This window comes from Streptomyces sp. WMMB303 (assembly GCF_029351045.1).
Taxonomy (GTDB): domain Bacteria; phylum Actinomycetota; class Actinomycetes; order Streptomycetales; family Streptomycetaceae; genus Streptomyces.
In genome coordinates, this window is sequence record NZ_JARKIN010000001.1 from 1 (window position 1) to 55029 (window position 55029).

A 55029-nucleotide genomic window follows, 5' to 3' on the forward strand; every position below is an offset into this window, starting at 1 on the left:
ATCCGGACAACTCGCGCGAATCGAGGGCGTACAGGATGGCGATCTTCACTTCCTCCGACTCATGAACTGATTCCACGCGAGCAGCGAGATCAGCCAAAATGGGATCGGCTGCGAGCGTGGAATGCTTCTGGTCAAGGATCGCGGACACCTCGCGGAATCCATTGACAAGCGCTTCGTAGAGCGCCGATTCAGGCATTGTGGTGCTCTCTATTCCCTCAGGCGGTTGACTCATTGAGCCACATAAATTACCACCGCTCCTTGCGGCACCAGTAACGGCAGATGTGATCCCACGCCGTCCTGGCCAGGGCGGCGCAGCAATGCAGCGGGGGTCACACCGTGAGGCTCGCGCGGATCAGGTTGTGGTCCGAGAGTCCGCCCACCCTCTCGGCTGCGGCGCTGCTGACACCAGCACCGCGCACGACCACATGGTCGATCCACTGTGACGCCGAGCCTGATGTGTGCGGCCGTGTCGGCAGGGAGCCGTACGAAGCTCTCCCCGCTCGTCCAGGGCCAGCAACCGAGCAACAGCGCTTGGCCGGTCCACACCGACCGAGCGCTCCACGGCATCCGCGGAGCCGACGCCCTCCTGCCTACCCACCCGCCTGCCCTCCGACGTCCCTCGCCGTCCGGAAGCAGGCTCTCCAGCCCAACCACCACGCAAGCCAACACGCCGAGCTCGATCACCTCGACGAATGACATCAGCAACATCGACGCCACTTGCTTCAGAAGGGGGTCTACACGCTCAGCGCCTGTCTTCATCGAGATTCGGCGGCAGCCTTCAGCGTCAACTCGGCATCTGATCTTCAGCGCACCGCAGCCGCCAAACAGCACCCCGCCAGACCCCGCGGCCACAAGCCGCACTGAAACCCTCACGCCGAACCACTGAAAACCAAACGCCAAACATCAGCTGGACCGTCAAAAAGGCTGCTGTTTTCTCGTGGTAAGCGACGGGAATCACCCGCTTACCACGGTCACCCCGCACTTACCCCGCCAGTGCGGGCGGTGAATTCAGGGCGAGTCGCCTTCCCAATCCCACAACCGGGGGATCGGCAGGGCGGGGCCCGTACAGCACGCGGCCTCCAGGGCCGAACCGGCCGATCTCGGTGATGAGGGCCGCGCCCTCAGCCAGTTCCTGCGTGTCCCAGCCGGTCACGTCCAGGAGTAGCCCGTCCAACGGCCGGCCCACCAACTCGCGGTAGTCGTGGCCGGGGCGGGCGTAGGGGTGGGGGTCATCGTGCTCACTGCCGTAGACCCGCCGCCGCGGCTCAGTCATGCCCGCCAGGCTCCCACCCGGCACCGACCACGGTGGCCGGCCCCGCCTACACGCACGACACGTCATCGACCAGGCAAACGACACCACCTGCCACTCCCAACGACAGGCCCGGACACAGAAACCACAGGTCAGCCACCCGACGTCCGAGGCCACCTCATGACGCATCCAACGCCAGAACAACGACGCCCATCACCAGGTTCAGCCGAGTCTGCTGAAAGCCCAGCGAAGTACCTCCTGATCAGGTTTGTCCCGCCCGGTTCGTTGGAGGGCTGTGAGGGTGTGGGCTGTGAGTCGGGCCCAGTTGCGGAAGTTGCCGTGTGTTGCGTGGCGATCGGCGTAGGCGATGTCCTCGGGATCGGTCTTGCTCCAGACGGGGTGGTTACAGCGGGATGACCTGTTGGACTTCCGCCACTGTGAGCTTTTTGAGGTGCTGCCAGATGAAGATGCGGGAGGAGAGCATTGGTTCTTTCCGCAGCACGCTGTGCGCGCCCTCGCCTCCGGCGAAAATGATCGCGATCTGCGTATAGGGGTTGTCCCAGGCGAACCGGAAGTACTCGAAGGTTTCCTGATTGAGCCATTGCGCTTCGTCGACGACGAGTGTGCGCGGCTGCGAAGCGAGAGAGTCCAGCAGGAGTCGGTCGAATTCGGACGGGTGGCGCGGGGGGTCTCCTGGCAGGCCGAGCGCGGCGAAGAGTTCGTGCCGTACCGCGCGGGCAGTGGGACGGGCGCGGAAGGTGATCCTGCAGACTTCCTCACCCTGAGCGGCTTGGAGTTCGCGCAGGCAGACATTGGCAGCGAGGGTCTTGCCGACACCGGCCGGACCGTGGAGGCACATCATCGCCCTGGCCTCGATCGTGTCAGCGATGTTCTCCCTGGCAGCCAGCAGGGCGCGGGTGGTCACGACCGCAGCGTCGGGGAGCTGTGTGTAGTGGTCGGTCTCCCGTGGGGGCAGCTGGCTGGTCATCGCTCCTCTTCCCTGCTGAGTTTGGCGTTGTGTGTGGGGTGCAGGCCGGGTGGGGTGTTCCAGTCCTGGGGTGGTGGTGCGGGCGGGATGAGGTCGGGGAGGGCGAGAGCGGCCATGTCACCGTGGGCTGCTGTTTCGAGTTCTTGGTCGGCTTCAGCTGCAGTCACGGCGCCCAGGCGCTGCGGTGGTGTGGGGGTGGTGGCGGGGGCGAAGCGCTGCCGGCGCAGGGCTTGTGCCTTCTTGGTCTCCTCGCGCAGGCGTCGGGCCCGCGCTGTGCGGGCGCGCCGCAGAGCGTCGAGCTGTTCGGGGGTGGCGGCATCGGCGAGATGGGCGGAGCCGAGGTGGTTGCCGGCGGGGTCGAAGATCTCGATCTCGTGATCGTGGTGGGGCATGTAGCGGATGCGGACGCTGCGTCCAGCCTGCCCGGCCATCCACGCGCCGATGTAGTCACGGCCCCTCCAGCGCACCCCGTGACTGGTCAGCTTCCGCGTCCGACCGTCATCCTCCAGCATCAGCCCCCACAGGGCGGCTTCGGGGAGATCGGAGAGGGGCGTGGGATCGCTCTGCCAAGCTTCGATGGGGGTCTGGCCGACCAGGGCGTCGGGCCGGTGCTCGGTGTTCCACCACGTCGTCCAGGCCAGGACCTCGGCGGTGAGCTCGGTGAAAGACAGGGGAAGGGGCTCATCGGGGTCGGCAGGCTTCTTCCTGCCGTGCCGGGGTGCAGGGATGGTGGTGTGGCCGGGCAGGGCGGCGAAGAGCATGCGGTCGGCCGAGCGGTTGAGGTTTTCCACCGTGCCTTTCAGGTGCGGGCTGTAGGCGGGCAGGTCATCGACCCTGGCGCCGAGGGTGCCGAATACGCCCAGGACCGTCCGGGAGAGGAAGTCCTTGCCCCTGTCGATACGCACCGCTTCGGGAACGCCGCCCGCCGGGCCGTACGGGCCGCTGCGCAGGATCGCGGCGCGCAGCGCGGCCAGGATCGAGGCACGGGAAGGCTGACCGGGTGTGACAGCGGTACCGGTGATGGTCTTGGTCGCGACATCGATGAACCACGTCACCCACGGCCGTACAAGCTCCCCGCCGGCATCCACCAGGAGCGGCGCCTGGACGTGGTCGGCCTCCCAGGTGTGGTTGCGCCACAGCCGGGGCCGCTTGCCGAACACGTCATGGGCGCGGGCCGCCTCCGGGCCGCGGGCCAGGCCGGCGCGTTCACCGGCGGTCAGGTCGCGGCGCACCGCACGGAGGAACGTCGAGAGCGACGGCACCGGATCCAGCACCGGTACCGCCTGGTCTGGTGCCCCTCCCGGAACAGCGGGGGCAGGCTCTCCTGCTGCTTCCCGGGCGCGGGCTGCCAATTGCCGGTGGACCGCAGACGCGTTCCCCTTCCAGTACGCCAGCAGCACCCGGACTTCGGGCATGACCTCGAACCGGTCGCCCGTTCTGCGGCCCGGCCGGGCCGCTGTGCCGGGGTCGGCTTCGGCTTGTGCGAGCCACCGCCACACCGTCCGCTCCGAGACCCCCAGACACTCCCCCGCCAGCCGCACATGCCCCCGGGAGAGTCGGCCCTGCCCCCGCAGCCGGAGCAGCTGCTGCACAGCGGGGCCACGCAGCGTGGTCAGTCCGGGGCCCTCCAGCACCGGTGCGGGCACATGCAGCGGCGTGGGAGCTTTTACTTGGGGTGCGCTGCTCATGGGACGGGCTCCTGTTGTCCTGTGCTCATCGTCTTCCTCCCTCCCATTCCGTGCCGCTGGCCGTCACAAATAGGGGCCCAGTCGTGCGCAGGCCTGCTCGAGCAAGGAACGGTCCGCCCCTGGATGCTGGCTGCGTTTGGTGAGGGCGTAGAGGTGAGAGGTGATCTTCGCCCAGGTACGGAAATTGCCCCGCGCCACCGTGGCATCAGCCCACTCCACGTCCGCCGGCTGGGTGCCTTCCCACACGTCATGGAACAGAGTCAGTGTCTTGGTGAGCTGGTCCGGCTCCATGCCGGTCACCTGGTGCCAGGTCAACACTCTGGAACGCAGCGCTGGCGCCCGCGCGATCACACGCTCCGCGCCCGCCCCGCACAGCAGCAACGCGGCGGCCGTTCCCGGCTCGTCCCACAGCAGCCGCAGATACAGTAGTCCAGCAACGGCGGAGACAACCGCTGCGCGTCATCGAGGAAGACCACACCTGGCTGCCGCAGCGTCTCTGTCAGGGCACGGTCGGCCGCTTGGGCGCGGTGGGCCAGAGAAGCCGCGGAAAGTCCGCATGCCTCCAGTAGGGAGGCGCGCATCTGGGGCATGCCCGGCTTCACCCCGACCACCGCCCGCCAGACCGGTATCCGTGAGGGCAGCAGATGCAGCGCTTGCTGCACCGCCACCGTCTTGCCCACCCCCGGCTCCCCGAACACACACCCGATCCCCCGCGCCGCCGCCGTATGCCCGACCGCCTCCACCACCTGGGCCACCGCGCCAGTCGAGACCACGCGCGCCCCGGGCACGAACAGCCGCACCCCGCCACGCGAAGCGGGGTGAGTGCTGTTCTCGTCCGGGACGGCCGCAGCAGGCTGCGGTGGTTCGGCGTCGACCACCGGCACACCCTCTCCCGGACGCTGCAGCTTCAGCTCGGCCAGGACCCGGTCATACCGCTCGGGCTCCACCCGGGCCCGCGAGGCCACGGCCGACTCAAGCGGGCGGCCCGCGCGCAGATCCCGCCTCACCGTGCGGTGCAACGTACCAGGTTGCGGACCTGTTTGCCCCACTCCCGCAGCACATGCTCGACACTCTGCCAGGACTTCCAGGTCTGCATCGTGCCGCCAGGCTGCGCACGCTCACTGAGCTGTTTTCATCCTCGGTTTGAGCAGGTCAGGTGCAGGGTGAGGGCGGCTTGGGCGAGGGCGGTGATGCGGGTGGTGGAGCATCGGAGTTTGCGCAGGAGTCGCCAGGTCTTGAGGGTGGCCATGGCCTGTTCGACGAGTGCGCGGATCTTCGCGTGCGAGCGGTTGTGCGCTTTCTGGCCTCGCGGAGAGCGTCTACCAGCGCCCCGAGTAGGGCACGCGTATGGTGCCGCCGGCGCCCCGGTGAGCCTTGTCGGCCCAGCAGTTCACACCGGTTTCGGCCAGGGCGTCGATGATGCCGTGGGTGCGTGCGGCCTTGATGTCGTGGACGGCGCCGGGCAGGGCGGGTGAGGCCCACAGCAGTCGCCCCGCCGGATCGGCGATGACCTGCACGTTCATGCCGTGTTTCTTGTGTTTCCCAGAGTAGTAGGGCCGGTCGGCGGCGATTGCGGTCGATCGGCAGCAGCGTGCCGTCGAGCATCACGAACGCCTTGATGGAGGCGGTCTTCACCACTTCGGCGAGGGTCGGCGTGAGGGCGGCCAGGACGTCGATAGCCTCGTTGATGTACCGGTAGGCGGTGGTGGTTCCGACACCGAAGCCGGCCGCGAGCTGGGCGTAGGTGTGACCGCACTGCAAGTGCGCGAGCACCAGCAGGGCCTGCCGCCGGGCGGACAGCCGCCTCCATCGTGTCCCCATCTCGCGGCGCCGGGCGCGAAGGCGGGCGGAGAGGTAGCGCAGGGTCGAGGTGGACACATCGACGCCGGACGGGTGGACAAGCACGCGGAAGCTCCTGGCGGACAGGCGATCTTGGTCGTGAACCCGTCCACCAGGAGCTTCTTCACGTCCGGACACCGCCCCTACAGCCCAACTAGGCACCCGCCGTATCAGGTTGGAAACACCTCAATGTCCGGGATGTTGGAAGAGTTCGGGGTGATTGTGCGTGGGCGACTACGGTACTAGGGCCCACAGTTCGTACCAAGTATCCCCGTTACGGTCGTAGGAGCGGCAGTCGATTCCGTATACGGGCGGATGCTGCTGTGCCCACTTGGCGCCGGCCTTCTGGCACGATGCCACGCTCGGGTGGACGGAGCCGAGGAACGCCCATCGTGCCGGGACCGAGGCATCGGCGGCTGTGGGCACCAGGGCGGTCGCGACTGCGGTGGCGACGGTGGCAACGGCAAGTCCGATTCTGCGCTTCATGCTTGTCCCTCCCTCTTTGGAACGGCCACGCAGGATTGTCCCGGCATGCCCGAAGAGCCCACAAGAGGGCCCGTCGGCGCAGGCGCACCCGGGCTCGTGGGGCACCGCGCATAGGCTCGTCGGACCGGTGGGCACGCACCTCGAAGGAGTTGATGGCGCTGTGCGGCCCCCGGGCCAGCGGGCGCCGCTTTGCCGACGAGGAAGCAGTAGGCGAACTCGGAGTCGTCTCGCTCGGCATCGAGCAGGAGATCCGCGCGGCGCATCCACTTCGACAGGCCGGGCCTACCTCGTCGATGATGGCTTGCTTGGGCACCGTCATCGACGGGGTTTCAGTTCTATCCTCTGCTCGGGCGACGTGCCCAAGCAGCGGCTGCGGACAGGGTTGTGGGCACCAGCACGAGGAGGGACCAGGAGAGCCGAGTGTTCTGTTTTCCCACGCAATCGTTGAGCACCTGATGCCTCCAGACGCCATCATCGATAGCGCTCGCGTTGTCATCGGCACTGAGATTCAGCACAGGTCGGCATTCTCCGTCACGTAGTGCCGAATCGGGTGGGCTCAGCAGCAGCCATAAGAGCAGTACGAGACCAGCCGCAGCGATGATCAGAAACCGATTTTGCTGACGCTTCCTCATGGCGGAAATCCTATCGCCAGGCTGCGTAGATTCCGGAGGACGTTCGGGCCCGCCCTGACGAGGCCCGCGGGGCACAGCTCGCGACCCTCCACACAGGGCTGCCGAAGGCACCGCCGCAGCCCGCGAATTGGTGAGAAGGGTCAGGAGGCTTAGGGCCGCGGCCACAGCCAGCAGGCTGACCACGCGGCGGTGTCGGGGAAACCGCGGGCGGAGGAGAGGGCTTCGCTTCCTGCGTGCGGGCATGGAAGGAGAGGAGGCTGACGGCGTCGGGGGCGTTAGATTCGCCTCTTCCCCCTGCAGGAGTCCCACCCCTATAGGGGTGCAGGGCCTGACGGTGACCACCGGCACCAGACGACGGAACGTCAATCGTGGCGGCGTTGACCCGAGATGCACCGAGGCCGCCGTGTCGCACGACGAGCAGGATGTCCGCCTGCTCCGTGCTCTCTCGGGTCGGTGGCGCTGACCGGCCCTCAGCTCCCACCGCTGGAACGCGCCTACGGGCAGCGGCCAGCGCGCACGACTGCATTGGGCGGCGTTGCAGCAGGCCAGGACCACAAGGGTCGGAGATGACGACCGGGGAGCAGGGGTGCGGATGGGACAAGCGGACGGCGCCGGCTCCCCCACCGCAGCCGCCCCGGCCCGGGCAGGGGTGTCGCCGCGCCCGGGAGTGAGCCAGGGCTGCGGAGCAGGCGGACACGGCAGGCCGACTGAGCTGACGCTGTCGTGATGGACGACGGCGCACAGCAGACGGCCCGTAGCCGGGTGGAGAAGGCCGTGCTCTACATGGAAACGCTCAGGGCCCGCATGGAACCGGAGGCGTTTCAGGCGCTGGCCGAAGCCGTGCAGGGCACTGTGGTGTGTCTGGCGCAGGGCCGGGACGGTGTCTTCGGCTCCGAGGACAATCCGGCCTTCACCAAGGACGTCCAACGCGAGTACGCCACCGTGGCGGCGATCCTGGGCACCGGGCGCCTGGACCACCGCTGGGTGGAGGTCCCCTGCGCGGACGGCCAGCCCGGCTACGCCCTGGTCGATGCCGAGACTGCCGCAGACCCCGCGAAGCTGGAGCAGGTCCGCGCGGGCATGGCCCGCTGGCTGGAGGCGCGGGACGCCACGGACGCGGAACTGGGCGGCATCGCCCGCGCCAGCGGCATCGATCCCGACTGAACCCGCGCCATCCTCGTACTGCTCGCGCTGGGCTGCGAGAAAGCACCGCAGCGCCGTTGCTCGGTGTGGTGCAGGCTCTGAACTTAGCGGAGAGCCTGGGGGCGCGGCCGTGCACGCTGTGCGTGTGCGCTCAGGAGCTGACGTCACTGGTGAGCGGTTTCGATCACGTCAGGGGCTCCTGGACTGCCGTGGTCAGGAGGCGGCCTCGATGGTGACGGGGATTTCCAGCGGCACGGTCCGCTCGCTGCCCTTGGACCTGGCGGTGATGCTCAGGCGTACCGGCTCGTTCGCGTAGTCGCGGAGCCAGTAGTCCGTGGTGGTCGCCGACCACGGCGGCGGGGCGCTGGGGGTCAGGCCGTATCGTGTCCACTCACCTACCGCGAGTTGCTGCGGGGCGACCGTGCGGCCGGTGTCGTCGCGGCCGTCCGCGCTGAACTTCCATGGCCCCCAGATGTGGGCGCGGACCTCTTCGGGGGTCGGGGTGCCTGCGAGCCGGGGTCCATCGCCTCGGTGCGGGCTGTCGTTGCGCAGGGACGCGGTGATCTCGATGGCGGCCGTGGGACAGCAGGCCGGGCGGGCCTTCGAGGTGAACTCGCAGCGTGGCGGTAGAGCGGGCTTCGTTGGCCAAGACTGTGCAGCGGAAGTGCGGGGTGAGATCGGCGTGCTGGCGCTGCTGCTCGATGCGGGAGAGGGTCTGTAGCCCTGTTGGCGTTGTGGGCGGGTCTCCAGGATCCGATGGCGGCAATGGCCGCGACGACCGCGACGGCCAGAGCCAGGGCCGCGATCATGTCGGTGGTGGTCATGGGACAGGACGCTATCGCCGGCCCACGTCGCAGGTCAGCGTCCTGGGGGATATAGCCATCGGCGGGGGCCCTCATTCTGGAGTCCGTCGACGCGCGGCACGGTGGTCTCCGCTCCCGTCCGCGCGCTGAGGTTCACCGTGGCTACTCATCCGCGGCGGCGGCGCCGCGGGGTGCGCCGTCGGCGATCTGCTCCAGGCGCTCGCGCTGCTTCGGTGAAAGGTGCGGCGAGGTCGGAGCGACCATGAGTGCCTCCGTGCCTTGAGAGGGCGGTCCCCGGCACCCTCTTCGCTCCCGGGCGACTTCGGGGGTGGCTGGCCGGTCGCGTCCCGGCGCCCGGCGCGGTGACTTCGCCGCCCGTCCCGCCGGACGGTCCGCGCCACGTCACAGCTGGCGCCCCTGGCCTTGACCAGGGGCGGGCTGCCGGTGCTGCTGCTCGTGCTCCTGGCGACGCTGGTCGCCCGGACCCGCCGGGTCAGCATCCGGGGTCCCCCGCTCCTCAACGGCGCGGCGGCAGATGCTGGCCGCGGGTGAAGACGGCCAGGCGGTCCAAGTTCTTCGGTGTGCGCAGCCAGGTCGCCGGGTCGATTGTGCGGCCTTCGAGGTGTTTCTTGGGCATCGTGGCCTGCTGGTGGGCCCTGGATGGCGGCGGCCCGCTGCGCCGGGGTCAGGGCGGCATCGCGGCTCGGGTGGTCGACATGGTGGGGAGCGGATGCCGTCTCGCCCTCGAGGTCGCGGTGATCGGCGGGTGCGGAGGCGGCCGAGGTCGTCGCCTCGTTGGCGGTGTCGGCTCGGATGCGGGCGTCGCGGATCGCGGTCCGCACGGCAAGGCCGGCGATCCGGGCTCGCTCATAGCGGGACGACTCTCGCGGCGGTGTGCCTGCGGCGGGACCGATCCACCACCGGTGGGGCACGGGGAAGCCGGCGGTGTAGCTGGTCCGGTCCGGCAGCGGAGCCTTCCGGAGCGGCTGGGCGACGGTGCGGCGGCGGGAGTACCGGAGCAGGGCCCGGTCGGCGATGTCGTCGTCCGGGCCGCAGGGGAACTCGCGGCCGCGGAGCGTCTCCAGCAGGAGTCGGCGGGCTTCGGCCAGGACGTGCCGCCGGGAGAACTTGCCGCGCATGGTGGAGACGACCGCGGCGACGTCGACGGCGGCGAGCGTTACGTCCACGGCCGGATCCACCCGGGCGCGGATCGCCGCCCCTGCCTTCCGGCACCGGTTCAGGAGTCCGTCGACGATCTGCCGGCCGAAGCGCAGGATCGCGGAGGCCTGCCACCAGGCAAGCACCTGGGCGAGTGGCTTCGGGTTCTTCTTCGCGGGCCCTGGCTCCTGGGCGGCCTGCGAGGCCGGTGCGTGGTGGCCGCGCTCCGGAGGCAGGTGCCCGTGATCTTTGACGTATCTTCGGTGAGCATCTCCATGGCGTCCTCGATGTGCTGGCGGCGGGTTGCCGCCCAGTGGACGAGGTCCTCGGGGACTCCGGCGATCTCCATGGCCGGACGCAGGCCGGGCGTGACCTCGCGTGGCGCGCTCGCCAGCCTCAGGGTTTCGCATACCTGGGTCGTCATGGTGAGGGTGTAGAGCGCCCCGGCGGCCACCACGTGCTGGTGGAGCCGGTAGGTGTCCAACGCACCCACACCGGATCGCCGTCGGCACCCGGGCGCTGGACGCGGTTGAGGAGCAGGTGGTGCTCGTGCAGGAGGGGGAAGCCGTCGCGGTTGTCGAAGTGGGGGAAGGCGGCGGCCACGGTCTTCACGCGGCCGCGGTCTGAGGCCCACCGGGTCTCGGCAACCTCGTCCTCCGGCCAGCCGCACCGCCTGGGCGATGGCCCGCTCGTGGGCCCGCTCGCTGATCCGGCGCACGGTGGGTCGGCCAGCGCCCCCGGCACGACCAGCGAGGCCTGCGGCCGGAAGGTGAAATCCATGCCAAGGACCGGCACCTGGCCGCGGGCCTCGATCTCCTCGATGGGCTGTTCCGAGCACCGTCAGCCGCCGGGCCATGGCCGCGTCGATACCGTCCTCCAGGAGGGGGCGCTCGATACGGTCGATATTCGGGTGCCGGCCCTCGCCGAACAACAGCTCCCGCTGACGCCCGGACACCTCCCCGCCCCCGGTCAGCCCCAGCGCGCACACCACGCCCCGACCACCTTCCCGGTGGGAGCCCGGCCAGCTCCTGGGCGCCCTGGAGCGTCAGACCGGCCGAACGGTGGCCGTCCCCGAACGCGAACCAAAGTGCTCACAGCTGGGTTGTAGCCGGGCCCCCGGCTGCGCCTCCGCCTGAGCGTGGTAATCCGCCCGACAGTGCGGCTCCCCTTATCGACTGCCATTACGTCAGGGGCCGTGGGTCAGACCGGGATGAGGCAGATGCCGGTCACCAGCATCACCGCCGACGTTGCGGCGTGGACGCCGTATGCGGTGGCCTTCGGCCCGCCGCTGCGCAGCACGACCAGCGCGTCTCCGGCCGGTATCACGGCGAACACCAGCAAGTACCAACCCAGCACCGACGAGGTCGCGGCGAGCATCAGTACGAAGACGAAAGCCCCGGGCGCGATCTCCCGCAGACCCTTCACGCGCAGCCAGGGCCGGAACCCGGGGTCGTCGACCGGTGTGTCGGGGATGCCGAAGCCGGCGGCGCCCTGCGGCTTCGTGACAGCGCTCCCGCCCATGAAGATGAGCCCCGCGCCGAGGAGGCCGGCGACAACGGTGGCGATGGTGGTGAGCATCAGCTGTCCTGTTCTGTCGAGGGAATCGTTCTTGGCGAAATGGTTGGTGTCGTGGGGCTGAGGCTGCGGTGTCAGGGGACGAGGACGATCCGGCCGCGGACGCCGCCCTTGGCCATCGCCTGGTAGGCGTCGGCCGCGTCGTCGAGCGGTGCGACGGCGTGGACGCGAGCCGGCAGCTCCCCCGCTGCGACCCGTGCGAGCAGACGGGCGAGCAGCGGACCGTCGGGACGGGCGAAGATGACCTCGACGGTGATGCCACGTTCCTCGGACAGCCGCGCGGCCGGCTGCACGCCGACGAAACGGCCGCCGTCGCGCACCGCCTTGAGGGCGGGTTCCTGCAGGGCTCCGGCGTCGGCGACGGCTTCCCAGCCCTGTCCGAGGTCGGTGGCGAAGTCGACGCCGAGGCCCCTGACGAACGGCTCGTCTGCCGCTCGGGCCAGCCCGGTCACCTGCCAACCGCGGTCCTGCGCGAGCACGGCGACGTGCGCGCCCACCGCGCCGGCCGCGCCGGTGACCAGCAGGCGCCGCGCCTCGCTCGGCGCGTCGCCGAGGAGGTCGACGAGCTGGGCCGCGGCGGTTGCGTTGAGCGGCACCGTCGCCGCCTCGACCAGGTCCACGCCGTCCGGGACGACGGCGGCGTTCGCGGCGGGGACGAGGAGGTGCTCGGCGTGGGAGCCATGGTCACGGTCGAAGCCGTCGAGGAACCCGGCGACGCGGGTACCGACCGGCAGCTCGACGCCGGTTCCGGCAGCCTCGACCGCGCCGGCGAAGTCCCAGCCGAGACCGGTCCAGTGCGGCTGGTGGATCATGCCGAGGCGGTGGAAGACGCCTGCGGCCACGCCCAGGTCGACGGGGTTGATCGCCGCGGCGGCGATTCTGACGAGGATTTCCCCCGGCCCCGGCTCGGCCACCGGGACGTCGACGGTCTCGATCGACTGGGGCCCGGACGGGGCGCGGACCACGGCTCGCCGAGAGGTCATCTGATTCATTGCCACCTACTCCTTCGTGGAAGGTTTTTGTGAGGTCTTGCCATCGCTGTGCTGCACCACCAGCATGGAAGGAGTCGCTTCCCATGGGGAAGTAGGCACCTTGAAGTAAGTAAGTCACCCAGCGAGGGGGATGAGCCATGGCGACCAGGACCGCGTCCGAGCGGCGGGCCGAGGCCAAGCGGGAGTACGACGCGTTCCTCGCGATGTGTCCCAGCCGCCGGCTTCTGGAGCGAATCTCCGACAAGTGGGTCGCCCTCGTGCTCGCCGCGCTGGGCGGGGACGGCCCACGTCCTGGGGAGACCGCCGTCGAAGAACCGCGGCCCATGCGCTTCTCCGAGCTGTCCCGTCTGATCTCGGGCGTGAGCCAGAAGATGCTGACGCAGACGTTGCGCGCACTCGAGCGCGACGGGTTGGTGACCAGGACGGTGACCCCTACGGTGCCTGTCACCGTCAGTTACGAGCTAACCGAGCTCGGCCGCTCGCTGCAGGGGATCATGCGGGGAATCAAGGTATGGGCGGAGGGCCACATGGAGGAGGTCCTCACCCATCGCGACAAGTATGACGTCAAACAGCGCGACGCCGCGGACTGATCAACGGGGGCTGGCGCGCGGACACCGCCGGACATCATCCGGCACCAGCAGGCTGGTGATCTCGGCGATCGCCTCCGGCGAGGGCTTGTCGAAGCAGCGACGGACGTTCCCCGGCTTCCCTTGGCGGATTTCGCCGCCATCTCCTGGCCGCCATGGGCGTCGGCGACTCCGCCCGCGGTGACGCCGACGGCGCCGTCGACTACCTCCCTGCGCGCAGAGGCCGCCCCGGCATCCATCTCGAACGAAACCGCCGCATTGACCGGCATGCCGGCAAGCTCGCCGCCCACTACGCTCCGAGAGCCCTTTCCAACGTGGCGGAGGATGATGTGCGGACGGCAGAGAAGCTCCCGGTAGACGGGTGGGTGTCGCTTCCGTGCCGTCGCTGCCGAGAAGGGGCGTGCGCCGGGCGTAGCCGCAGGCGCCGCCTCGTGACGGGGGAGCGCAAGCGGCCAGGCGGGGCACCGGCGTGCACTTACACCATCAGGCCATTGCGAGCACATCTCAACAAGAGCGGTGTAGATACCTATATGACTCCAATCAGGCATAGGGGCTGATCGAGGGGCACCAGCCGGGCATCGCCCGGAGCGGTTTCATCTCGACGGGCAGGTCGCCGACCGGCCGATCTACCTCGCGATGGGTGTCACCGTCGACGGGCACCGCGACATCCTCGGCATCTGGGCCGGCGACGGCGGCGAAAGCGCAAAGTCTGACTGCTTGCGGGAGTTCCCACCGTTCTTCCCCGCAGCCTCGTGCTATTCGTAGCCGAGGTGGTCGGTCATCTCACCGTTCAGCGCGGACTCAGGAGGCGCTCGGTCAACTGCGGCAGCAGGCCGCCTTCGCCAGGTCAACTGCAGCCCTCCGGCCCGGGCCCGGTCGACCAGCATCCCGACCAGTCGATCATCCACCGCACCAGTCCCGGCCGCCGTCTGCGGCGGCTCCGCGGGCTGCTCACCGGCATCGGTCCCGTTCACAACATCAGTCATCCGGTGTCACTCCATGATCGGCAGTTCCACCGTTCGTTGAGCCCTGGCTCACATTCGGTGGTGACGGAGGGCAGCGCTATCCGAGAAGGAGGTGGTGGCGGAGCAGGGTGAAGCCTGCTCGGCCGTGCATCTGGCGCGCGATTCGCTTGGTCTCGGTGTTGATGCCTTCGGTGGGGCCGTTGCCGTACGGAAGTGTGAGCGCGGCGTTCACGGCGTCGCGGTCTCGATCCAGGCCCCGGGTGAAGGCGTGCAGATGGGGCAGACCGGCTGAGCGAACTTCGACGATCCAGCGCGAGAGCCCGTCGGTGTTTCCTGCGCAAGGTTTCAGGATTTGGCGAAGTCTCGAATGGAGGCGGCCAGCGCCCGCACCACGCTCCGCTCACCCTCGTCGGCCACATCCTCGACGACCAGCGGGAACAGACCAGAAAACACCATCTGCACAAGCTCGTTGACGTCCTCCACACGAAGGTCAACGCCCCTCATGGCTCTCCGACACCACCGAATGTGAGACAGGGCCGTTCGTAGTACACACCCGATGCGGGCGTCGCGGATCACGTTCCGCACGGCAAGGCCGGCGATCCGGGCCCGCTCATAGCGGGACGACTCTCGCGGCGGTGTGCCTGCGGCGGGACCGATCCACCACCGGTGGGGCACGGGGAAGCCGGCGGTGTAGCTGGTCCAGTCCGGCAGCGGAGCCTTCCGGAGCGGCTGGGCGACGGTGCGGCGGCGGGAGTACCGGAGCAGGGCCCGGTCGGCGATGTCGTCGTCCGGGCCGCAGGGGAACTCGCGGCCGCGGAGCGTCTCCAGCAGGAGTCGGCGGGCTTCGGCCAGGACGTGCCGCCGGGAGAACTTGCCGCGCATGGTGGAGACGACCGCGGCGACGTCGACGGCGGCGAGCGTTACGTCCACGGCCGGATCCACCCGGGCGCGGATCGCCGCCCCTGCCTTCCGGCACCGGTTCAGGAGTCCGTCGACGATCTGCCGGCCGAAGCGCAGGATCGCGGAGGCCTGCCACCAGGCAAGCACCTGGGCGAGCGGCCTCGCGAGCGGCTGCGGGCTTCTTCTTCGCGGTGCGCGGGCGTCTTCGTGGGCCCGCGGCCGCACGCCCACCGGGTTTCGGCCACCTCGTCCTCCAGCCAGCGCAGCGCCGCAGCGACGGCCCGCTCATGAGTTCGCTCGATGCTGGGCGAGGTCGACCGGGCGCGCAGGGACCTGCCGCAGGTCGCTCCGCTGCTGGACGGCGAGACGGTCGAGGTGTGCCTTCTGGAGTGCCATGAGGAGCAGGACCTGCCTGTTGCGGAGCAGGAGTGCTGCGGGGCGCTGACGCAGGCATGGTGACCCGCTCCCCCATCACGCGGCAGATCATCGTGTTGCGCGCGGTCCCGGGCGGCGGGACCCCCGGCGAGCGACCTGCTGGAGCCGGTGGCCTCCGCTTACCCCGGCCGCCGCATCGGCGCCGCGGCTCCGGTGGCGTGGACGCAGATGCACACCGGGTACGCGGACGCCCTCCAAGCGCTGATGCTCGCCCGCGCCGGCAAACGCTGGTACTACCGGATGTCGGGTACGTCCCTCGCCATCCGCGTGCCTGCGGGGCGCGTGTCTGGCGCGGGCGCTGCCGACCGAGCGTGGCCCCGCCGTGGAACGTCGCGCCTTGGTGGCAGCCACGCAGCTTGCCCATTCTCATGGGAGCCGGCGCGCGGACAAGCTGGTGAGCGCCGGCGGCACACAGGGGCTGAGCCGCAACGCGCTCCAGCAACATCGGAGCAGCGCCGGGCAGCCGGGGCCATTCGGGAGATATGAGGGAGCCCGAGGGGAAAGCCCCGGGCGGACCCGTCGCGTCCTGTCCTGGCCCGCCCAGAGCTCAGCAGCAGGGCTGTCAGAGAGGAGGACTCCGAGGAATCGGGGGCGCCGAGCCCCGTCACCCCGTTCCTTACTACGATCACCGGATGCAGAACATCACGTGCACCCACTGCGGCGCGGCCGATCCGGAGCCGGGCTTCGTCGAAGACTCCGGCCAGAACGCGCGCGGATATGCGCGCTGGATCGCGGGCCACCTGGAGCGAGGGATATTCGGCGGCGCCAAGCGCATGGGCCGGCCGAACCGGCAGATCGACGCCTACCGGTGCCACCGGTGCGGCCACCTGGAGCTGTTTGCGACCCACCAGAGCTGACCCCGCCGCCTCGTCGCGTACCGCAGGAGCGAACCCTCCCGTCTGGGCAAGCCGGGACACTCCGTGGGGTGCAGGGCCTCAGCTCGCGTCCCAGAGCAGCCCGAGGGCGACGAGTTCGTCGTGGTACTCGATCCGGTCCGCCCATGCGCTCGGCCAGGCGTCCGCACCCAGGTACGCGCCCGCGAAGGCGCCGGTCAAGCAGGCGAGGGAGTCGGAGTCACCGGAGGTGCAGGCAGCCCGGCGTACGGCGGTGAGCGGCTCGTCGGGGAAGAGCAGGAAGCACAGCAGCGCGGTGGCCAGGGCTTCTTCGGCGACCCATCCCGCGCCCGTAAACGTGCACGGATCGACCTCCGGCTCCGGGACTCGCAGGGCGTCGTCCACCCTGTCCAGGACAGCCAGGCACTCGTCCCACCCGCGCTCGGTGAACTCGGCCGCGCTGTGGTCCTGCGCGAACTCCCACAGGTCGCCCAGCCACCACTCCCGGTAGACGGATCTGCTCTTTCGCGCGTATTCCCGCAGCATGTCCACGAGCTCGCCCGGCCGCGTCCCGTGCGCGAGCAGGTGGACGGCGTGCGCCGTGAGATCGCTGGCGGCCAGCGCTGTCGGGTGCCCGTGCGTGAGCGCGGCCTGCAACTGCGCCGCTCCCGACCGCGCCTCTTCCGGCAAGCCCGGCAGCAGACCGACCGGCGCCACCCGCATGTTCGCACCGCACCCTTTGGAACCCGTCCGGCTCGCCTGCTGCCAGCGCCGCTCTTGATGACTGAGCTCCTCACACGCCACCAGGCAGGTGCGTCCCGGCGCTCGATTGTTGTCGGGCGAGCGCCACCAATCGACGTACTCCTCGCGGACCGGTCGCGCGCCCCGGGCCGGTGCGAGCGGTCCCCGTTCCCTGGCGGTACGCAGCCCCCGGCCCAAGGCAAGGGTCATCTGCGTGTCGTCCGTGACGACCGCAGGTGTGGGCAGCTCCATCGCCCGCCAGGGGCCGCACTTGGCGAGGATCTGCGGAACGTCGTTGAATTCGGTGCGGAAGCCGAGCGCATCCCCGATCGCCAACCCGATCATTGCCCCGACCCCGGCCTGCTTGCCCCCTGCTCGGACGTTCATCCGGCCATTCAAGCCACTGGGTGGGTGAAGCGCCATAGCTTTCCGTGGGGAGCTCGCCCATGGGTTCCATGCCTTTGCTGGTGGTCGCCGTCACGGGCCAGGAAGTCGACGGAGCCGTAGCTGGAGCCGACGCCTGCGGCCTTCCTCGGGAAGCCCGGCTCCCTCCTCCGGGCGGACCCAAGAGGGCAGACCGGGGCCGGAGGAGGGGCGTGGTTGCAGCGGCTATACGGCGCCGGCGGCATGGTGCAGGCGGCGGACACCGGTCAGTTCGACTTCATAGTCGAGCAGCTGGGGTTTGCCGTGTGCGGGGACGACGGCGGAGGACTGGTGCAGCCAGTGGAGTGAAAACCCCTTGCTCGGCTTCTTACCGACGAAGGGGTGCAGGTTCGACGCAGGAACCATCTCCAGGTTGTCGGCGATGACCTGCTGGTCCACATCCACCGCTGTGTTGAAGACGGCGTACGTGCCCTTGTCGCGGGTCCGGAACGTGTAGACCTTCTCGTGCTCCGACTCGCCTTCCTTGAACTGGGCGGTGGCCCTCTTTCCCAAGTTTTTTCCCACCTCCTTCGGGACCTCGTGCACCGAACGCGCGGCCTTGGTGTCGGCGAACTCGGAGGAGGAGAGGGGGCCACGGATGGTGTAGAGGTCAGCAAGCGACGTGGACAAATCCTCAACGCCCTTGGCGCTGCTGCCGTCCGCGCCGGAGCCGGTGGGCAGGACGCGGACGAAACCGTCCTTGTCCTTGGCGAGAGGGACCGTCTTCTTCTCGTCGTCGACGAGAGACACACTCGCGACGTTCTTCCACCCGTCCTCCGCCTTCCCCTTGCTCTTGCCCTTGTCTCGGTCGAAGACAAGCAGCTGCGGGTACTTGCTCGTGCCTTCCTTGTCCTTGGTCCGGGTCTTGACCGCGAACCACGTGGCCTTGCCTTCCCTGGGAATGAGGTAGGTGCGGTCCACGTAAGAGAAAGGCTCGGCGGATGCGGCCTGTTCTTTCTTGCTGAGGTCGGCGTCCGCCGTGTAGCCGGCCTGGCTCTGCTCAAGGAGGGCTCCGCCCTCGACGGTGGACAGCAGCTTTCCGTCGTTCGTCTTGTTGGCCCGGTTGTTGACACTGACATACCGGTCGACGATCTTGGCAGCCTCCGCCTCGGTGACGACGCCCTCCGGCTCGGCCGCCTTGTTGTCCCCCTCGGCCGCTGAGCCGCCGCAGCCGGTGAGCAACACAGCCACAGCCGTCAGCACGGCCGGACCCGCCGCCCTGTTACGACCGAGGGCACCTGTGCCGTACAGCGCTCTTCGCCCTGCCTCTTGTGACTCCCTCATCACATCCCCCAAATCCGTCACTTGACGTACAGGGTGCAACACTAGCTGCGACGACGAACGTGCGTGCGCTTTCGGTGGGTTGGACGTTATGACCCTGATCACTGCGCGCTCCGACCGAACGTCCAAGCCGCCCACTGCTGAATGGTCCTTGCCGGTGGGCCCCAGGGGTTACCCGGCCCTTCGACATGGACGAAGGTATGTCGGCGCTCGTATCCCCCTGGCACTTCTGCGTCCGGTCAGGGCGTTCAGGCATGCGGGCCACCGGGGCGGCCGGTCCGCTCGCCTGCCGGCGCGCAGGCCGGGCGATGGGGGCTCCTGCGAGTCACCGCACCCTGTACTCGCAGCCCTCGTCGGACTTGCCGCCCTGATTGTCCGCGACTTCTTTCCCTTCGACGGTGATGACGCAAGCGCCCGGCTTGAGTATGCCGTCGGAGCCGGCCACCGACCCGGGACGATGGACACCAGGACCCCGACCTTCTGCTGCGCAGGGGTCAGCGTGAGGGCCTCGGTCTTTTCCAGGGCAGCGAACCCGACTCGGAACCGCCGGAGCTGAGTTGGTAGGAGATCCCTTGTGACAACTTGACCAGGTGTGGCTGTAGGTCGCCGTCACGCTGAGGTCGATGATGCCGGCGATCTTGCCGCCGGCGGTCACGGAAACGCCCGCCGAATCGGTGGAGCCTACCGTGTCGGACCACGTCATCGACTGAGTGGCAGGTGAGGTGGTGCAGTTGTAGAGCGAGTCGGAGACCGGGTGGAAGCTTCCCAGGTAGGCCTTGCCCAACTTGGGGTCGTTGAAGGTGCACTACTTTCCTCACCTGAGTCGCAATCGGCTATGAGCTGTGCCCGGGTGGGCTGCTCTTCGGCCGAGGCCGGTGCGGCAGCCACCCCGACCACTCCCAGGGCGGCCGCTGCAAGCGCCAGCATCCGTCCTGCGTGCCGTCTCCTGCGATTGTTCGCCATACGTGCATCCTTTCGCTGTACATGGGGGGCCGGTCATTGCGACCAGAGCGACTGAACAGTCGCCCCCGCATCCGCGGCGACCGGGGCTGGTGCGGTGGATGACCAGCTGGTCGGGATGCGGGGTCGGCCGGGCCGGCACCGAGGGGGGCTGCAGCTGACCGGCGAGGGCGGGCAGCTGCAGCTGCTGACCAAACGGGTCCTGGAGTCCTCGTCCGACGGTGGGATGAGCAATCGCCTCGGCTACGAGAAGCATCACGCGGCCGGGAAGAACGGCGGCAACTCCCTCAACGGGCGAACGTCTTCGAGAGCGTCCTCGAAGGCCGGCTCTGCGCAGCCGTCGCTGACCAACCGACTACCGCAGATCAACCGTTCGTCGACCAGACCAGGCAGTGAAGCACGGCGACCTTGACACCGGATGACCGGCGGCATCATGGGAGGCCGAGCCCCGCCGCTTCGGGGTTTCGGGGACTTGAGGGGCTCCTCAGAAGGGTTCCGCGTTTGCCGTGCCAGGCTTGCCCCCCAGGGCAGTCTCCGGCTATCTCCCATACCGCTGGGCGACTGCCGTGAAGGCGGCCTTGGGTTCCCATTCCATGTCGGGGTAGGTCTGCCCCCGCCGTCCTTCGAGAAGTCTGACGATGCCCAGGCCGGCCCGGTCCAAGTCGTCCCTGGGGTCGCCGTCCGGGCGGTGCGGGTAGCCGGGCAGGGCGAACAGGAACACGAACGCGCTGTCCACGCCCTCGGTCTCGAAGATTTCCAGGAGTTCGCTCAGATATGCGGCCTGGCCGGCCTCATCACGCTCGTATACGCCGTTCAGCCGCACCGGGGCCTTGGTCTGCGGGTCGTGCTCGACCACTTCCAGCACCCGGCCCCCGCGGTCCGACGCACCGCGGTAGGCCGCGGTGCCGAACCCGGTGACAGCCAGCGGCTTCGGGCCCTGGGCCAGGGTGCGCACCGCGTCCCGGAACCGGTCGGCGACCTCGGCGGAGCGGATCAGCTCGAACGTCACCATGTCGAAGGGGGTCCAGTCGACCTGCTCGAACTGGATGGCTGCGTAGGTGAGCCTGCCCTGGAAGCACTCGCGGACCGTGGCCACGGCATCGTGGAGGAAGGTGTTGATGCGCACGCCGAGCTCGCGCATAGTCTCGGCGCGCCGCTCGGGTCGGCTCATCAGGTGCGCGACGCGCTCCTCGGGGCTCTCTCCGGGCAGGAACCCGCGGTTCATCACACTCAGCTCGACCCCTGCGACGAACACGACTGCGGCTCCCTGCTGCCGCAGGCGTTCCGCCCGCCCGGCACAGTCGCGGAAGAGCGCGAGGATCTGCTCCGCCTCCAGCTCCAGCGGATAGGGCGAGAACCAGACCTCCAGGCCGAGCTCGGCGGCGGCACCGGCGGCCAACTCCAGTCGGTCCGGGTCACCACCGGTGACCTGGACCGCGTTGCAGTGCAGGTCGTCGCGGATGATGGCGAGCTCGCGCCGGACCACCGCGGGGTCGAGGTGCTGGCGGGATATCTGGCCGTGCACGACGAATCCGGTGTCGTAGGTCATTCCTCTTGCACGCATGATGGCGTCCCCTCTGCCGGTCTCGATCGGGTAGAGACTGACAATAAAAATGCGTACACGCAAGTTTGCGTGCACGCATTTCCGCTGCGTGGGATGCTGGCCCCGTGACGAGACCACCAGGGCTGCGGGAGCGGAAGAAGCAGGCCACGCGCGAGGCACTGCGGGAAGCGGCCCTGCGCCTGGCCGTCGAGCACGGACCGGACCAGGTACGGGTGGAGGACATCGCCGAAGCCGCCGGGGTCTCACCCCGCACCTACAACAACTACTTCGCCAGCCGCGAGCAGGCGATCGTCTCGGCTGTCACCGCGGACCGGGAGGCACGGATCGCGGCGGCGGTCGCGGCCCGGCCCGCAGGGGTGCGCCTGGCCGACGCCGTCACCGACGCGGTGGTCGAGCAGTACACGGACACCGGCGAGAGCGGACAACAGGCGCTGCTGCTGATCACCACCCGGACCGCGCTGCGCGACGCGTTCCTCGACACCACCGCCGGCATCGAGCCCCCGCTCACGGCAGCGATCACCGCACGCCTGGGTGACACCCGAGCGCACACAGCCCGCGTTCTCGCGGCAAGCGTCGCCGCGGCTGTCCGCATCGCGCTGGAAAGCTGGCTCCGGTCGGCCAGCAACGCAGAAACCGGCTCGAGTCCCGGCGCCCGGGGACTGCTCGTACCCACCGGCCCACTGCCCGACCAGCTCCACGCGGCACTCGCACCGCTCACACCCGCACTCGACGCCGCCGAGCAACACATCCAGCCGTGAAGACCACCCACCTCACTCCCGAACACCCCGCCACACCCAGTCATCCCCGTTATCTCTTTCGCGCCCCTGCAAGAGGGCGCTGGACTCCGGGCCCGGCACGGCTGTTGCTCCCTGTCGAAGTCGATGACCTGGGAGGCGGAGCCACCGGGCCCGAGAGGCGCCGTCGGAGACGCTGACAAGAGGACCGACCGCCGCCTGGCCGGGCGCGACCAATCCCACGATCGAGTGGCGCCCCCGCGATCGCGGTCACACCTGAGCCCGGCCCTTTGATCATGTTGAAGTGACTCATCAATCCCGTATCGGCCGCCGTCGGGTGCTGTACCCGAGCGGCGCCGCCGCACTCTGTCTGCTGACCGCGCTCACCGCGCTGCCGGCCGCCGCTCAATCCGACGAGGCCCGGTCCGACAAGACCGAACGCTCAGCCGGGCCCGCCGTCCGGCCACCTGCCACGCCCGCCGAGGCGCGCACCGCCGCCTATCTGGAATCCGTCCGCAACGATCCCGGTCGGCTGGGGGACTTCTTCCGGAAGCTGCCCAAGGGCGGCGACCTGCACAACCACCTCTCCGGCGCGGTCACCACCGAGTACCTCATCGAACTCGCCGCGCAGGACGGGCTGTGCATCGAGAAGAAGACGATGACCGCGGTGCAGCCGCCGTGCAAGGACGGTGCCCGCCCGGCCGCCGACGCGCGCACGGACAACGCGTTCCACCAGGAGCTGGTGCGGGCCTGGTCCATGGAGGACTTCCCGCAGGGCGAGTCCGGGCATGATCACTTCTTCGCCGCCTTCGGCAAGTTCGGCGAGGTGACCTGGCGGCATCCGGGCAAGCTCCTCGCCGAGGTCGCCGAGGATGCGGCCCGGCAGAACCAGTCCTACCTGGAGACGATGGCGACCCCGGCCTCCGACGGCGCGAAGAAGCTCGCCGAAGAGGTCGGCTGGGACCCGGACCCGGCACGGATGCATCGCAAGCTCCTCGCCGACGGCAAGCTGGACCGGCTGGTGGCGCAGGCCCGGAAGGACGCCGACCGTACAAACGCCGAGTTCCGCAGCGAGGCACGCTGCGACACCGCACACCCCCGCCGGGCCTGCCGGCTGCCGGTCCGATGGATCTCGCAGGTCTCCCGCGGGAGTTCACCCGAGCGCGTCTTCACCCAGATCGCGCTCGGCCTGCGGCTGGCCGAGCGCGACCCGCGGTTCGTCGCCGTCAACCTCGTCCAGCCCGAGGACGGGGAGAGTGCGCTGCGCAACTACCGGCTTCAGATGCGGATGCTGAGCTACCTGGGCAAGCAGTACCCGAAGGCCCACATCACCCTGCACGCCGGGGAGCTGTGGCCCGGGCTGGTCAAGCCGGAGGACCTGTCCTTCCACATCGGCGAGGCGGTGAACGTGGCGAAGGCCGAGCGCATCGGCCACGGCGTCGACCTCGTCCACGAGGACAACTGGCAGCAGCTGACCCGCACCATGGCCCGCCGGGGGACGGCCGTCGAGGTGCCGCTCACCAGCAACGCACAGATCCTGGGCGTGAAGGGGGACGACCACCCGTTCAACACCTACCGCGCCCACGGCGTGCCCGTCGTCCTGGCCACCGACGACCCGGGCATCTCCCGCACCGACATCAGCCACGAGTTCCAGTACGTGTCCACCACCTACCGGCTGCGCTACCCCGAACTCAAAGACCTGGCGCGGGCCTCCCTCGAGTACGCCTTCCTCCCGGGCCGCAGCCTGTGGCGCGGCAACCCGACGCGCGACGGTTACCAGACCGCCGCGGCCTGCGCGAAGGAACACCCCGGCACCGGCAGGCCCGGCGGCGCCTGCGGCCGCCTCCTGGCCGACAGCCCGAAGGCAGCCGCCCAATGGCACCTCGAATCCACCCTCACCACCTTCGAACGCACACACGTCGGCAAACGCTGACCCCGACCCCGTCGCCCTCCCCGGCCCCGGACAAAGAGCCGGGGCCATGCCGACCACCATGGGCGGTCTCAACGAGGTCAGCTCGGGCGACGAGTGCGTGCAAAGCTACGCCAGCCGCGCCAAGCAGGGCGAGTGGCACCTGTACGACGACACCCGGCACGCTGCGCCGACCTGGACGGAAGTCTGCGGGCGCTCTGCCATGTCGAGCCGGCTCACTCCGGCTCGATGGCCGGGTTCCCCGGCAACTTCGCCGCAGCCGGCAAGTACCACCTGCTCGACGAGGACGAATACTGGGTCTCCTTCCCGGAGTTCGGGCACTGCGACGCCAGTAAGGCGACCGTGAAGTGCACCGTGCCCAAGCCGTAAGCGGTAGAGGCACCGGCTTTGGTGGCCGGCGGTCCCGGCAGGCGCACGCGCGCCCCGGGGCCGCCGGCTCTAGCGTGGGCCGTCCAGCTTGATCATCCCTTCGGGAAACAGTCGCGGGTCCCTGGGGCCGACCCTGGTCAGCCCCCCGCGGCCGGTCAGCACCGGCCAGTTATGCGTATCGTCGGCCCCGTCCGGCCGGTGCAGGCACCGCCCCTCCTCCAACGCGGCGGCAATCTCCCCCAGCCAGTCGGCCAACGGCCGTCCCCCATCCGCCGGGTACGGCTCATCTCCACCATCGACCGACCACTGGCCCAGGCAGCCATAGGAGGACTCGCCCTCGCGCGCGTCCACATACCAGCCCGACCACACATCGCCGGTCGTACCCGTCAAGGGAAGCAGCCCCTCCTCCTCCCGTCACGCTGTCGAAGTGGTTGCGGGAGGACGGGATAGACAACGGGCGGCGACCGGGAATGTTGTCGAGCGAGTCCGCTGAACTGCGGACTGTCCGCCGGCGAATCCGTCAGCTGGGAACCATTGGGTATCGTCAGGCAGGCGGTGATGTTCCTGGGCGAGGACAAACCCCGCCCAAGGCTCTACCCGGTGATCGACCGGCTCGTCGATGCCGGGACTCCGGTCGACAGGCGCTGCCCAGGCCGGCTCTCCACAGTCCGCCGCTGACCGACCGACGACAGACCAGCCCTTCGTCGGACCTGCCCGAGCCGTAGGGGCGCCCCTTCGCTGGCATTCTCGTCTGACCCGACGCCGGTCAAAGAGAGAACCTACTCGCCGGTCGTGCCGTCGAGCATCTCGCGCAGGATGTCCAGATGGCCATTATGGCGGGCCGTCTCCTCGACGAGGTGGAGGAGGATCCAGCGCAGGTCGACGTGGAGGCCGGTGCGCACGGCTCGCCGGGCCTGCGTGTCCAAACCGGTCCCGGCGACCAGTTCGCGGTAGTGGGCGCTCTGTTCAGCGTACTCGTCGAGCAACTGGGCGAGCGGGAAGTCGACGGCGACACGCATCTCGCGGTCGGGATCCTCCTCCGTCCAGGGACCCTGATCCTCCTCGCCGAGGAAGACCACCTGGAACCAGTGGTACTCGACCCAGCGAAGGTGGTTGACCACCCCGCTCATGGTCATCAGCGGCGACCCCGGCAGGAGTGCCCTGCGGGCGTTCTCCGCCGAGATACCGTCGCACTTGGCACGGGCGGTGTCACGTGCGTAGTCGAGAAACATGGTGAGCTGGGAGCGCTCGTCCCACGCGGGCGGCGTGTCGTCAATTCTGGTCATCGCGCGAAGCGTCCCCGATCACCGCGGCCGATGTCGAGGGATCTACCGACGGATCCACCGGCTCCACCCCACTTCTTGCTGCAGCGATCCCGTGCCCGTGTCCGCCCGGCGTGATCCACCGGACAGGGCCCGGTGCTCCAGCTGTACATCGCGGGTGCGACGTCCGACCGACCTCGCCTACGAGTGCGCGTCCGTGATCGCGATGACCTCGTCGAGGCGGTCCAGGGCAGCCTGTCGTCGACCTTGGCCTGGATACGGTCGCGCTCGGTGCGCAGCATGGCTCGTTGCTCGGCGTCGGTGTGCCCGGAGTCCCAGCACGGAAGGAGTACCGCGATCCTTCGGCTGGTCAGGCCGGCGGCGAACATCGGTGATCCTGTCCTGGGCATGCCCGCCTCCACGGTGCACCGCGTCCTGGCCGGTCAGCACCCGTCGATGCCGGGGCTCCTCCTTCGGAGACGGCGCTGGTGGCCTCGGGTGGCGCGGCTGCGTCAGCGACGGATTCGTCATGCGGGCCGTGTGGTGTCAAAGCCCCGGGCGGTTCAGCTCAGTAGGGTGCTCCGGGTGAATGAGGAGAACCCCGTTGCCGGGACCGGGAACGGCGCCCAGCGGCTACTGACGCTCTCCGACGGTGTGTTCGCCATCGCGCTGACGCTGCTCGTCCTCGACATCTCGGTCCCCGACGACCTGGATGCCCGGGCGTACGAGAAGGTGCTGCAGGAGACCATGACCCAGCTGTGGGCGTACTTCCTCAGCTTTGTGATCATCGCCGTGTTCTGGCGTGAGCACCAGCGGATCTTCCGCACCACACAGTGGGTCGGTCCGGTGGAAATGAATCTCACTCTGCTCGGACTCGCGCTGGTGGCGCTGCTGCCGTTCCCGACGTCTCTTCTGTCGGACTACAGCGAACACTCCTCGGCCGTCGCCTTGTATTCGGCGAACGTGGCAGCCACAGAGGCGGTGCTGATAGTGCTGTGGCACGTCGTGTGGAGCCGGGAGGGAGTGCGCCGACAGCCAGGGGCCGCAGAAGTCCGGCGAGCTTCGGTCACGGACACGGTCCCCGGTGTGGTGATCTTCACGGCCTCGGTACCGGTCGCCTTCCTCTCCCCCGCCGGGGCGATGTGGCTGTGGGCCTGCCTGATCCCCGTCAAGGTCATCACCGGGCGGAAGCTCGACCGGGCGTGGCGGGAGCTGGGAGTCTCTCGGTGACGGCAGCCCTACTCCGGTGGCAGCCGCTGCGTCCTGGCTCCTCACTGCCCCGGCCGTCACTCCATGGCTCGTGATCGACGCCGCCGGCATGGCCACGCCGCGCGCATCACGGTAGAAGTCTTCGGGTGGCCCGGCGGTCTTGCTCGCGGGTGAGGAACCTCCTCGTGGCTCACGGCAGCCGCCCGAAAACCGTGCTGCGACGCGCCGGCCGTCGCAGCGGTTCCATGTCTCACCGAGTTCGCGCCAAGTGGGCGCACAGCCTGGTGACGCGCTGCTCCCCGACCTGCCCGATGTGCTCAGGCGCAGTCCCACGCGGCCTCACGCCGCGATGCTCACCAGTCTTTGCGTACTGCGGCCCGCAGCCGCAGTGCGCTCGGTCGCCTTCCGGGCGGTTGAGCCGGCGGACCTGTCACGTGCACCACGCGGAGTCGAGCCGCGAGGTGACATGAGCGCGCTGGAGTGGTGCGAGGTCAGCTTTGGGCAGTGGGCCGGACGACGATCTCGTTCACATCCACCGCGGCGGGCTGTTCGATCGCGAAGGCGACGGCGCGGGCGATTGCGGCGGGCCGGATCGCGAGTTCGTCGCGCATCCGGGTGATCTCGGCTCTGACGCGGCTGTTGGCCGACGCCTCGGCGAACGGGGTCGCCGTCGCACCGGGCGAGACGGTGGTGACCCGCAGGGAGTCGCCGGCTTCCTGGCGCAGCCCCTCGCAGAGGGCACGGACCGCGAACTTGGTACTGGCGTAGACCGCCATGCTCGGCACGATGCGGAACGCGGCCGTGGAGGCGGTGGTGATGAAGTGGCCGGTGCCCTGCGCCCGGAAGACCGGCAGCGCGGCGCCGATCCCGTGCAGCACGCCCTTCACATTGACGTCGACCATCTCGTCCCATTCATCGGTGCGCAGGTCGTCGAGAGGCGAGAGCGTACCGACCCCGGCATTGCCCACCAGGACGTCGAGCCGGCCGAATCGCTCATCGGCGAGCGCGACCAGGGCCCGCATGTCCTCCAGGCGGGTCACGTCAGTACGGATCTGCACTGCCGTGCCGCCCGACTGCTCGATCCGCGCCACCAGTTCGGCCAGGCGCTCGGAGCGGCGCGCGCCGAGGACGAGACGCGCGCCGTGTTCGGCGAGCAGCAGGGCGGTCGCCTCACCGATGCCGCTGCTGGCTCCGGTGATCGCCACCACTTTGTCTTTGATTCCGGACATGATCTCGTCCTCTCCTTCTTCGGCACCCGAGTCCGGGCGCCGGGGACAACAGGAACTGACGAGTAATCAGCAAAGCGTTGCCGACGGGGCGGACGGTGCCGGTGTGATGTGGGGCCGTCGGCGGTGCCGCGACCGTGCTCGCACACCAGCCTCCGTCAGGCATAGCCTGGTATCCAGAATGTACTTATCCTGGAATTAGAGGTGCCACACTGCCATGTCGACGCAATCGGACCGACGCCGTCAGCTGAGTGCGTTCCTGCGCAGCCGGAGAGAGCGCCTCACCCCTGACGAGGTGGGCCTGCCCCGCACCGGTCGCCGCCGGACTCCGGGGCTGCGCCGGGAAGAGCTCGCGCTGCTGGCCGGGATCAGCGCCACCTGGTACACGTACCTGGAGCAGGGGCGGAACATCCGCGCCTCGGAGCAGGTTCTGACCGCGCTCGCCTCGGCGCTGCGGCTGGACCGGCACGAACGCGAGCACCTTCTCCGGCTCGCCGGTCATACACCGGTGGCCGAGGCCGGAGCACACGATCTGCTGACGGCAGCGGTGAGCGCCGTCCCCTTGCTGCTGCAGCCGAACCCGGCGTATATCATCGGCGGCAACTACGACGTTCTCAGCCACAACCGGGCGGCGGACGAGCTGTTCCCGCATCTCGTCACTGAGGCGGACCGGCCCGCGAACTTCGTCCGCTGGGTGTTTCTCGAGCCTGCGGCCCGGCAGGTGCTGGTCGACTGGGAACCCGAGGCTCGCGGCCTGCTCGGCCGGCTCCGGACCCTGGCGGCGAACCATCCCGGCGACCCGCGCTACACCCGGCTGGTCGAGGAACTGAGCGAGGACAGCCCGGAGATGCGGGAATGGTGGCCCCAGTACGAGGTACGGGCCCGGCGCGGCGGCCGCAAACGCCTACGGCACCCGCGGCAGGGGACGGTCGAGTACGTCTACACCGCCTTCCATGTGGCCGAACAGCCCGAACAAACCCTCGTGATCTATCTCCCGGGCGGCGGACCGACCGAGGGCACGGCCCTGCCCGGTGCGACGGTGTCTGCTCGTGCGGCGGAGGCTGAGGGCGATCGCCTGCACAGCGAGCGAGCCTCCGGACCGGGCAGCGCCCGGTGAAGCAGCCGCGTATCGCTGCGGGCGATGCGTGGAGGTTCAGCCTTGCCTCGGTGCCCAGGTGTGCGACAGTTCCCTGCTGCCGGCTCGGGACCGGGCGCGGGGGTGCGGTGGAGTCGGTCGATCTTCAGCCCATGGCACGCGGCCCGCCGGCCCGTCAGTCGCCCCTGCCGCACCGGCCTCAACCGGCCGCGTGCGTTCCGTTGGCCGAACGTCGCGTCGGAAGCCGTCACCCGGTGGGTCTCGGGGCAGTCACCCGCCCGGTCGAGCGCCGGCGCGAGGGGCTTCCGCATCGGCCGGTCGGCTCTGCCGAGGCCGCGCCGACACCGCGCGGGCCCCAGGCCTGAGCACCCCTGTGCCCTCTGCCAGGGGCGGCCGGCTCGCTCGTTCGGCGACCGGAGACAATACGCACCGCGAGCCCGAGCCCGACTTCTGCGCACGAAAGAGACCACCACCATGGCGGAACCCGCTCCGACGGATCTTATCCATCTCGCCGCCCCGGATGGGGACCGCTGCGTCGTCCGCGTCACCGGACGGTCCCGGCCGGGTGTGCTCACCGGCCACGACACGCTGCACGCGGATGTGCTCGCCACCACGAGCTTCGTCGATGCCCGGCTCGACCTGTACCTCCTCCAGGACGACCTGGACTCCTGGGAGCGGGAGCTCTCCGGCGCGGGACCCGGCCGGTCCCTCGGAATCGGCACGGAAGGTGGTCTGCGCATCGGCATCCACGTGCACAGCGACGGCTGGCTGTCGATCCAGCTCGAGGATCCGGAGCGCCTCACCGCGGTCCTGGGAGCCCGGCCCGAGGGGGACTGGATCGCCGAACATCGCAGGCGCCTGGAGCAGGTCCGGCTGGCCTGGCCCCGCGAAGTCGTCGAGACGGCTCCGGGAACCTGCGCGTGGAGCCCCGACCGCAAGCGGTGAGCCTCCGGCGGCCGGACCGGTTCACCGTGCGCGGAAGCTGTTCGCAGGGCAGGAGAGCCCAGGCGCCGGTGTGTCAGGAGGGGTCAGCCGTCGCCGCGGCGGCGACGGGCCCACCCGCGGCAACGGGTGCCCGGCCCGCCGGATTCCGGGCGAGGATCGGGCTCGCGCCGACGGCGAGCGCTCCCGCGAGGGCGGGCAGGTTCCGCCTGGAACATCGCACCCGGCGCGTCGTCGCCACCATGTCGACGCGTCGAGGGCCTGCGCGGCGGAGAGGGGCACGGCCCGTACCGCGGGAAGGGGCGGCAGGGCGAGTGCGGCGGTCCCGGCCCGGATGACCGGTTCCCGGGCTTCCTGCGTGCCGTGGCACCGTACGGCCGTGGACGGGTGAAGAGCATGCGACGGCCACGGTCGCTGCGACGACGGGTATCAGCGGACCGGCGACGTAGTACCACCACGGCGGCCGACAGTCCTTCCGCAGCTCGTACGGGCGATCTGCGGAAGCTCCACGAGCTCGGTTGCGGCACGTGCAGCCGGGGCCCGAAGGGGAGTGCACCGGGCCTCTGGCCGGGTGGCGCGGCCGTCGGGGCGGGTGCAACCTCGGCGCCCCGGACTGCCCGAGTCCTCGCGGCCCTGGCCACGGCGACCGAGGCGGCTCACAGGTCCCGGAGCACGCCGTGCGGTTGAGTCAGTGCCTGCCGTGCCGTCTGCGGTCGCCGGCGGGAGGGCGGGGCGCGGCGGGGCGGCCAAAGTCCTGGCGGAGGAAGGCAGGAGGCGTCAGGTGTCGTCCCGCGCGGCGTACTGGCGGCATTCCCCGGTGAAGACGGTGGCCAGTTCGGCGTCGATCACGGATGCCGCCAAGTCGGCCGCGGTGGCGCCGTTCACACCTGCCGGGTCGTGGTAGACCTGCGTCGCGAGTCCCTGGGCGACGGCGGTCAGCCGGACGGCGGCGGGCCAGGGGTCCAGTCCGGCCTCGACCTCGCCGCATTCCTTGCCGTTGCGGACGGCCGTGGCGATGTCGGCACGCAGTCGCCGGGCGGTCTCCGCGTCGATCTCCGCGAGGGCCGGGACGTCCAGCGCGCGGCCGGCGAACGCTCTGCTGACGCGGAACTCGGTGCGGCGCTCCTCGTCCAGGGGAAGGAGCTCGGTCATCGCCTGCGCCAGGACGGCCGCGACCGGGCGCCGATGCTCGATGCCGTCCCGGATCCGCTGCTCGGCCCGCTCGCGGAGGGCCGTGCCGACTTCCTGGAAGGCGTGGAGCAGCATGTCGTCCTTGGTGCGGAAGTAGTGCTGGACGAGTCCGACGGACATGCCGGCCGCTGCCGCGGTGCGGGCGACGGTGACCGCGTCGAGCCCTTGGTCGGAGATCAGCGTCCGGACGGCGACGGCGATCCGGCGCCGGCGTTCTCCGTGATCGGCGGTTCTTGACACTTGATAACCGTATCACCGTATGGTTATAGCCGTATAGCCATACGGTTATCTTCTTTCGGGATCAACGACGAGGAACCCCATGCGCTGCTTCCTCCGGCACGCCCTCACGAGGGCCATGCCGCTGCTGCTCGGTCTGCTGCTGTGTGTGGCGGCCGCTCCTCCCGCCGCTGCGGCCGCTCCGGCGGACCGCTACGCCGCGATCGACGCCTATGTGCGCGACCGTATGGAAGCCACCCGCACACCCGGACTCTCCTACGCCGTCGTGGGCCCCGAGGGGCCGGTGCATCAACGTTCCTGGGGAGAGGACGGGAGAGGTGAGCGCGTCACGGTCGACACCCCGTTCCTCTGGGGATCCGTCGCCAAACCCGTCACCGCGACCGCCGTGATGACCCTCGTCCAGGACGGACGCCTCGACCTGGACGATCCGGTCGTCGACCACCTCCCTGCGTTCCGGTTCGGCGGGCCCGCGCACGCCGGAAAAGTGACGGTCCGCCACCTGCTCGAACAGACCTCCGGCATGCCCGAATCGGCGACCTTCGAAGTGACCGACTGCTACGACGCCGACTGCCCTGCCCCCGCGGGGCGCCTCGCCGCCCTCGACCGGATCGAGCCGACCGGACCGCCTGGCGCCGCCTACGCGTACACCAGCGCCAACTACCTGGTGCTGACAGCCGTGGTCGAGGCCGTCACCCACCGCCCCTTCACCCAGTACGTCAGGCAGGCCGTCCTCACACCGGCGGGCATGGACACCGCCATCACCGACAAGGCGTCGGCGCGCGAGCAGCACCTGCCTCCCGGACACCAGATGCTGTGGGGCAGGCCGGCAGCCGTCGCCGACGAGATGGACGACCACGGAGCCGGCTACGGCTACCTGGGCGGAACCCTCACCGACCTCGCCGACTTCGCCTCACTGCAACTCCGCGGCGGGAAGACCGCCGACGGCGACCGCGTCCTGACCCCCGCGTCGACCCGGCTGATGCGCACCGAGGGCACCCTCACCGCTGAAGGCGGAGACTCCCCCACCCGCACCGGATACGGCCTCGGCTGGCGGGTGGGCGGGCTCAAGACCCCGCTCCGGAACGCCGTCTGGCACACCGGAGCGACCCCCGGCTACTCGGCCATGCTCTTCCTCATCCCGGAACGGAACGTCGCACTCGTCCTCCAGCAGAACCTCTACGGCCTCCTCCAGGACGAGTCCGTCATGCAGGTCGGCTTCGGAGCAGCACGGATTCTGGCCGACGGACGGGAGCCCACGGACGACCCCGCCGCGTCCCTCTACTACTGGGCGGTCTGGAGCAGCACCGCTCTGGCTGCGCTGCTGCTCCTCTCCACCGGGCGCGCGGCTCTGCTCGTCAAGCGCGGGCCCCTCGAGCCGGCCTCCAGGAAGGGTGTCCTGGCCCGCACCGCCGGTTGGTGCGCGGTCGGCGCGGTGCCGCTGCTCCTCCTGGTACCGCTCGCCCACTACGGTGACGTACTCGGACTGCTGCGGTGGATACCCGATGCCGTGACCGCGCTCTGCGTCGCGGCAGTGGCCGGCGGCACGACCATTGTGCTGCGCCTCGCCCACGCGATCCGTAGCATGCGCCGGCCCCTCGGTCCCCGCAGCCTTTCGGGAGACCGGCACAAACCTGCCGAAGGAGGCGCCGGCTGAGCCGCTCGCGGTTCGTCGCGCCGGGAGCCCGGCACCCGCATGCGCCGCTCCTCCCCAGCCCCCCCTGCCCCGGAGGGCGGACGGCGCGCCCGTCCGTCGCACGGTTCCTCACCGGGTGCAGCGGTGTGCCGGAGTCCCTTTCGGGTATCCGGTCACGCACCGCAACGGACACAGGAGAAGCGCCAGAAGGGGGACGGCGATGTCCGAACAGACCAGGGAAACACGCAGAGGTGCTGGGCGCTGGTATGCGGCCGGGATCGTCTCCATCGTGCTGCTGGCGGCGGCGCTGACCGGGTTCCTCGTGGGGGCGTTCGGCCCTGAGAACGAGGGGGACGCCGCCTGGGGCCCGCTGTTCGCCCCCGCCTTTCTGCTGTCGGCCGCGGGGGCGGCCGCCGGGGCATGGTGGTGGGTCCGGCGCCAGGCGGCGGGGGTCGGGCTGAGCGCAGGCCGGTACCTGAAGGTGAGTCGCGGGATCCAGCGGGGGCAGGTACCGGAGGACCCCGCCGAATTGCCCGCCGCGATCGACATCGTCCGACGGCAGCGGCGGATGCTGAGCGCCCAGCAGCGCCGGTGGGCGTGGTGGCTGATGGGCGGCGCCGCACTGCTGTTGCTCGTGAGCGCGGTGGCACAGGTCCTCGACCACCGCTACGGGCTCGCCTGCCTCAACCTCCTGATCATGGGCGTGGCCCTGATCAATCCCTTCGTCATGCGCCGGCAGCGGCGGCGCGTGAACGCCGTCGAGCAGGCGCTGGGCATCGCTCAGCAGCCGCAGGCCCCGTCCTCGGCCGTCGAGGCTCCTCCTCGTCACCCGGGAGTGTGAGGGGTGCGGCACCGGGCCGGCCGCGTGGGGAGGCGATGCTGTCCTCCTGATGCGGTGAGGATCTGGAGGAATCACCAAGCACCGGCGATGTGATGCGCTCCACACGTGTTGTGCGGGAACTGACTCCGTCGGCGGGCCGACATCTGGACCGTACTGCCGTGTCCCCTCGCGTGCCTCACCTCTGCCGCCGGAGTCTCCGCCATGAACGACTCGGTGACGCCCCCTTCCGGGCGACGCCTCCTCTCCGCTCCGTATGCCGCACTCGCCGGCTTTCTGCTGCTCCTTGCCGCTGCCTTCGCCCTGGCGTACCAGGCCGGATCGCTCGCCGGACCGGTGGCCCCGGACATGCGCGGGGTACCGCACGACGACGCTCCGGGCGGGGGCGGCATGGGTGGCTTGGGCGGCATGGATCACGGGGGTGGCCACTGATGCCCGCAGAGACCGCACCGCCGACCCTGGTCACCACGGATCTGACGGTCGGAGGGATGACCTGCGCGGCCTGCGTGCGCCGCGTGGAGAAGAAACTCGGCGCCCTGGAGGGCGTCACCGCCACCGTCAATCTCGCCACCGGTCGCGCCCGTGTGGAGCACCCCGCTCATCTCGGCACCACCTCGCTGGTGGAGGTCGTCGAGAAGGCCGGCTACGCGGCGAGCGTCCCCGCTCCGACCGCAGCCGCGGAGAGCGAGGTGGAAGAGGAGCAGCCCCGGGAGCGCTTCGGGCAGCGTCTGCTGGTGACGGCGCTGCTGGCCGCGCCGGTCCTCCTGCTGTCGATGGCGCCCTCCTTGCAGTTCCGCAACTGGCAGTGGCTGTGCTTCGTTTCGGCCGCGCCGGTCGCGCTCTGGAGCGCCTGGCCCTTCCACCGGCGGGCGCTGCGAGGACTGCGGCACGGGGCGGCCACGATGGACACGCTTGTCTCGCTCGGTGTGCTGGCCTCCTTCTCCTGGTCCGCCTACGCGCTCTTCCTGGGCGGCGCCGGCCATCCGGACACGCGCATGCCCTTCACGCTGCTGCCCGGCGCCTCCCACGGAGTCGCCCACATCTACTTGGAAGCAACGGTGGGCGTCCCGCTCTTCGTCCTGGTCGGCCGCCGCCTGGAGGCGCGCGCCCGGCGGGGCACCGCGGCGGCCCTGCGCTCGCTCGCGGAACTGGGCGTGAAAGAGGTGACCGTACAGGAGGGCAGCACCGAGCGGCTCATCCGTGCCGAACAGCTCGGTGTGGGGCAGGTGTTCGTCGTACGGCCCGGAGAGCGGGTGGCCACCGACGGAGTCGTCACCGACGGCACCTCGGCGGTCGACCTCTCCCTGGTGACCGGGGAGACCCGACCGGTGGAGGTCTCGGCCGGCTCGTCCGTCACCGGCGGGGCCGTCAACGCAGGCGGGCGACTGCTGGTGCGGGCCACCGCGGTGGGTGGCGACACGCAACTCGCCCGCATCACCGCCCTGGTGGCCGAGGCCCAGGCCGGAAAGGCCCGTGCGCAGCGGCTTGCCGACACCGTGGCCGGGTTCTTCGTCCCGGCTGTGCTGACCGTCGCGGCCACCGTGCTCGGATTCTGGCTCGGCGCCGGGGCCGACGTGCAGCCCGCCGTCACCGCGTGCGTGGCCGTCCTCGTCGTCGCCTGCCCCTGCGCGCTCGGGCTCGCCACTCCGACCACCCTGATGGCCGCGACCGGGCGCGGCGCGCAGCTCGGCGTCCTGGTCAGCGGACCGCAGGCGCTCGAAGCGCTTCGCCGGGTCGACACCGTCGTCCTCGACAAGACCGGCACCCTCACCTCCGGCCGGCTGGACGTCACCGCCGTCACCGCACGCGAGCACGGCCTGACGGCAGAGGAAGCCCTCCGCCTCGCGGCGAACGTCGAGAGCGGGTCGGAACATCCGCTCGGACGCGCCATCGTCGCGCACGCCCGGGGCAGCCTCGGGGAGGATGCGGTACGACCGCAGGCGCTCAGCGGCTTCCGGGCCACGCCCGGGAACGGCGTTCAGGGCGACGTCGAGGGCAGGGCGGTCGCGGTCCGTGCCCCCGAGGAGGAGCTGTCCGGTGCGCTGGGCAGCGCGCTCGCCGGGGCGCTGGAGGCCGCGCACACCCCCGTCGTCGTCCACGTCGAGGGGCGGGCGGAGGCCGTCATCGCGCTCGGGGACGTGGTGCGCGTCGGCAGTTACCACGCGGTGGACCGCCTCCGGCGGCTCGGGGTACGGCCCGTCCTGGTCACCGGCGACCAGGACGCCCCCGCGCGGGCCGTCGCCGCGGCCCTCGGCGTCGAAGAGGTACACGCCCGGCGCACCCCCCAGCAGAAGGCTGCGTTCGTCCGCTCCCTGCGACAGGAGGGCCGGAGAGTCGCCGTGGTCGGCGACGGGGTCAACGACGCGGCGGCGCTCGCCGGAGCCGACCTCGGCATCGCGATGGGCACGGGCACCGATGTCGCCATCGGCGCCGCAGACGTGACACTCGTCCGGGACGACATCGAGGCGCTTCCGGACGCCGTGCGGCTCGCCCGGCGCACCCTGGCCACCATTCGGGGCAACCTCCTCTGGGCCTTCGGCTACAACGCCGTCACCGTCCCGCTCGCCATGGTCGGCCTGCTCAGCCCGATGCCTGCCGCCGCCGCGATGTCCCTCAGCTCCGTACTCGTCGTCCTCAACAGCCTGCGGCTGCGCCACTGGCAGCCGGCCCCGGCCCCGGCACGCCGCCCCCGCTTCCCCGAGCAGCGCCCTGCGAACCCCTTCTTCCCGGAGTCGACGCGCCTGTGAAAGCCACTCTCCTCGCGCGGCTACGAGGCCCCGTCGCCGCCGTCGCCACACCGGTGCTCGCCTGCGGGCTCTCCCTCGCGGGCCTGGGCGCCTGGACCGCCGCCGGCAACGCGGGCAGCCCTCCGCGGCTCGCCGTCGCCGAGGGGCACGTCTACCAGCGCCTCGGCAACACTCCGGAGACCGCGGCCTTCTTCACGATCACCAACACCGGCGGCTCACCCGACCGGCTGCTGGCGGTCAGTTCCCCGCGCACGAAGGTCCCACCCGCCCTGAGCCGGCACCGGATGACCCGCTCGGGGGCCGCCTACCGGTGGCCGGTGGAGGACGTGGTGATTCCCGCGGAGGAGGGGCTGACCATGGATCCGCACGGCACCGACGTCACCGTCCGCCCCGACGGTGACTGGCGGCTGGGGCGGCGCATCCCCTTCACCCTGCACTTCGAGCGCGGCGGACCTCTCACCGTCCTGGCCACCGTCATACGCCCCGGTGACAGGAGAAACTGACGCGACGCGCCCCCCGACACCCGTCCGGCTTCCCCCTCGCGACGCGGCGAGGGGAGCCGCCGGGGCCGGGGGGCGCATCAGCCGGCACCGCTCCGGTGGCGCCGATGGTGCGGTTCGGCGCGAGTCCGACGGACAGGTGTCGTACCCGGCTAGCTGTTCGGTGTCCTCCTGCCGAGCCTGCCCGACCGAGGACCGGGCCGCTACGGGTGGCCCCGCGTCCGGGTGGGAGCATGAGGCGTGATGACTGTGGGGTGGTGCTCGAAGGCGCTGCGGGCGGGGATCTTCTCGGCCCTCTGCGTGCTTGTCGCCGCTCTGGGCCACGTCCTGATGTCCGGAAACGACGTCCCCGCCTGGGCGCTCGGCTCCGGGCTCGCCGTGACCGCGGCCGGCGCATGGCGGCTGGCCGATCGGGAGCGCGGACTGAAACTGGTCGTCACGGTCGCCGTCGTCGTCCAGGCGGTGCTGCACTCGGCATTCTCCCTGGCACAGTCCCTCTCACCCCGTCCCCCGGGGCCGGGGCCCGGCGGAACGAAGGGCACGGCTTTCGGCTCCCCGTCCGGGGGCACGGGCCGGATGTGCGGGGAGCAGGCCGTGCCGCACCTCGGCTCCCCGGCGGGCGGTACGGAGCACATGCACCCCGGTCCCATGGGGCACATGGATCATTCCATGAGCGGCACCTGGTCGTTCGGGATGCTGGCCGCACACCTGCTGGCAGCTGTGCTGTGCGGCCTGTGGCTGGGATACGGCGAGCGAGCCGCGTTCCGTCTCCTGCGCGCCGTCGCCGGCCGGCTCACCTCTCCCCTGCGGCTGCTGCTGGCCCTCCCCCGGACCGCGGACCGCCCACGGCCGCGGTCGGCCCGCTCAGGCGCCGACCTGACGGCGCATCTCCTCCTTCTCGCCTTTTCGATCACCTCCCGAGGTCCTCCTGCGGTGGCCGCTGCCGCCTGACGGCAGCCGGCATCCCGGGGCGCCTCCGCTGCGCCCCCGGGCCCCGGCCGTGCGCAATTCCGCGCGGCCGGTCCACTCACCGAACCGGGCCCGGCCCGGCGCTGAGCCGTGCGCGCTCGGCCGCGTCCGCATGCCGCCGGCGGTCGGGTTCCGGATGACCGAGAAGGACAACAGGTGATCGCTCCTGCTTTGCCATCGACGACGCACCACCGCGCCCTGGGAAGATCGGAGGCCGACGCGTCGGTCACCGCTTGGGCGCTGGCAGCCCGCAACGGTGATTCCCACGCCGTCGAGCTGTTCGTCCGTGCGCTGCACCGTGACGTGTTGCGCTACGTCAGCCACCTGTGCGGAGACCCGCAGGCCGTGGACGATCTCGCGCAGGACACCTTCCTGCGTGCCCTCGGCAGCCTGCACCGCTTCGAGGGACGCTCCTCGGCCCGGTCGTGGCTGCTGTCCATCGCACGGCGTGCGGTGATCGACAGCTATCGGCATGCCGCCGCCCGGCCCCGGGCAGCGGAGGTCGTCGACTGGCAGACGGCCGTCGAGCGTGCGCAGCCTCCGGGCCTGCCGGGGTTCGAGGAGGGGGTCGCGCTCCTCGAACTGCTCGCGTCACTGCCGGACGAACGCCGGGAGGCGTTCGTCCTCACCCAGCTGCTGGGACTTCCCTACGCGGAAGCAGCGCGGGTCAGCGGCTGCCCGGTGGGCACGGTCCGCTCACGGGTGGCGCGTGCCCGGGCAGCTCTCGCAGAGCTGATCGCCATGGCGGACGCCCCCGCCGCGGTGGCGGCCTGAGCGAGACCGGCGCACGCCGGTAGGGGTTCCGGTCCCGGGCACCGTTCCGGGGCCGGAACCGCACCCTGTCCTGTGCTGCCCGGGGGTTGTGCCAGGTCGGGAACTTTCGATCCTCGCCGGCAGGTGGCAAGGGCGCGGCGGCGTGGTGGCGCGCCGCCCCGCCCCGCCCCGGCACAGCGTTCGCGGCCGACGCCGGGGCACGGTTGCGAGAGCGACGAGTCGGCGGTCGGTCCCGGAGCGGCGGCCGGCTGTTCCTCGCTCGCGCCGGAACGGCCCCGCCGGCGGCTTCGGCTAGGACCGTGTCGCCCGCCTGCACCCGTCCCCGGCGGATGCGCCCGGCCCGACCGGCGCACTGCGGTCGTAGGGATCGATGTCCGCGCCGCCCCCTTCCGCCGCGTGGTCCGTCCCGAAGGGCGGTTCGAAGTAGCCGGTGGGCTTGCCGCAACCGCCGTTGGTCATGTCGTTCTTGTACGAGACGATCGAGAACGTGCCCGGCTCGGTCCGCACCTTGTCCGGGTCGTCCCAGCTCAGGACCAGTTCGCGCCGGACGATGGTGCGGACGATCTCGTCGTCACCACCCGCGTCCGCGCGGGTGACCGGGTAGACGAAAGTGACGTCGGCGGTCACCTGGAGCGCGCCGCGCTGGCCCTGGTCGTAGGTGAGTCGGCCCCGGGTCTTCACGACGTCGCCGACCAGGTGGACGCGGGAGGGCTGGAAGCGGCTGAAGAGGCGAAGGGGGTCGTTCTTCTCGCTCGGGCTCCGGAAGGCGGCGCCCAGGAAGTCCTGGACGTCCTTCTGGTGCGGGTTGATCAGTGCGATCGCCTTGTCGGGATGCTCGCCCCGCAGCACCCCGCGGTCCAGGTTGGAGGCGACGAGGAAGTCCCGGCTGCGGTCGAGGGCGCGTTCGACCTCGGACGCGGTCATCGCCCCGACCGCTTCGGCCTCCGGCACGGTGATACCGGCCGCTCCACTCGCCCAGCGGGCCGCCGGTGATCCGCGGAACGGCTCGTCCTTGGTGGGACGTCGGTCCGGCTGCGTCGGAGGCGCCTCGACCGGGCGGGCGGTCTCGGCTGCCTGCGGCGAGGAGTCGGTCCCGGGGAACAGGTCCATCACCCACCCGGGCGCGAGAGCCACCACGAGCAGCACCACCGAAGCCAGCAGCCCGGCGACGTACCAGCCTGTGCGGCGCTTGGGCCGGGCGGGCGTGTAGGTCCGCCAGCCCTCCGGGGGGCGGTCGGGTTCCTCACGCAGCCGCCTCGTGACGGCGCGGGCCCGTGCGGACGGTTCCTTGGGGGAGTCGGCGGCGCCCGCCACCGACTCCCGGAGAAACTGCTCCCACTCCTCGTCGGACTTGGAGGAGCCGCCCGGCTCCGTGCCCCCAGCCATCCCGAACCCCCTGGCGCTCATGTGACCTCGCGCCACTCCCCCGGGCGCGTCCGCATCATGGCACAGGGCGCTGACAGTGCAGGCGACCGGGCCGCCGATGCAGGTACGCCGCTCCCCGGACCGGCCGTCCGAAGCGTTCCGGCCGTCTCGGACGTCACCGCAGGAGACCACGTGGTGAACGGCGGCGTGCGGGCCCATCCGGACGGGCTTCGCCGTCCCGGACTCCGGGCGCCCCCGGTCCCCTGCCATGCGCCAGGGCTTGTCGCCCGATGGCGACGACAGAGTAAAGTATTCGTTCGGCCACGTTGCGTGCAGACCGTTCGGGTTGCTGTGGGCTGAGGCGACTGAGCGATGATGTTGGTGTGCGGAGCGCCAGGGCATACGCTGTGAGCGGAGCGCCGCGCGCTGCCGAAACACCGCACCGAGGGGGAACCATGCCGTGGTGGGCGCTGATCGCCATCGCCTGGATCGTCGCCGGGCCCGCCGCCCTGTACGCCATGACACGGCACAGGCGCCGGACGGACCAGGCTCTCGAAGAGGCCGACTCGCGGTACGAGGAACTCTCGCGCAAGTACACCGCTCTGCTGGAGAAGTCCGCGTCGGGTGAACTGCCCGGTGAGCGGGAGCGACACCCCGAGGCCTGAATCGGGCTCCGCGCGCGCTGTTTCCGGTTGCTGTGCTGCCGCTTGTTGTGCTGCCGCTGCGGAGGCCGCAAGCGTTGTGTGGAGCCTGCGGTCTCCCGGCGAAGCCCGCTCGCGTCGTTCCGCGTGGGGTGGAGGCTGGTGGTGTAGCCGTTGGGTATGGACTATCGGGAATGTCTGGCATGGCTCCGTCGTGCCGCTCGTGCCCCCGGAGCCGTGCTGGTGCTGCCGGTGGCGCTGGTGGTGGGATTGACGATCTGCGACGCCGTGTTGCCCAGTTCCCGCCACTTCGGGCCCCTGGTGATCGTCGCTCCTGCCATCGCCTCCGTACTGGGCGGCCCGTTGGCCACGGCAGCCGTCGGGCTGTGCGCCGTGGTGACGCAGTTGGCCCTCGGCCTGGCGAACGCCGGCTCCGACGTGATCGGTTACAGCACGCGTGCCGCCGCCATCGCTCTGGTCTCAGCGGCCCTGGTCCTCTACAGCCGCAGCCGGCGGCGGCGCGAGGAGCAACTCGAGCAGGCCAGAACAGTGGCCGAGGCAGCCGGCGAGGTACTGCTCAAGCCACCTCCGGCGCGGCTCGGCCGGCTGTCCCTGGCGACCGCCTACCGGTCGGCGCAGCAGGAGGCACAGGTGGGCGGCGACTTCTACGCCGCAGCCCGGACCGTGGGCGGTACCCGGCTCATCATCGGGGATGTGCGGGGCAAGGGGCTGGACGCGCTGGAGGACACCTCCCTTGTCCTGGGCGCATTCCGGGCGTTCGCCCATCACCGCCTGCCGCTGCCGGAACTCGCCCGTGAACTCGACACGGTGCTGAGTCTGCACAATCTCGACACCGACATGATCGAGGACTTCGCCACGGCTGTGCTCGTCGACCTCTTCGACGACGCCGACGAGCTGGCGCTGGTCTACTGCGGGCATCCTCCGCCCTACGTCCTCGGCCGGGGGACGGTCCGGGCTCTCGAAGCGGCCCGACCGTATCCGCCCCTGGGCCTGGGCGAGCTCTCCCCGGAGTCGAGGGCCGTGGAACGGCATGTGTTCGCGCCCGGGGAGACGCTGATCCTCTACACCGACGGGGTCATCGAGGCGCGCAACAGCTCCGGTGACTTCTACCCACTCGCCGACCGCCTGGCCGAACTCGCCATCGGCACCGCGGAACAGACCACCGACGCCGTGGTGAGCGACCTGCTGGAGCACACCGGAGGCCGGCTCCAGGACGACGTCGCCCTCCTCACTGTCCAGCGGGCGCCTTCGGACCCTGCCGCGGCAGCACAGCGGGACGTTCCGTTCTCCTGAGCACCTGTGGCCCCCGCACCTCTCAGAAGCGCGGGCGGGGGCGGGGGCGGAAAGACCGATGCCGGCTGGACAGCGGGCAGTCGAAGCTCCAGGCGTACGGGCAGGCTTGATTGTGAACCCGCCTGTCGAGCACTTCTTCACCTCCAGTCACCTCTTTCCCAGCATGCACATTTGAAGGGGCTCGTGGGGCTCCGACGCCTGTCGATCAATATTGACCAAATGCAAAAATTGCGGCCTGCTTACGTCAATCGATCAGGGATGGTCTGAGGGCAACCGACTGCGAGTGAGAGGTGTACGAGTATGCCGGGCGAAGAGTTCAACAAGATCGTGAACAGTGACCTCGAGCCGGTCGCGGTGGTGGCCCAGTGCCTCGACAATCAGTGGATCCCGCAGGAACTGCTCGGGTCGATGCTCGAACGCGGCCGGTCGCTACGGGATGCCGAGGTGGCTGGAGCCCGGCTCCAGGCCGTGCGGCACGAGTACCTGCGGGCGATTCTGAATGCTCAGCAGGTCATCGTCAACCGTGCGTTCTTCCTCAACAATCAGGCCGTCTACCAGGATTTCCAGAACGGCGGTGCTTCACGCGACGCGTTCAAAGAACTGCTCCGCGATGCGGTGATCGTTCCCTATCTGTACAGAGAGAGGGGACTGGTGGCGGAGCAGAGTTTCACCGTTCGCACCGAGGGGGAACGGGCATGGCGGGAGGTCGTCGCCGACGCGGGGACGGGGAGCTGCCTCCGGCTGTCCTGGGACGAGGACGAGAACACCCGGCTCACCGACCTCAAGCTCAAGGACTCGTTCCACGACCAGCTGCTGAGCATGGCCAGATTCAGGACAGAGAGTCTGATGCGTGACTTCAAGCTCGACGACGAGGGCGCGAGGCAGCTGAAGGCCAGACTGAGGGATGTCTCCCGCTGGGCGGTGGACAGGGAATCGGTGGTGCGCGAGGAGTTCTACAGGGAATTTGTGGTGGCCGAGGGCACCGACCCGGCAGAAGGTCGATACGACCGGTCGAAGCCGTTCGCGGGAGAGTTGAAGCAGCTTGCCGACCTGAAGTACAACACTTCCCTGTCGGACGCTGTGGGACGTTACCCGTTGACGCCGGCGGATTCACTGGACCGTACGGCTCTGCAGGAATTAGACCGCGCGCTCTCACGCGGCACGGCCGTGTCGGCGGACGAACTTGTCCGGATGCTCCAGCAGCAGGCGTTCGCTCTCGTCCAGAATCCGTTGGACGTCGGGCTCACCGGGCTCGACCTGCATCATGTGCGGCAGGCGAGGGGGACCGACGAGTGGACGCTCTACAAGGACAGCCTTCTGCGCCTCCTTCGGGATCCCGAGCGCCTGGCGGAAACACCTGAGGCGTTCAGGGACCGCAGCCAGGACGTGTACAACCGGTATGTGTCTCTTGCCGAGCGGCTCGGTGGCATCGTTGGCGCGCGACGCGCTGGGGTGGTGGACCGATGGCAGCCGATCATCAAAATGAGCATTCATACGCTCGGTTCTGTCATCTCCGTCATCTTCGGCGAGGAACCCTGGATCGAGGTGGTCGGGAAAGTGGCCGACTCTGTCGCCGCAACGGCATCCAAAGGTGTGGTCCGCTTCGCTGTGGTCGGTCGGGACCAGCGGCAGACCAGGAAGCAGATGGAGACGAGCGTGGATCTGATGCAGGTGAGGTTCGACCGGACGAGGGAGGAGTGGGAGGGGCTGGTCCGGCGAATGCAGGAGGCAGGATTCTCTCGGCGTGAGCCGGTCCACCGCCCCGGAGAGGACGCCACTTTGAACGCTCCGGACGAGAGCGAGGGAACCGGCTGAGCCGTCTCATCGGATGAGGTGCCGCAGGCGGGCCTGTGTGAGGGCGGCGAGGGTGAAGCCGTCGGTGAGGGTGCCGTCGACGATCTTCCTGTCGAGTTCCTCGGGCGTGAAGGTGACCAGGCTGCGGATTCCCGCCGCGGTCTCCAGCGGGCCTGTGGCGGTCAGCGAGGCGAAGAAGAGGTGTACCGGTTGAGAGTGCAGGCCGGTGTCCGGATGGACGACGCCGATGGGAGTGACCGACTCCACCTGCGCCGAGAGCTCCTCGTCGAGTTCCTTCAGGGCATTGCCTTCCGCGGTGAGCCCTTCGGTGCCGAAACCACGGGGGATCTCCAGAGTCCAGCCCCGAATGGCGTGCCGGTAGTTCTCCATCAACAGGACGCGGTCGTCCAGGACAGGCAGGACCGCCGCACCCGGTGAGTTCGCGGTGCTGAGGATCCGCAGATAGGTGCCGAGGCGGCCGTCGGGAAAGCGGACCGGGTCGCGCAGCAGGCGAATGTAGGGGTCCTGGTAGACCAGACCGAGGGTGCCGAGGTCCTCGGGTGCCTGGCGGGGGTCGACGATGTCGATCGCACCGGGCCCTTCCTCGTTGCGGAACAGGTCCGGCTGCTCCTGACGCAGTCGGCGGTAGCCGTCCATGGGGTCCTCGTGGGCATCAGTCATGCATGAAGTATGGGACGGCGCCGTCGGCCACGGTCGCGGTTCGGCGCGGGAGCTGGAGCAGTTGCCGGCCCTGGGGCCGTCCTCCCCGCTCCGCACACCGCGGCGAGCCGAGCCGTCTCCGACTCCGGTGCGGGCCGGCCGGACGGACCATTCAGGCACCGGTGGAGGCTCTGAACCGTGCCGGGTCAGCCGGGGATCCGATCGGCGTCCCGGACGGAGCGGCAGCGTCAGACGGACAGCAGGTCGGCTGAGACGGCCCAGAGCCGTCGGGCCAGACCGGGGTCGAGGGCCCACTCCTTGACCCCGTGGGGATGCTGCGCGAGGTCGGCGTCGTTCGGCACGGGGTACGCCTCCTGCGCATCGTCCAGATAGTGCCCGCCGGAGTGGCCGAAGGGAGGCCAGGCCGCGGCGACGATGCTGGTCGCGGCCCCCTGCTCGACCGTCTTGTACGTGAAGACGCCGGCGGCCTCGGCGGCGTCGAGCGACTGCCGCTGCTCCGGCGTGAAGTTGCGTTGCAGCCCGGTGGAGACCCCGCCGGGGTTCACGGCGTTGGCGACGATCCCGTCAGCGGCCCATCGGCGGGTGGCCTCGACCGCGAACAGGGAGTTCGCCGTCTTCGACTGCGCGTACGCGATCTGCGGGTCATAGCCGCGGTGTTCGAAGTGGAGGTCGTCGAAGTCGACCCCCGAACGCATGTGCGCGGTGGAACTCACCGCGACGATGCGGGACCCTGCCCGGTCGGAGGCTCCCAGTGCCAGGGCGCCGTGCAGACCGGCGGCGAGCGCGAAGTGGCCGAGATGGTTCGTCGCGAACTGCATCTCCCAGCCCGCACGCGTCCGTTCGAGGCCGCCGGTGACCACGCCCGCATTGTTGACCAGAAGATGCAGCGGGCCACGCCACGCCTCGGCGAAGCGGGCGACGGTCGCGGTGTCGGCGAGGTCGAGCGGGGCGACCCGGGGCCGGATTCCCCCGGTGGAGTCACGGATCGACTCGGCGACCGCCTCGCCCGCGGCGGTGTTCCGGACCGCGAGGGTGACCTCCGCGCCGGCCGCGGTCAACGCGCGGGCCGTCTCGATCCCGATGCCGGAGGAGCTTCCGGTCACGATCGCGCGGACACCGGTCAGATCGAGGCCCCGCAGTACCTCCGCCGCGGTGCTGGCGGCCGTGAAGGGGGTGGAGATGAGTTCGGAATCAGCCACGACAGCGACTATACAGATTAGACACTTTTTGTATAGTCCGCCTCTGCCCGTATGCTCGCCTCATGAGCAGCCCTGATGTCGGTCACCCTTCTCCGGCAGCCGCCGACACCAGCCGGCGGACCGCGGTCCTGGACGCAGCGCTGCCCACGTTCGCGCGCTTCGGCTACCGGAAGACCTCCATGGAGGAAGTGGCACGCACGGCGCAGATCTCCCGGCCGGGCCTCTACTTCCTCTTCTCCTCCAAGGAGGAGCTGTTCCGGGCCGCCGTCATCCAGCTCCTGGAACGCGACCTCGCGGCCGTCGAACACGTACTGGCCGATGCCGCACGCCCCCTGCCGGAGCGTCTCGCCGAGGCCTTCGACCAGTGGGCGGGCCGCTACGTCGGCCCCGCGGCACGCGACATCACAGAGGTCATCGAAGCCAACCCCGGCCTGCTGGGCGAGACGACCGAGACCGCGCCGCGGCGCTTCGAAGCGCTCGTCACGGAAGCGGTCGCCGTGGAGACAGGGCGGGAGAAGGCGCGCGCCGTCGCCCGGACGCTGAACAGCGCCTCGATCGGCCTCAAGCACCAGGCCCGGTCACGGGAGTTCTTCCGCGAGCGGCTGAGAGTCGCCATCGACCTGCTGGTCGACTGAAGGGGCGACTACCGGCATCCCCCGCGAGTGCTCCGGGGTGTCGGAGAAGTCCGGGGGCTCCGGACCGGTTCGACGCGCTCCCCGTCGTCGAGCACAGCCCCGTGCGCGCTGCCGTCCCCAGCGGATCGCCGGGGCGGTGCACCCGACCGGGCCCTACCGGACCGGCCGACGTTTGGCCCGGGACCGGACTCGGGATGGCTGGACGGTGACGAACATTCCACCGTCCCGGACGGCAGGACACGATCCTTGCCAAGGCCCCCGGTGCGCTCCGGGACGGAAGACCGGGCGGAAGCCACGCCGGACGGGAAACACGAAAGCGACCGGCTGCGTCAGCGGCGCAGCGGGAACACCCCCGGTCCGGCCACGGGAGCGCGATGACCTGTTCGAAGGGGACCGACGCGAAGGGGCGGTGGCTCGCGGGGATCAGGCTGCTGGTACTGACCGCGGTCGCCCTCACCGCGGTGGGCCTTGCGGGATACGCCGCCGGTTGGGTGTGGCTGACGACAGCTCTGGGGCCGACGGCCTACCTGCTCCTGGCGCACCCCGGAGACGAGGCGTCCCAACTGCGCAGTGCGCTCCTGGGGCACACGACCGCGATCGCCTGCGGGCTCGCCTGCCTGGCCGCTTTCGGCCTGTGGAGCCATCCCTCGGTCGTCGAGGCGGGTCACGAGAGCCTTCCGCAGATCGGGGCGCAGGCCGTGGCCGTGGGGCTGACGCTGCTGGGGCAGACGCTGCTTCGGGTGGAGCACCCGCCTGCCGCTGCGACCGCGCTGCTCATCACCTCCGGCATCACCCGGCCCGGCTACCCGCTGTACGGCCTGCTGGCCGGGCTGGCGCTCCTGCTGGCCCTGGTGGCAGTACTGGCACGAGTGCCCGGTACCCGGTCCGGGAACAGTGCGTAGCCCGAAGGACACGTAGGTCCAGCAAAGCAATCGTTCCCTCGCCGACGAGGCATGCGAGCGGCTTCCTACGCGCCTTCGCGGCGGCGCACGATCTCGGTGATCCAGGTCGGTGCGAACGGGGACGTACAGCCCGGGGAGGTCGGATACTCCCTGAGCACCTGGAGGCGCTCCCCGATGTCGAGGGCACGGGCACGGTGCTCGGCGTGCTCGATGCCGATCTGGGCCAGGCAGTGGTTCATGGCCCATTGCAGTCGCTCCGGGGCGTCCTTCATGTCCGCCTCGATGACGTCGAGCAGTTCGGCGAGCTGAAGGCCCTCGGGGCGCTTTGCCACGCGGTGGACGGTCAGCGCCCAGCCGGCGCTCGCGATCGTCGGGTCCGGATCGGCGAGCCAGGCCAGGCGCAGCGTCTCGGTGTGCGGGCTCTTCTTCACCACGTGGGCGACGAGCCAGTCGTGCACCTTGGGGGTGCGCGCCTGGCGGAGCATGGTGTCCAGTTCGTCCGGTCCGAAAGCCTTCGGTCTGCAGATCAGGAGGGCCAGCAACCGTGCCGCGGTGTCGCCGGTCGCCCAGAGGCCGCGCGCCAGTTCGTGCTGAGTCTTCAGTCGCTTGGCCAGCGCGCGGAGGTTGCCGAGGTGCACACCGTGGTCGTCGCCGTGCCGCTCGTTCACCTCGCGGATGCGCGAGTCCTCGAGTTCGGCCAGTTCCGCCCCCACCTCGTCCAGCAGGGTATCGGCCACTGCGGCCTCCTCTCCGCCCTACCAGTCGCAGTGCCGCGTCCGGGGCTCAGCTCAGCGTACGGTGCGCTTCCACCGCGCGCGGAATGACCGCAGTGCCGATGCCGTCGGGTCGGGCCCACGTTCCGCCTCGAGACGGGCGGGCCTGCGGGTGACAGTCGCGGTCTGCACCATGATCCCGCTGGTATTCGGTTTCCCGGAGGCTGCGCCGCCCCCGTGCTCATCACCGCCGCCCGCCGCGACTCCGTCGTCCGGGCGGCTGCCCGCGCCGGTGGACGGCCGCTCAGCGCACCAGCAGATCGATCACGCCTGTCAGGTCCTCCACGCCGTCGCCGTCGGCCAGCCGGCGGCGCATCAGCGCGAAGTAGGGACTGAGCAGTTCCGGGCTGACGCCCTGCTGTTCGGCGGTCTGCAGGAAGGTCGGCGTACCGGCCACCTGCATGGCGAGGGTGGAGAGGACCCCTTCGGTGTAGTCGCCGCTTCGCAGCTGGTCGGCGGTCCGGTGGACCGATGGGGCCATGGCGGTGAGCCAGTCGGCGAGCAGCGGCGCGAACGACGCGGGGTCGATATCCTCCTTGCGGATCAGTGCGAAGGCGTGCGCGGCCCCGGCGAGCATCCCGTACATGGCGCTGAGCAGCGCCACGTCGTGCAGGGCTGCGAAGCCCGCGTCCCGGCCCACGTAGCGGGTGCCGAGCGGGACGCTCAGGGTTTCCTCGTGCTGTTCGAACAGTTCCTGGGAGCCGCTGTAGAAGACGTAGCCGCCTGCCTCCGGGACGCCGGCCATCGGCGGGACAGCCATGACCCCGCCGTCCAGGTAGCGGGCACCGCGCTCGCGGGCCCACTCCGCGCGGGCACGGGCTTGTGCGGGCGTACAGGTGGTCAGGTTGACGAGGTCCTTACCGGTCAGGTCCGTACCGGTCAGCACCTTCTGGACCGAGTCGTCGTCCATGAGGCAGACGACGATCAGGGAGTTCGCGGCGACCGCTTCGGCTGCGCTGTCCGCGGCTTCGGCGCCCTCGGCGGCAAGCGCCGCGGCGCGCGCCGGGGTGCGGTTCCAGACGGTGAGCGGATGGTCTGCGGCGAACCAGGTCCGGCCGAGCGCGATACCCATCGCGCCGAGGCCCAGCAGGGTGAGGGGCGAGTGGTGAGCAGAGTGACGTGTCATGCCATGAAGCCTGGTCACAGACTTGAGTATGCTCAAGTACGCACTTCGGGGTGGGTGGTTACTCCGAGGTGAGCGAGCACGTCACCGGGGTGCCGAGGGGTGGAGCATGACGACGCTGAACCGGCCGGGTGCGCCCGGCGGGCATATCTGCGGTATCGACACCGCGATGGAAGTGATCGGCGGCAAGTGGAAAGTGCTGATCCTCTGGGCGCTCCACGAGCATCCCTGCCGACGCTTCGGCGAACTGCGCCGGCTGCTTCCAGGGATCACCGAGAAGGTGTTGGCCTCTCATCGGCGGGAGATGGAAGGGGACGGCGTCGTCTGCCGGGTGTCCTACGACGAGGTGCCGCCGCGCGTCGAGTACGCGCTGACCGGGGACGGCAGGCGGCTCAACGAGGCGCTCCGGCCGCTGGCCGCCTGGGGACGCGAGCGGGCGACCGGCCAGGAGCCGGGGCAGGTGACGGAGTGACGCGGTGCGGCAGAGCGTCGAAGGCTCCGGTTCCGGCCGCTCGTTCGGGAGAGGGTCCGCCTCGTCCCCGAGCGCCGGTGCCGTCCCGGCGGCCGCCGACAGCCGCCCGCAGAGCGCCCCGCGCCCCTGAGGCTCCAGCCCTCGCGCTCCCGGCCCGGGAAGCGGCCCGTCACTCGGTGTAGTACAGCCCGAGGAATTCCTCCAGCGCCGCGTCGACGCCGGCCCGATCCCCGGTGGCGAGGAGGTCGAGCAGCAGGCCGCGCACCGTGGCGAGCCCCAGCCTGGCACGGCTCCGGGCCGTGGCGGGGTCCGCCCCGGCGGCTTCCTCGGCTGCCGCGAGCGGCTCCAGCCACTCCGCCACCAGCCCCTCCAGGAACGGGAGGGCTTCCGGCCGGCCCCGCAGGGCGTGTCCGCAGATCTCGAAGAAGAGCCGCTCCTGGCCGGCCAGTCGAGGGTCCGCCAACTGCTGCCACAGGCGCCGCGCGGCGTCGGCGGGCGAAAGGCCGGGCTCCAGGCGGAGCCTGGCCAGCAGTTCGCGCCGGCGCCGCTCCGAGGCTCGGACGATCTCGAGGAGCAACTGCTCCTTGGAGCCGAAATGGTGGATCAGCATACGGTGGCTGACTCCGATGGCGCCGCCGAGCCGGCGCAGGCTGAGATCCACGATGCCGTGTGCCGCGACGTGATCGAGGGCTGCGTCCACCATTCGGGCGCGCCGGTCCCGGTCCGTGCCGGGTGTCGACGGGCTCTCCGACCCGGTGTCGTCCGTATTCCCCACCGCAGGAGTGTACCAAGCGGTACATGCGCCATGTACCGTTCGGTACATGAAGCCCGTCACCGTGTCGATCGACGTACCGCAGACGCCCGAGCAGGTATACGAGTTCCTCGATGTCATGGCCCACCATGAGCGGTTCACCGACCACTACCTGACCGACTGGCGCCTCGGCGGCCCCCGCCGCGGCCCCGGGTCCCGGGCCACCGTCACCGCCGCGCTGGGCGGCACGACGACCGAGGTCGCCATCGAGGTCGTCGAGGCCGAGGCGCCACGGCACATCACCGAGCGCAATGTCAGCGCGGCCGGGCGACGTGTCGCCCGCGGCATCTACACCATCGAACCGCTGCCGTCCGGCGGAAGCCGGGTCTCCTTCTGCTACGCCTGGGAGCAGGCCCCGCTCCCCGACCGGCTGCTGGCTCCCCTCGTCCGGACCACCATGCGGAGGGCGAACCGCACGGCCCTCCGGCGCCTGTCCACGGAACTGGCTCGGCACACGCCGGGCGCCGGGACCTGAACGGGCGGCCCGCTCAGCTTCACCGCCCCGGGCCGGCCGACACGACCGGCGCCGGCCGTCCGGCACCTCACCGCCGGCGACGATGCCGTCCTGCTCGACGTGGCTGTCCGAGGCCGCCATGGCTCTGCCAGACTGCCCTCATGCCCCCAGCACCACACCCGGTCGCCGAGACCCTCTCCTACCTGGCCGGTGAGTGGAGCGTGCGCCGCCAGGTACTCGACCGCTCCGGCGGGGGGCGCGGCCGGTTCGACGGGCGCGCGGAATTCCGGGCCGGGACGGGCGGCGAGTGGCTGCATGTGGAGACGGGCGTCCTGGAGTGGGACGGGGTCCGGCGCGAAGCGGGGCGGACGCTGCGGCTGCTGCCGGGCGCCGCCGGTACCGCCGAGGTGGCCTTCGCGGACGGGCGGTTCTTCCACGCTCTCGATCTGCGCAGCGGGCGCTGGACGGCACGGCACCAGTGCGGAGCCGACCTGTACGAGGCCGACTTCACGGTGGTCTCCCCCGCCGAGTGGCGACTGTGCTGGCTCGTCCGCGGTCCGGCCAAAGACCAGTTGCTCGACTCCCGCTACCGCCGCCCCGCACACAGCTGACGCCGTCGGGCGCGGGGCCCGCCGCGCCGGTTGACGAACACCGTCAACCGATTCGGTCACCTGCCCTTCGGTCGGCGATGATGAGCCGGTGACGTTGAGGATCGACATCGACGGCCTGCCGTCCGAGCGCGTGCGGTTCGCCGCCTCGCCCCTGGCCGAGCTGACGGCGATGCTGCATGTACTGGCCGAACCCGGGCATCACCCCCGGCACGCCGACTGGGCCGCCGAGACCTGGGCGGGGATGCCGCCGCATCTGGCCGAGCGGTTGCGTGAGGCGGAGTGCCTCTGGCGCTCCTCGCAGGCCGACTTCCTGATCCCCGCCCGGCCCCGGCCCACCCTCGCCGAGGAGTTGGACGCCGTGGACCGGATCGACGACGAGACATATGTGACCGCAGCGCTCGTGACCACATGCGGCGGCAGCCGGCGCCACTTCGCCGCGCCGTCGCCTCTCGCCGACGCGACCACGCGCGAGCGGGCCTTGGGGCTGGCGCTGGCGCGCGGCGCCCGGCACGAGGCGTTCGCCGAACGGCTGCTGTCCGATCCGGCCGCTGTACGGTCCCGGGTGCGCCGCACTCTCGAGGACTGTGCCGAAGCCTTCTTCGACGCCGCCTGGTCGGACGTTGCGGTGCGGCTCGCCTCCGATCTGCGCCTGAAGAACGATTTGCTGCATCGGCACGGCACCGAGGCGGCACTCGCCTCGGTATCCGGCGCCGTCACCCTGGCGCCGGACGGCAGCTGCATCGTCGTGGACAAGCTGCAGGACAAGGCGACCACCGCCCGCGGCGCCGGGGTCACCTTCGTCCCCAGTGTCTTCGGCAGCCCGCACCTGGTGGTGGTGCACGCGACGGGCTGGCAGCCGGTGGTGCAGTATTCCGTGGCCGCCGATCCGGGCCCCGCGGAGACGGTCCCGCTGGAGACGGTGACACTCCGGCTGAAGGCGCTCGCCCATCCGGTACGGCTGCGGCTGCTGCGCACCCTGGCCCGGGGTCCGCACACCACCGGCGAACTGGCCCACAGCTGGGGCCTGTCGCTCCCGGAGACCTCCCGTCACCTGGCCGTGCTGCGCCGGGCGGGCCTGCTCACGACCGAGCGGCGGGGCCGCTATTCCCGGTACACCCTCAGTCTGCCCGACGTGACCGCGCTCGGCGACGATCTGCTGGCAGCCGTACTGCGCTGAGCCGTTCTCCGTCCCTCGCCGGCGCCGTGCAGACCGAGGCTGTGGACAGTGCAGGCGCTGCGTGAGGACGATCCGGCATACGTGGCGGACTACCTTCGTCCAGTTCGTCATCCCGACCGTCGTGGCGACGGCCCTGTACGTCTCCCGGCTGTCCGCCATGCCGCAGGCGCGCCGCGAAGCGTGATCCGCCGGTCCCGGCGGACGGCCGGCGCCGGACTCCGGGTCCCTCACGGGGGGCCGCTCTGCGCGGACGCCGCCTCTCCCGCGCGATCTCCGAGCTCCGTCACCTCCGGCTCCGAGAGCCGCAGGCCGACGGCGCCCAGATCCTCCTCCCACCATTCGGAGGTCGAGGTTCCGGGCAGCGGCACGGTCACCGGTGCGCGCCGCACCAGCCAGGCCAGGGCCACCTGGGCCGGGGAGGCCCCGTGCCGGGAGGCGATCCTGCCGAGCGCCGAGTCCGGGGCGGCTCGCAGCTCATTGGCCGGCGGGAACCAGGGGAGGAAGGCGATGCCGTCGTCCGCGCAGACGTCGAGGACGTCGTCGTGGTCGCGGGTCAGGAGGTCGTAGCGGTCCTGCACCGAGGCGATGTCGGTGACCAGCCGGGCCCGGGCGAGTTCGGCGACGCCGACGTTGCACAGGCCGATGGCGCGGATCTTCCCCGCGGCACGCAGTTCCACCAGCGCCCCGAGCGATTCCTCCAGCGGCACCGCGGGGTCCACCGCGTTGAGCTGGTAGAGGTCGATCGTCTCCCGTCGCAGTCTGCGCAGACTCCCCTCGCACGCCTGCCGCAAGTGCTCGGGGCGCCCGTCGGCGCGCCAGGTGTTGCCACCGAGCGCGATGCGGCCGCCCTTGGTGGAGACCACCACCTCGTCCGGACAGTCGACGAGCGCCTCGGCGATGAGTGTCTCGCTGATCTCGGGCCCGTAGCAGTCGGCCGTGTCGACGAGTTGGACGCCGGCTTCGACCGCGCGCCGCACGACCGCTGTGGCCGCGGCCGGATCAGGTGGGGGCCCGAATGTTCCGGGCCCGGTCAGCCACGCACCGCCGAACCCGATACGGCGCACCCTGAGGTCCGGCCCGATCTGCATGCTTCCAACAGCTGTCCAGTCCATTCCGCGGGGCCTCGCTCGTTCCGGGGGACGCTCCGCCGGGTGCCGCACTGAGCCTCGGCCCGGCCCTGCTCAGCGTGTAGTACGGCAGAAAGCGGAGCGCGTCCGGCGCACCGGAGGCGGGCAGAATCTCACCCACGCGCCCTCGCCCGCGCAGGCGATCCGTCTCCGAAGGGGCCGAATCCGTCGGCTTCCGGGGGGGGCGGGCCTCTTCGCGTCGCGGGGAGCCCGGCTGTCGAGGCGAGTCTCCGCTCCGGCGGAATTCCCGGTCACGGCATTAGACTCGGGCCATGGGCAGGATCGACCGGGCCGGCAGGGTGATCGGCGCACCGCGGGCGACCGTCTACGGAGCGCTTCTCGACCGGGAGGCTCTGGAGGCGTGGCTTCCCCCCGACGGCATGCGCGGGCGGATCGAGCGGTGGGACCCACGGCCCGGCGGCGGGTTCCGGATGACCCTCACCTACCTGGACCCGGCGGCCGGCCGGGGCAAGACGTCGGCAACGGAGGATGTCGTCGATGTCGGGTTCGCTGCCCTGGTGCCGTTCGAACGCGTGGTGCAGCAGGCGGTCTTCGAGGCCGATGATCCGTCGTTCGCGGGGACGATGACCATGACCTGGCAGTTGGCTGCCGCCGGTGCGGACCGGACGGAGGTCAGCGTCACCGCGACGGGCGTGCCGCCCGGTATCGACCCCGCGGTCCACGAAGCCGGGATCGCGTCCTCGCTGGCCAACCTGGCCTCGTATGTGGAGGACGACTGACGCAGCACGAGCGGGCCCGCGGCCTACTGCTCGTGCGCTCGGGTCTGCAGGCGCCAGGTGCTGCCCGCGCACGGCAGCGGCGGGAAGGTGTGTCCCGCCACGTCGGTGCTCCAATGGTGTCCCTGACCGCAGTCGCACGCGTAGATCCCGCTCACCGGGACCTGCTGTCCCGGTCTGAAGTGCTTGTCCTCGTCCATACGCCGGATACTGCGTCCTGGCGGCGCAGAACGCATCCCACCTCGCCGGTCCACCGGCGCTCTCCCCCGTTCGCCGCGCCCGGCGGACAGCCGGAAGCGGGACATCGCTGATCA

General features: G+C 70.5%; 53 protein-coding genes and 7 pseudogenes. 31 read left to right on the forward strand and 29 right to left on the reverse strand.

The window, feature by feature from the left end:
- From P2424_RS00005 to P2424_RS00040, 8 genes and pseudogenes are all read right to left on the reverse strand, one after another.
- Nucleotides 1-196: hypothetical protein (locus P2424_RS00005; protein ID WP_276473730.1), on the reverse strand; the 196-nt coding region annotated here is incomplete at its 3' end.
- 812 nt (nt 197-1008) lie between these two features.
- Nucleotides 1009-1273 (reverse strand): annotated as a pseudogene (locus P2424_RS00010) (hypothetical protein).
- Nucleotides 1274-1652: 379 nt separating this feature from the next.
- Nucleotides 1653-2237, reverse strand: a complete 585-nt coding sequence (locus P2424_RS00015; protein WP_276473731.1) for an ATP-binding protein — start codon at nt 2235-2237, stop codon at nt 1653-1655.
- Nucleotides 2234-3925, reverse strand: a complete 1692-nt coding sequence (locus tag P2424_RS00020) for a transposase family protein (protein ID WP_276473732.1) — start codon at nt 3923-3925, stop codon at nt 2234-2236. Before P2424_RS00020 ends, P2424_RS00015 begins: the two co-directional genes overlap by 4 nt.
- 63 nt (nt 3926-3988) lie before the next feature.
- Entirely contained in the window at nt 3989-4216 is a 228-nt protein-coding gene (locus P2424_RS00025) for a hypothetical protein (protein ID WP_276473733.1), read from the reverse strand.
- A 56-nt stretch (nt 4217-4272) separates the two neighbouring features.
- Nucleotides 4273-4932, reverse strand: a complete 660-nt coding sequence (locus P2424_RS00030) for an ATP-binding protein (protein WP_276473734.1) — start codon at nt 4930-4932, stop codon at nt 4273-4275.
- A 125-nt stretch (nt 4933-5057) separates the two neighbouring features.
- Nucleotides 5058-5830, reverse strand: a pseudogene (locus P2424_RS00035) (IS5 family transposase).
- Between the two features lie 168 nt (nt 5831-5998).
- Entirely contained in the window at nt 5999-6250 is a 252-nt protein-coding gene (locus P2424_RS00040; RefSeq protein ID WP_276473735.1) for a hypothetical protein, read from the reverse strand.
- Between the two features lie 1358 nt (nt 6251-7608).
- On the opposite strand from P2424_RS00040, the gene P2424_RS00045 reads away from it, so the two are divergent.
- Both P2424_RS00045 and P2424_RS00050 read left to right on the forward strand, forming a co-directional pair.
- A complete protein-coding gene (locus tag P2424_RS00045) occupies nt 7609-8046 on the forward strand; it encodes a hypothetical protein (protein WP_276473736.1) in 438 nt (145 codons plus the stop codon).
- A gap of 1411 nt (nt 8047-9457) precedes the next feature.
- Nucleotides 9458-10423 (forward strand): hypothetical protein, encoded by a 966-nt coding sequence (locus P2424_RS00050; protein WP_276473737.1) that lies wholly within the window; start codon nt 9458-9460, stop codon nt 10421-10423.
- Here the strand turns inward: P2424_RS00050 and P2424_RS30925 are convergent.
- The 3 genes from P2424_RS30925 to P2424_RS00065 all read right to left on the reverse strand — a co-directional run bounded on the left by P2424_RS30925 (nt 10407) and on the right by P2424_RS00065 (nt 12553).
- On the reverse strand, nt 10407-10598 hold the full coding sequence (locus tag P2424_RS30925) for a relaxase domain-containing protein (RefSeq protein WP_346660055.1): 192 nt from the start codon (nt 10596-10598) through the stop codon (nt 10407-10409). The genes P2424_RS00050 and P2424_RS30925 overlap by 17 nt on opposite strands.
- Nucleotides 10599-11186: 588 nt before the next feature.
- On the reverse strand, nt 11187-11564 hold the full coding sequence (locus P2424_RS00060; RefSeq protein ID WP_276473739.1) for a DUF4267 domain-containing protein: 378 nt from the start codon (nt 11562-11564) through the stop codon (nt 11187-11189).
- A gap of 71 nt (nt 11565-11635) precedes the next feature.
- Nucleotides 11636-12553 carry an NADP-dependent oxidoreductase gene (locus tag P2424_RS00065; RefSeq protein WP_276473740.1) on the reverse strand — a complete coding sequence of 306 codons (918 nt, stop codon included), beginning with the start codon at nt 12551-12553 and terminating at the stop codon, nt 11636-11638.
- 137 nt (nt 12554-12690) lie between these two features.
- On the opposite strand from P2424_RS00065, the gene P2424_RS00070 reads away from it, so the two are divergent.
- Both P2424_RS00070 and P2424_RS00075 read left to right on the forward strand, forming a co-directional pair.
- Nucleotides 12691-13143, forward strand: a complete 453-nt coding sequence (locus P2424_RS00070; protein ID WP_276473741.1) for a helix-turn-helix domain-containing protein — start codon at nt 12691-12693, stop codon at nt 13141-13143.
- Nucleotides 13144-13740: 597 nt separating this feature from the next.
- Nucleotides 13741-13848: pseudogene (locus P2424_RS00075) on the forward strand (transposase); the annotation flags it as partial.
- A 50-nt stretch (nt 13849-13898) separates the two neighbouring features.
- Here the strand turns inward: P2424_RS00075 and P2424_RS00080 are convergent.
- Together P2424_RS00080 and P2424_RS00085 are read right to left on the reverse strand one after the other, a co-directional pair.
- A pseudogene (locus P2424_RS00080) lies at nt 13899-14027 on the reverse strand (IS256 family transposase); the annotation flags it as partial.
- 175 nt (nt 14028-14202) lie between these two features.
- Nucleotides 14203-14486, reverse strand: a pseudogene (locus P2424_RS00085) (transposase); the annotation flags it as partial.
- An 819-nt stretch (nt 14487-15305) separates the two neighbouring features.
- Between P2424_RS00085 and P2424_RS00090 the strand changes: the two are divergent.
- Together P2424_RS00090 and P2424_RS00095 are read left to right on the forward strand one after the other, a co-directional pair.
- Nucleotides 15306-15464 carry a hypothetical protein gene (locus P2424_RS00090; RefSeq protein WP_276473742.1) on the forward strand — a complete coding sequence of 53 codons (159 nt, stop codon included), beginning with the start codon at nt 15306-15308 and terminating at the stop codon, nt 15462-15464.
- Between the two features lie 608 nt (nt 15465-16072).
- Entirely contained in the window at nt 16073-16297 is a 225-nt protein-coding gene (locus P2424_RS00095) for a hypothetical protein (protein WP_276473743.1), read from the forward strand.
- A gap of 78 nt (nt 16298-16375) precedes the next feature.
- On the opposite strand, the gene P2424_RS00100 is transcribed toward P2424_RS00095, so the two are convergent.
- The 3 genes from P2424_RS00100 to P2424_RS00110 all read right to left on the reverse strand — a co-directional run bounded on the left by P2424_RS00100 (nt 16376) and on the right by P2424_RS00110 (nt 21227).
- Nucleotides 16376-17401: an ADP-ribosylglycohydrolase family protein gene (locus tag P2424_RS00100; RefSeq protein ID WP_276473744.1), complete on the reverse strand. Its 1026-nt coding sequence runs from the start codon at nt 17399-17401 to the stop codon at nt 16376-16378.
- A gap of 222 nt (nt 17402-17623) precedes the next feature.
- Complete coding sequence (locus tag P2424_RS00105; protein ID WP_276473745.1) at nt 17624-18628, reverse strand: hypothetical protein; 1005 nt, start codon at nt 18626-18628, stop codon at nt 17624-17626.
- 1588 nt (nt 18629-20216) lie between these two features.
- Nucleotides 20217-21227 (reverse strand): hypothetical protein, encoded by a 1011-nt coding sequence (locus P2424_RS00110; protein ID WP_276478768.1) that lies wholly within the window; start codon nt 21225-21227, stop codon nt 20217-20219.
- Nucleotides 21228-21346: 119 nt separating this feature from the next.
- On the opposite strand from P2424_RS00110, the gene P2424_RS00115 reads away from it, so the two are divergent.
- The 3 genes from P2424_RS00115 (at nt 21347) to P2424_RS00125 (ending at nt 24275) form a co-directional block, all read left to right on the forward strand.
- Nucleotides 21347-22000 (forward strand): helix-turn-helix domain-containing protein, encoded by a 654-nt coding sequence (locus P2424_RS00115; protein ID WP_276473746.1) that lies wholly within the window; start codon nt 21347-21349, stop codon nt 21998-22000.
- Between the two features lie 280 nt (nt 22001-22280).
- Nucleotides 22281-23909 (forward strand): adenosine deaminase, encoded by a 1629-nt coding sequence (locus tag P2424_RS00120; RefSeq protein WP_276473747.1) that lies wholly within the window; start codon nt 22281-22283, stop codon nt 23907-23909.
- 132 nt (nt 23910-24041) lie between these two features.
- Entirely contained in the window at nt 24042-24275 is a 234-nt protein-coding gene (locus P2424_RS00125; RefSeq protein WP_276473748.1) for a hypothetical protein, read from the forward strand.
- Between the two features lie 69 nt (nt 24276-24344).
- On the opposite strand, the gene P2424_RS00130 is transcribed toward P2424_RS00125, so the two are convergent.
- Nucleotides 24345-24665, reverse strand: a complete 321-nt coding sequence (locus P2424_RS00130; RefSeq protein WP_276473749.1) for a hypothetical protein — start codon at nt 24663-24665, stop codon at nt 24345-24347.
- A 23-nt stretch (nt 24666-24688) separates the two neighbouring features.
- On the opposite strand from P2424_RS00130, the pseudogene P2424_RS00135 reads away from it, so the two are divergent.
- A pseudogene (locus P2424_RS00135) lies at nt 24689-24908 on the forward strand (IS3 family transposase); the annotation flags it as partial.
- A gap of 146 nt (nt 24909-25054) precedes the next feature.
- Here P2424_RS00135 and P2424_RS00140 read toward each other — a convergent pair.
- Nucleotides 25055-25561: a DinB family protein gene (locus P2424_RS00140; RefSeq protein ID WP_276473750.1), complete on the reverse strand. Its 507-nt coding sequence runs from the start codon at nt 25559-25561 to the stop codon at nt 25055-25057.
- Between the two features lie 177 nt (nt 25562-25738).
- Nucleotides 25739-25926 (reverse strand): annotated as a pseudogene (locus P2424_RS30930) (MerR family transcriptional regulator); the annotation flags it as partial.
- Nucleotides 25927-26122: 196 nt separating this feature from the next.
- On the opposite strand from P2424_RS30930, the gene P2424_RS00145 reads away from it, so the two are divergent.
- A complete protein-coding gene (locus P2424_RS00145) occupies nt 26123-26767 on the forward strand; it encodes a TMEM175 family protein (RefSeq protein ID WP_276473751.1) in 645 nt (214 codons plus the stop codon).
- Nucleotides 26768-27237: 470 nt separating this feature from the next.
- Here the strand turns inward: P2424_RS00145 and P2424_RS00150 are convergent, their stop codons facing one another.
- Complete coding sequence (locus P2424_RS00150) at nt 27238-27975, reverse strand: SDR family oxidoreductase (RefSeq protein WP_276473752.1); 738 nt, start codon at nt 27973-27975, stop codon at nt 27238-27240.
- Nucleotides 27976-28189: 214 nt separating this feature from the next.
- Between P2424_RS00150 and P2424_RS00155 the strand changes: the two genes are divergently transcribed.
- Nucleotides 28190-29089 carry a helix-turn-helix transcriptional regulator gene (locus P2424_RS00155; protein ID WP_276473753.1) on the forward strand — a complete coding sequence of 300 codons (900 nt, stop codon included), beginning with the start codon at nt 28190-28192 and terminating at the stop codon, nt 29087-29089.
- Nucleotides 29090-29542: 453 nt separating this feature from the next.
- Nucleotides 29543-30013: a DUF5959 family protein gene (locus tag P2424_RS00160; protein WP_276473754.1), complete on the forward strand. Its 471-nt coding sequence runs from the start codon at nt 29543-29545 to the stop codon at nt 30011-30013.
- A gap of 774 nt (nt 30014-30787) precedes the next feature.
- On the opposite strand, the gene P2424_RS00165 is transcribed toward P2424_RS00160, so the two are convergent.
- On the reverse strand, nt 30788-31441 hold the full coding sequence (locus tag P2424_RS00165) for a TetR family transcriptional regulator C-terminal domain-containing protein (protein ID WP_276473755.1): 654 nt from the start codon (nt 31439-31441) through the stop codon (nt 30788-30790).
- A gap of 79 nt (nt 31442-31520) precedes the next feature.
- Here P2424_RS00165 and P2424_RS00170 point away from each other — a divergent pair, with 79 nt between their 5' ends.
- The 7 genes from P2424_RS00170 to P2424_RS00200 all read left to right on the forward strand — a co-directional run bounded on the left by P2424_RS00170 (nt 31521) and on the right by P2424_RS00200 (nt 38899).
- A complete protein-coding gene (locus P2424_RS00170) occupies nt 31521-33092 on the forward strand; it encodes a serine hydrolase domain-containing protein (RefSeq protein ID WP_276473756.1) in 1572 nt (523 codons plus the stop codon).
- Nucleotides 33093-33291: 199 nt separating this feature from the next.
- Nucleotides 33292-33912 (forward strand): hypothetical protein, encoded by a 621-nt coding sequence (locus P2424_RS00175; protein ID WP_276473757.1) that lies wholly within the window; start codon nt 33292-33294, stop codon nt 33910-33912.
- 201 nt (nt 33913-34113) lie between these two features.
- The gene (locus P2424_RS00180; RefSeq protein ID WP_276473758.1) at nt 34114-34341 is read left to right on the forward strand and encodes a hypothetical protein; all 228 of its coding nucleotides are present in this window, start codon (nt 34114-34116) and stop codon (nt 34339-34341) included.
- A complete protein-coding gene (locus P2424_RS00185) occupies nt 34341-36656 on the forward strand; it encodes a heavy metal translocating P-type ATPase (protein ID WP_276473759.1) in 2316 nt (771 codons plus the stop codon). The genes P2424_RS00180 and P2424_RS00185 overlap by 1 nt, the downstream gene beginning before the upstream one ends.
- Complete coding sequence (locus P2424_RS00190; RefSeq protein WP_276473760.1) at nt 36653-37159, forward strand: copper chaperone PCu(A)C; 507 nt, start codon at nt 36653-36655, stop codon at nt 37157-37159. The genes P2424_RS00185 and P2424_RS00190 overlap by 4 nt, the downstream gene beginning before the upstream one ends.
- 240 nt (nt 37160-37399) lie before the next feature.
- Nucleotides 37400-38107 (forward strand): hypothetical protein, encoded by a 708-nt coding sequence (locus P2424_RS00195; RefSeq protein WP_276473761.1) that lies wholly within the window; start codon nt 37400-37402, stop codon nt 38105-38107.
- Nucleotides 38108-38281: 174 nt separating this feature from the next.
- On the forward strand, nt 38282-38899 hold the full coding sequence (locus tag P2424_RS00200) for a sigma-70 family RNA polymerase sigma factor (RefSeq protein WP_276473762.1): 618 nt from the start codon (nt 38282-38284) through the stop codon (nt 38897-38899).
- A gap of 291 nt (nt 38900-39190) precedes the next feature.
- Here P2424_RS00200 and P2424_RS00205 read toward each other — a convergent pair whose 3' ends face one another.
- Complete coding sequence (locus tag P2424_RS00205) at nt 39191-40285, reverse strand: hypothetical protein (protein ID WP_276473763.1); 1095 nt, start codon at nt 40283-40285, stop codon at nt 39191-39193.
- Between the two features lie 434 nt (nt 40286-40719).
- On the opposite strand from P2424_RS00205, the gene P2424_RS00210 reads away from it, so the two are divergent.
- The 3 genes from P2424_RS00210 to P2424_RS00220 all read left to right on the forward strand — a co-directional run bounded on the left by P2424_RS00210 (nt 40720) and on the right by P2424_RS00220 (nt 44034).
- Complete coding sequence (locus tag P2424_RS00210) at nt 40720-40929, forward strand: hypothetical protein (protein ID WP_276473764.1); 210 nt, start codon at nt 40720-40722, stop codon at nt 40927-40929.
- 156 nt (nt 40930-41085) lie between these two features.
- The gene (locus P2424_RS00215; RefSeq protein WP_276473765.1) at nt 41086-42219 is read left to right on the forward strand and encodes a PP2C family protein-serine/threonine phosphatase; all 1134 of its coding nucleotides are present in this window, start codon (nt 41086-41088) and stop codon (nt 42217-42219) included.
- Nucleotides 42220-42519: 300 nt separating this feature from the next.
- Nucleotides 42520-44034, forward strand: coding sequence for a hypothetical protein (locus P2424_RS00220; protein WP_276473766.1), 1515 nt, complete (start codon nt 42520-42522; stop codon nt 44032-44034).
- 6 nt (nt 44035-44040) lie between these two features.
- On the opposite strand, the gene P2424_RS00225 is transcribed toward P2424_RS00220, so the two are convergent.
- Both P2424_RS00225 and P2424_RS00230 read right to left on the reverse strand, forming a co-directional pair.
- Complete coding sequence (locus P2424_RS00225; protein WP_276473767.1) at nt 44041-44694, reverse strand: NUDIX hydrolase; 654 nt, start codon at nt 44692-44694, stop codon at nt 44041-44043.
- A 227-nt stretch (nt 44695-44921) separates the two neighbouring features.
- A complete protein-coding gene (locus tag P2424_RS00230; RefSeq protein ID WP_276473768.1) occupies nt 44922-45893 on the reverse strand; it encodes an SDR family NAD(P)-dependent oxidoreductase in 972 nt (323 codons plus the stop codon).
- Between the two features lie 62 nt (nt 45894-45955).
- Between P2424_RS00230 and P2424_RS00235 the strand changes: the two genes are divergently transcribed.
- The gene (locus P2424_RS00235; RefSeq protein ID WP_276473769.1) at nt 45956-46528 is read left to right on the forward strand and encodes a TetR/AcrR family transcriptional regulator; all 573 of its coding nucleotides are present in this window, start codon (nt 45956-45958) and stop codon (nt 46526-46528) included.
- A gap of 374 nt (nt 46529-46902) precedes the next feature.
- Nucleotides 46903-47430: an HPP family protein gene (locus P2424_RS00240; protein ID WP_276473770.1), complete on the forward strand. Its 528-nt coding sequence runs from the start codon at nt 46903-46905 to the stop codon at nt 47428-47430.
- Nucleotides 47431-47495: 65 nt separating this feature from the next.
- Here the strand turns inward: P2424_RS00240 and P2424_RS00245 are convergent, their stop codons facing one another.
- Both P2424_RS00245 and P2424_RS00250 read right to left on the reverse strand, forming a co-directional pair.
- Complete coding sequence (locus P2424_RS00245) at nt 47496-48167, reverse strand: DNA alkylation repair protein (protein WP_276473771.1); 672 nt, start codon at nt 48165-48167, stop codon at nt 47496-47498.
- Nucleotides 48168-48447: 280 nt separating this feature from the next.
- Complete coding sequence (locus P2424_RS00250) at nt 48448-49329, reverse strand: NAD(P)-binding domain-containing protein (RefSeq protein WP_276473772.1); 882 nt, start codon at nt 49327-49329, stop codon at nt 48448-48450.
- A gap of 106 nt (nt 49330-49435) precedes the next feature.
- Here P2424_RS00250 and P2424_RS00255 point away from each other — a divergent pair, with 106 nt between their 5' ends.
- The gene (locus tag P2424_RS00255; RefSeq protein ID WP_276473773.1) at nt 49436-49798 is read left to right on the forward strand and encodes a helix-turn-helix domain-containing protein; all 363 of its coding nucleotides are present in this window, start codon (nt 49436-49438) and stop codon (nt 49796-49798) included.
- Nucleotides 49799-49967: 169 nt separating this feature from the next.
- Here P2424_RS00255 and P2424_RS00260 read toward each other — a convergent pair whose 3' ends face one another.
- Complete coding sequence (locus tag P2424_RS00260) at nt 49968-50573, reverse strand: TetR/AcrR family transcriptional regulator (protein ID WP_276473774.1); 606 nt, start codon at nt 50571-50573, stop codon at nt 49968-49970.
- Nucleotides 50574-50619: 46 nt separating this feature from the next.
- On the opposite strand from P2424_RS00260, the gene P2424_RS00265 reads away from it, so the two are divergent.
- The 4 genes from P2424_RS00265 to P2424_RS00280 all read left to right on the forward strand — a co-directional run bounded on the left by P2424_RS00265 (nt 50620) and on the right by P2424_RS00280 (nt 53035).
- The gene (locus P2424_RS00265) at nt 50620-51084 is read left to right on the forward strand and encodes an SRPBCC family protein (protein ID WP_276473775.1); all 465 of its coding nucleotides are present in this window, start codon (nt 50620-50622) and stop codon (nt 51082-51084) included.
- A 140-nt stretch (nt 51085-51224) separates the two neighbouring features.
- The gene (locus P2424_RS00270; protein ID WP_276473776.1) at nt 51225-51674 is read left to right on the forward strand and encodes a DUF6314 family protein; all 450 of its coding nucleotides are present in this window, start codon (nt 51225-51227) and stop codon (nt 51672-51674) included.
- Nucleotides 51675-51762: 88 nt separating this feature from the next.
- Nucleotides 51763-52851 carry a DUF5937 family protein gene (locus P2424_RS00275; RefSeq protein WP_276473777.1) on the forward strand — a complete coding sequence of 363 codons (1089 nt, stop codon included), beginning with the start codon at nt 51763-51765 and terminating at the stop codon, nt 52849-52851.
- Nucleotides 52852-52912: 61 nt separating this feature from the next.
- A complete protein-coding gene (locus tag P2424_RS00280; RefSeq protein WP_276473778.1) occupies nt 52913-53035 on the forward strand; it encodes a hypothetical protein in 123 nt (40 codons plus the stop codon).
- Between the two features lie 43 nt (nt 53036-53078).
- Here the strand turns inward: P2424_RS00280 and P2424_RS00285 are convergent, their stop codons facing one another.
- Entirely contained in the window at nt 53079-53939 is an 861-nt protein-coding gene (locus tag P2424_RS00285; RefSeq protein ID WP_276473779.1) for an aldo/keto reductase, read from the reverse strand.
- Between the two features lie 311 nt (nt 53940-54250).
- Between P2424_RS00285 and P2424_RS00290 the strand changes: the two genes are divergently transcribed.
- A complete protein-coding gene (locus P2424_RS00290; protein ID WP_276473780.1) occupies nt 54251-54718 on the forward strand; it encodes an SRPBCC family protein in 468 nt (155 codons plus the stop codon).
- 23 nt (nt 54719-54741) lie between these two features.
- Here P2424_RS00290 and P2424_RS00295 read toward each other — a convergent pair whose 3' ends face one another.
- Complete coding sequence (locus tag P2424_RS00295; protein WP_276473781.1) at nt 54742-54915, reverse strand: hypothetical protein; 174 nt, start codon at nt 54913-54915, stop codon at nt 54742-54744.
- Nucleotides 54916-55029: the final 114 nt, after the last annotated feature.

What these genes read in the sequence shown, in the direction of transcription:
- P2424_RS00015 (WP_276473731.1), bottom strand. Translation starts at nt 2,237, where the DNA reads ATGACCAGCCAGCTGCCCCCACGGGAGACCGACCACTACACACAGCTC.
- P2424_RS00020 (WP_276473732.1), bottom strand. Translation starts at nt 3,925, where the DNA reads ATGAGCAGCGCACCCCAAGTAAAAGCTCCCACGCCGCTGCATGTGCCC.
- P2424_RS00025 (WP_276473733.1), bottom strand. Translation starts at nt 4,216, where the DNA reads ATGGAGCCGGACCAGCTCACCAAGACACTGACTCTGTTCCATGACGTG.
- P2424_RS00040 (WP_276473735.1), bottom strand. Translation starts at nt 6,250, where the DNA reads ATGAAGCGCAGAATCGGACTTGCCGTTGCCACCGTCGCCACCGCAGTC.
- P2424_RS00045 (WP_276473736.1), top strand. Translation starts at nt 7,609, where the DNA reads ATGGACGACGGCGCACAGCAGACGGCCCGTAGCCGGGTGGAGAAGGCC.
- P2424_RS00060 (WP_276473739.1), bottom strand. Translation starts at nt 11,564, where the DNA reads ATGCTCACCACCATCGCCACCGTTGTCGCCGGCCTCCTCGGCGCGGGG.
- P2424_RS00065 (WP_276473740.1), bottom strand. Translation starts at nt 12,553, where the DNA reads ATGAATCAGATGACCTCTCGGCGAGCCGTGGTCCGCGCCCCGTCCGGG.
- P2424_RS00070 (WP_276473741.1), top strand. Translation starts at nt 12,691, where the DNA reads ATGGCGACCAGGACCGCGTCCGAGCGGCGGGCCGAGGCCAAGCGGGAG.
- P2424_RS00090 (WP_276473742.1), top strand. Translation starts at nt 15,306, where the DNA reads ATGCTGGGCGAGGTCGACCGGGCGCGCAGGGACCTGCCGCAGGTCGCT.
- P2424_RS00095 (WP_276473743.1), top strand. Translation starts at nt 16,073, where the DNA reads ATGCAGAACATCACGTGCACCCACTGCGGCGCGGCCGATCCGGAGCCG.
- P2424_RS00100 (WP_276473744.1), bottom strand. Translation starts at nt 17,401, where the DNA reads ATGAACGTCCGAGCAGGGGGCAAGCAGGCCGGGGTCGGGGCAATGATC.
- P2424_RS00110 (WP_276478768.1), bottom strand. Translation starts at nt 21,227, where the DNA reads ATGACCTACGACACCGGATTCGTCGTGCACGGCCAGATATCCCGCCAG.
- P2424_RS00140 (WP_276473750.1), bottom strand. Translation starts at nt 25,561, where the DNA reads ATGACCAGAATTGACGACACGCCGCCCGCGTGGGACGAGCGCTCCCAG.
- P2424_RS00150 (WP_276473752.1), bottom strand. Translation starts at nt 27,975, where the DNA reads ATGTCCGGAATCAAAGACAAAGTGGTGGCGATCACCGGAGCCAGCAGC.
- P2424_RS00155 (WP_276473753.1), top strand. Translation starts at nt 28,190, where the DNA reads ATGTCGACGCAATCGGACCGACGCCGTCAGCTGAGTGCGTTCCTGCGC.
- P2424_RS00160 (WP_276473754.1), top strand. Translation starts at nt 29,543, where the DNA reads ATGGCGGAACCCGCTCCGACGGATCTTATCCATCTCGCCGCCCCGGAT.
- P2424_RS00170 (WP_276473756.1), top strand. Translation starts at nt 31,521, where the DNA reads ATGCGCTGCTTCCTCCGGCACGCCCTCACGAGGGCCATGCCGCTGCTG.
- P2424_RS00175 (WP_276473757.1), top strand. Translation starts at nt 33,292, where the DNA reads ATGTCCGAACAGACCAGGGAAACACGCAGAGGTGCTGGGCGCTGGTAT.
- P2424_RS00180 (WP_276473758.1), top strand. Translation starts at nt 34,114, where the DNA reads ATGAACGACTCGGTGACGCCCCCTTCCGGGCGACGCCTCCTCTCCGCT.
- P2424_RS00185 (WP_276473759.1), top strand. Translation starts at nt 34,341, where the DNA reads ATGCCCGCAGAGACCGCACCGCCGACCCTGGTCACCACGGATCTGACG.
- P2424_RS00195 (WP_276473761.1), top strand. Translation starts at nt 37,400, where the DNA reads ATGACTGTGGGGTGGTGCTCGAAGGCGCTGCGGGCGGGGATCTTCTCG.
- P2424_RS00205 (WP_276473763.1), bottom strand. Translation starts at nt 40,285, where the DNA reads ATGGCTGGGGGCACGGAGCCGGGCGGCTCCTCCAAGTCCGACGAGGAG.
- P2424_RS00210 (WP_276473764.1), top strand. Translation starts at nt 40,720, where the DNA reads ATGCCGTGGTGGGCGCTGATCGCCATCGCCTGGATCGTCGCCGGGCCC.
- P2424_RS00215 (WP_276473765.1), top strand. Translation starts at nt 41,086, where the DNA reads ATGGACTATCGGGAATGTCTGGCATGGCTCCGTCGTGCCGCTCGTGCC.
- P2424_RS00220 (WP_276473766.1), top strand. Translation starts at nt 42,520, where the DNA reads ATGCCGGGCGAAGAGTTCAACAAGATCGTGAACAGTGACCTCGAGCCG.
- P2424_RS00225 (WP_276473767.1), bottom strand. Translation starts at nt 44,694, where the DNA reads ATGACTGATGCCCACGAGGACCCCATGGACGGCTACCGCCGACTGCGT.
- P2424_RS00235 (WP_276473769.1), top strand. Translation starts at nt 45,956, where the DNA reads ATGAGCAGCCCTGATGTCGGTCACCCTTCTCCGGCAGCCGCCGACACC.
- P2424_RS00240 (WP_276473770.1), top strand. Translation starts at nt 46,903, where the DNA reads ATGACCTGTTCGAAGGGGACCGACGCGAAGGGGCGGTGGCTCGCGGGG.
- P2424_RS00250 (WP_276473772.1), bottom strand. Translation starts at nt 49,329, where the DNA reads ATGACACGTCACTCTGCTCACCACTCGCCCCTCACCCTGCTGGGCCTC.
- P2424_RS00255 (WP_276473773.1), top strand. Translation starts at nt 49,436, where the DNA reads ATGACGACGCTGAACCGGCCGGGTGCGCCCGGCGGGCATATCTGCGGT.
- P2424_RS00265 (WP_276473775.1), top strand. Translation starts at nt 50,620, where the DNA reads ATGAAGCCCGTCACCGTGTCGATCGACGTACCGCAGACGCCCGAGCAG.
- P2424_RS00270 (WP_276473776.1), top strand. Translation starts at nt 51,225, where the DNA reads ATGCCCCCAGCACCACACCCGGTCGCCGAGACCCTCTCCTACCTGGCC.
- P2424_RS00285 (WP_276473779.1), bottom strand. Translation starts at nt 53,939, where the DNA reads ATGCAGATCGGGCCGGACCTCAGGGTGCGCCGTATCGGGTTCGGCGGT.
- P2424_RS00290 (WP_276473780.1), top strand. Translation starts at nt 54,251, where the DNA reads ATGGGCAGGATCGACCGGGCCGGCAGGGTGATCGGCGCACCGCGGGCG.
- P2424_RS00295 (WP_276473781.1), bottom strand. Translation starts at nt 54,915, where the DNA reads ATGGACGAGGACAAGCACTTCAGACCGGGACAGCAGGTCCCGGTGAGC.